The sequence below is a fragment of the Shewanella halotolerans genome (assembly GCF_019457535.1).
Taxonomy (GTDB): Bacteria; Pseudomonadota; Gammaproteobacteria; order Enterobacterales; family Shewanellaceae; genus Shewanella; species Shewanella halotolerans.
Window position 1 is genome coordinate 3573216 of the sequence record NZ_CP080417.1, and the last position, 56463, is coordinate 3629678.

The following is a 56463-nucleotide window of genomic DNA, read 5'->3' on the forward strand; positions in this document are numbered from 1 at the left end:
AAAGCAAAGTAGAAACCCTCGGCAAAGGCCTTCACATAGGCCTGAGTGAGGGGAGCCTTGAGGGTGACCAGATACTGCTTGGCCACCTTATGCTCCGGCGACATGATACGCTTCGACCAGCGGCTGTCGTTGGTAAGCAGCAGCAAGCCCGAAGTGTTGAGATCCAGCCGTCCGACGATATGCAGCCCCTTGTCCTGATAGTCGGGCAAGAGATCCATCACCGTCTTGTGCTCATCGTCCTTGGTCGCGCTCACCACACCAACCGGCTTATGCAGCATAAGATAGATGGCTTGCTCCTGCCTCAGCGCCTGGCCATCGAGCGTCACTTGAGAGAACTGATCTATCTGACAGTCGGCATCGCGCACCACATGACCATCGACACTCACCCGGCCCTTTGCCAGGATGAGACGCACCTGCTTGCGGGGGATCTGACAATGCTGACTGATAAAGCGATCCAGCCTGGCGCGTTTAGCGGACATCTTGATGCGCCGGTGCTTGTTCTTCAGCAGGATTTTCTTCAGCGATTTTTTCTAGCGCTTGCCCGTGAGATGCGAGCGGCACCAGCTTGTAGGCACAGCGTCTGGCCCCCGCTATGATATGCTCCTCGCGGCTGACGCTCGCCAGCTCGCTAAACAGTTCTTGAAACAGCTGCAGCTCTGAGCGGCAGAAGTTGGCGCAGTGACTCGCCGCAGCGCAGATGGGACAGTGATTCTCCAGCAGCCAAAAGACGCCATCTTGCTCCTCGACAGAGGCGACATACCCCTCCTGGGTCCTGAGCTTGGCCAGCGCGGCTAACTTATCAGCCAGACCAGTCGCTTGCGACAGCGCCTCCAGATACAGACGCCGACTCGCCTGCTCTCGGTGATCGATCAACTGATCCAGCCCCTGGTCACCAAACACTACCCGCACCGAGTCGATCAGTTGACTGGTGAGATCGTCGTGTCGATCGGGGAACAGCTTGTAGCTCTTCTCGGTAAGTCCCCAGTAACGGGTGGGACGACCGCGACTCGCCTTTCTGTCTTCGAAACTCAAGATCCCCTCCTCTTCCAAGGCCTGCAGATGTTGCCTGACCCCCATGGTGGTCAACGCAAACAGCTCGGCCAATACCTTGGCGGTACTGGGGCCGTGGATCTTGATATGTTCGATGATCTTGTCGCTGGTCTTCTTACTCACCCGCCGTCTCCTCTGGACTTCTATGGGCCCATTATTACCGATCCAGAGATTAAGTAAACTTTTTTATTTACTTTAGTCTTTACAAAATTAAATAAAGTAATTAGTGTATAAAACATTAAATAAATAAAAAGGTTTACATAATGAAGCTTCTTATCGTCAGTGCCAGTCAACGTCCAGGTTCTCAAAGTGCCAGAGTCGCCGGCTACCTTAGTGAACATGCCAGCCAATTCAGTGAGATACAGCATATTGAGCTGTGCCGTTACGATCTGCCCTTCTGGGATGGCGACAGAAATGGCGCAGTGCTCCAGGCGAGCGACTGGCACAAGATAAGCCCGCTGGTAAAGCAAGCCGACGCTCTGGTTCTGATCACCCCAGAATGGGGCGGCATGGCCTCACCCATGTTAAAAAACTTCCTGCTACTGTGTGACAACCAGGACACGGCCCACAAGCCAGCCCTCTTGGTCGCTGTCACCAGCGGCATCAGCGGCGCCTACCCTATCGCCGAGTTAAAGATGAATGCCCTGAAGAACAACAAGCTGGTGCCTATTCCCGATCATCTGATCATTCGTAATGTCGAGCAGGTACTGGGAGAGGGTGAGATAGATGCCAGAGAGCAAGGGCTAAGAGCGCGCATCGGCTACAGCCTGCATATGCTCGGCCAGTATGCAGATGCCCTCGGCGCCATACGCCAGCGCCATAGGGATCAGCCCTACCCCAAACAGCAGGAATATGTATACGGCATGTAGTGCCGCCTAAGTACTAACCCAAGTCATGCGCCAGCCTCAGTTAGGCATTACCCCCCAGCTAGGCACTAGATCGAGCGTATTAACGGAATAACACCAAGCCTGCAGAGGAGGAATTGCATCATGATCCATTTAGAACACATAAATCTCGTCGTCACCGACATAGAAACGGCCCTTAATTTCTACCGTGCCGCCTTCCCCCATTGGTCGGTGCGTGGCGGCGGTCAGGGAACCTGGTATGGCAAGCCACGCAACTGGGTTCACTTCGGCGATGGCTATCAATACCTGGCCTTCAACGATGATGGCGAAGGCGAAAACCGCGACCTAAGCGGACATCAGGTTGGTCTGGCTCACTTTGCCTTCGTGACCCAAGATCTCGATGGCGTGATAGCCAGACTCAAGCACGCGGGCTTCGAAGTGGACAAAGCGGGGCAGGATGATCCCTTCCGCCGCAACGTCTACTTTATCGACCCTAACGGCTATGAGGTGGAATTTGTGCAGTATCTCAGTGACCTGCCAGAGCAGCGTAACCGCTACGACACTTGATAACGTCAGCCAAGCATTAGCAAAAATGCAAGCGGTTAAGTCTATCTGTCTTTGATATCCAGACCTATCCCAGGTAGACCAGCAGGGTAAACAGCAAGAGATAGAAGAAAAAGCCAGCCATATAGACGGCGTAAAAATCGTTTTTCGCCAGGCGTTTCTCTTGATGAAACAAGGCAGGCCAATACAAAGGCTTCTGCACCCGGCCAAAGGTCACTAGCCCAATCACCACGGCGCCTGTGGTATAGAGAATAAACGAGAGTAAGATCTCCCAGATAAACCAGATAAAGAATTCGGTGAGACTAGCCGCTAACATGAGTATTACCCCGCCATCTTGCTAAGAAACAACGCAAAACCCGCGCCTGCGAGCAGAAAGATGATCACCATAATGGTGAGCGTCTTGGAGCGTGCCATGGATTGCAGCAGGGCGAAACCTGTGTCCATCTCGGCCAAGTCTTGCAACAAAGAGGAGCTAGCAGGCGTTTTTGCTGCCTTCGATGTCTTGGATGTCTCGGCACCTCTATGCACTAGCTTACCTGGCTTAGAGTTTTCCATAGGCGCCTGACACTTGTGGGTGGAGTGTGGGGAGGTCTTCATCAGCTTTCCTTAGCTAAAGGCTTTATTGGACTCTAAAGCCTGGCCAAAGGAAAGTCAGGTTAACTTTTATTCACTTCTTTTATTCACTTCTTATTTGTGTCAGGCCAATGCTTAACCAGCATGCCACTTCAACCAACGCACCACTTTAGCTAGCGTGTCACTTTAGCTAGCGCGTCATTAAGCTTATCGAAAGGTGAAATCAAAAAGCACTCAGGCTAGGCCTGCTCTATCGGCCCCTCGGGTTTGATGAAGAAATGAATTTCGAAACGGGTATCTGGGGTAAGAGGCTTGATGCTGTGCCAGTAGCCGGGATGAGAAATCGCCGTCTCATTGGCCCCTAGTCGCACCTCGCGATTGACCTCGCCCAACTTGTCTAGGTAACCGAAAAACATCAGCTCCCCCTGGATAACATGGATCTGCTCATACACGCCGGGCCGGGTAAAATGTCGCTCCCGGTAGATGGCCGGCATATCCTGCTCACTAAACACAGGTGTCTTCTTGCACTTCACATATCCCTTAGGCACAAATGACATCTTGAGGCTCCCATTTTCAAGGCCGATTGCCGACGTTCAGAAAGCTAAACTTAGTCTAAATTTAACCAAAGATCTAAGACAAGTTCACGGCGAGATTGCACTTCATCCACAAGGGATTACACTGTGTCCCAAATTCAGCTATCTCTACTTATATGACAGCTTCATCTCACTCTCAATCAAACGCTTCGTTTAGCTACAGCACCCACTTTACCCTGGACAGAGCCTACTATGCTGAATGCTTCGATGCCTCTGTAACTCAGCCCGCTCCCCGCGCCGCATACACTAAGGCGATCGTCTTTTTGCTGATCGGCCTGGCGCTACTGTTGACCGGCGTTAACGCCTACGCCTCCTGGTTTATTATCGCCCTCGGCGTATTGGAGGGCTTGAGTATCAAGTTTAAGCGCCCCTGGTACCTGACCCGCCAGATGATGAGCAAGGCCGCCGGCAACGAGGCTAGCCTCACCCTGAACGAACAAGGGATCAGCATCGAATCCCTCTACGTTAAACAGCAGCTCGACTGGGACAGTGTCGACGACATACAGGAGACCAGCGCAGGCTTCCTGCTGCTAGCAGGCGGCCAGAAACACTACCTCTCGAAACGTTTTCTCGATGAAGCTTGCTGCCAGTTTATGCGCAAAAAACACGCCAAGTAGGCGTTTAGTAGCAGAAGTTTTTCATTAAATTTTGTATAGATTCAGGCAAAAGCCCCTCATTTTGATATTATGCAAACAAAATGCAACAATAATGCACATAACAACAAGCTTAAGGACGATCTCCGCCCTGAGGCAAACCTGATAATGGAGTAACGATGATCAGTAACCAGAAACTCGTCGCGGCAATCTTGGCCGGTTCGACACTATTTATTTCGGCTTGTCAGACAACCAATCCTTATACCAACGAGAGCCAGAACGCCAAGGCGACTAACGGCGCTATCATAGGTGCCATCGCCGGTGCAGCTATCGGTGTGGCCTCGTCAAGCAAGAGCGACCGGGGTAAGGGTGCACTTATCGGCGCCGCCTCAGGCGCAGCCGTCGGTGGTGGTATCGGCTACTATATGGACGTGCAGGAAGCCGAGCTACGCAAGCAGCTACAATCGACAGGCGTCAGCGTGACCCGCAACGGTGACAACATCATCCTCAACATGCCAAACGAAGTGACCTTCGGCGTCGATCAATCTGTGCTGAGCAGCCGTGCCAAGAACGTGCTGGACAGTGTCGCCCTGGTCGCCAAGGAGTACGATGAAACCATGCTGAATGTCATGGGCTTCACCGATAGCTCAGGCAGCGAGTCATACAACCTGCGTCTGTCTCAGGTGCGTGCGGCAGAAGTTGCCAACTATCTGATGTCTCGTGAAATCAAGAACCAGCGCATCAGCTCTGTGGGCATGGGTGAGTCTCGTCCAATCGCCGACAACTCGACCCAGCAAGGCCGCGCGCAAAACCGCCGCGTCGAGATCGTGCTAAGCCCAATGCCACAAGGCTAAGCACCTAATCCTACCGTGTCCCTCGCGCCCTGTTGCTTGAGGGACACGCTTTTAACCCCTCTCCCGCAAAAAAGATTCACAAATCGCCTCCCCTAAATCGCCTCCATAGGTCTAGACTTATTCTCAAGGGATAACAAGGATGTGGATGCCATGGCGCCAGCAGGGAATAGCATAGACGACTCGCCGTTTGCGCAGCTTATCTGTGACAAGCAAGGAGTGATCATTGAGGCCAACGACGCCCTGTGTGCGCTGTTTGAACTCCACCATGAAGCCGTCGTTAAGCGCCCACTCAAGCAGCTACTCACGCTAAATCAGGCCGACTCAAACGATTCACTGCTTGATGCCATCACTCATGCCTTGGCACTTGCCCTAACAGATAGGCAATCGCTCGATGTGCGTCTCCACCGCCAATCCAAGACGCCTTGGTATCAGGTGTTTCCCCAAGCGCTAAGCAATAATCGCTACCTGCTGCTGTTTGTCCCCCAACGCGACGACCCCAATATAACTCAGGGATACCTCAAGCGCTTCGAGGCCTTTCTATGCTCCGCCGATATCGGCGTCTGGCACTATGACTCCGCCACGGGTGAGACACGTTTCTCCAACGGAGTGAAGGAGTTGCTGCTACTTAACCATCACAGCCCCCTGAGCTGGCAGAGTCTTCAGCAGATGGTCGCGGTGAAAGATCGCCATAAGTTCGACCCCTTTCTCGCCCCCTCACCTTCGGGTAAACATAAGCTAGCGTTTCGATTTCGTATCGACTCGAACGATGTCGTCAGGGTGTACGAGCTATTCGCCGAGCATATCTACCTGGAAAATGGCCACTTCAAGCTGCTTGGCCTCATCAAAGATCAGACTGAGTCCAAGGCGATGCTCGACGCCCTCAACGAGGCCAACGAGTCGAAGAAGCTGGCGCTCGAGGCTGGCAACATAGGCAACTGGCGGGCACAGATAGATGAACAGGGGCAGTGGATCTGGCAGTGGGATCAGAGGGCCAACGAGATGTTTTGCCTCAACATAGAAGATATTGGCGTGTTGGAAAAGTGGGCCGAGCGGATCCACCCTGAAGACTTCCCCGTCGTCATGGCCGCGGTGGAAGACTCCCTGGCCAATGGCAATCCGTTTCATCAGGAGTATCGCGCTATTCTGCCCAACCAGGAGATCATCTACATACTGGCCAAGGGCAAGGTGAGCCAGGGGCAGAACCAACAAAACAGCCGCATCGATGGCATCTGTATCGATCAGACCCCCATCTACCAGGCGCGCCTGGCGCTGCAGGAAAGCTACCGCTCCCTCGAGAGCCGGGTAAATCAGCGCACCACAGAGCTACAGCTTGCCAAGGAGCGGGCCGAAATCGCCAGCCAGGCCAAGAGCGAATTTCTCTCTATGATCAGCCACGAACTGCGCACGCCGATGAACGCGGTGATCGGCGCACTGGAGCTGCTCTCCCTGGCCGACAAGTCGGGCGAGGAAAGAGATCTTATCGAGACGGCGTCGACCTCGGCCAGTAACCTCATCTATATCCTCAACGACATCCTCGACATCAACAAAATTGAGTCGGGTAAGATGCAGCTGGAGCAACAAGACTTCCACCTCGCCGGGGTGATCGCCGATCTGATCAAGAGCTTCTCGCCGGTGGCCAGCCGCCAAGGGTTACGCTTTGCCGTGCAGGAAGCCCTGGAGCTGCCCGATTGGGTCGAGGGAGATATCGTCAAGGTGCGGCAGATCCTCAGTAACCTGCTCAGCAACGCGATGAAATTCACCCACACCACACAGGAGCAGACCGGCTGTGTATCGCTAAACATCATGGTAGGCGAACAAAATGATATAGTGACCCGGGTACGCTTTACGGTGACAGACAATGGCATAGGCATAGACAAGGCGACCCAGAAACGTCTGTTTGCCCCCTTCGTGCAGGCACAGCGCTCCACCACGCGCAACTATGGCGGCACGGGTCTGGGACTGGCTATCTGCGGCAAGCTCACCAACCTGATGGGCGGCAGCATCAACCTTAAAAGCGAACTTGGCCAGGGGGCGCAGTTCTGTGTCGAGCTTCCCTTCTGGCGCGCCCATCACCATGAACAGACCCAGGAGCTTAGCGAACACACCATAGGGGTGGTGAACCTGGGCCAGCCCCAGGCCACGCTTGACTGGATAAAACAGTGTTTGACCGACAAGGGGGGCAGAGTTAAATGCTACCAGGCCGAGCAACTGGGTATCGACACCCTGGCTCTGCCTCTGGTGATAATTCTGGCCACCGGCGAGGCTGACGAGCTAGGCTTTCTGGCGAACCAAGCGGCGAGTCCAAAGGGCCACAGCAACTGGCTGGTCGCCCTACCACAGCATCACCGCAAGACGCTGACACAGACGATTCCCCAGATAGACAGCCTGGACAGCTATCTGCTTTCCAAGGCCTTGCTGCTCAAGGCGGTGCACAAACGCCTAGACTCAGGCCTTGCCATCGACCTCGACGAGATGGAGCTGGATCTCTGCGACCCTCTGACGCAGGAGCCGACGCCAAAGATTAAGGGGGATGCCGACATACTGGTGGTTGAAGATAACCCTTTAAACCAGAAGCTGATCCTTAAACAGCTGGACATGCTCGGCTATCGCTGCAACCTCGCCGAAGATGGTCTGGTCGGGGTGCATCTCTGGCAATCGGCAAACTATAAGCTGATCCTTACCGACTGCCACATGCCCAACCTGGACGGCTATGACATGTCCAAACAGATCCGCCAGATAGAGAACAGCACCCAACGAAAATCTGTGCCCATAGTGGCCATCACAGGAGCCGCCATGGCCACCGAGCTAGATGACTGCTACCGCTCGGGCATGAACGACTTTGTCAGTAAACCTGTGCAGCTTAGAGACCTGAAGAAGGTCATCCAGAAATGGTATCGCCATGAAGAATAGTCCCCAGATCCTCAACCCTAAGATCATGCGTGATCTTATCGGCAACGATCCTGCACTCATCGCCCAGTTTAAGCAGGACTTCGTCGCCCAGGCCCGTACCAGCCTGCGCGAGCTGGCCACCCACTACAACAACCGTGAATTTGCCGGCCTCAAGCAGAAGGCGCACTTTCTCAAGACCTCTGCCAAGGCAATCGGCGCCGAAGAGGTTGCCGACAAGCTGCAACAACTGGAATATGCCGCCCTGGGGGAAGATATGCCCCAGTGCAAGCAGCTCATTATCCAGCTCAAAAATGCCCTGCAGTCCCTGATAGAGGTGATCAACTCATGACTCGAAAACCCAGCGTTGCCTGTCGCCACCCCGAAGTGATCATGCTCTATGAGAAGGAGGAGGATATCTCGGGCGCCGCCAACATCATTGCCGAGCAGGTCGACGAATACCGCACCGTGCCCGTGACCCGGCTAGTGGGCGAGCAGATAAGAGAGCATAAGCCCTCGGTGATCCTCTTTGCCATGAGCTCGGTGAAGCTCAGCATAGAACTCTATACCAAACTTCTGAAAAACCAGCAGATCGCCTACAGGCATTACGCCATAGTGCTGTGCAAGAACAAGGAGTCCGCCCTCGCCTTTCGCAGCTGCATCAAGGGGGTGTTCGACAACTACTTCGTCTACCTGCCCCTATACGAGAAGTTTCGCCTCAAGATGATAGTCCACAACGGACTGAGACAGAGCCAGGGGGATGACCACTACGCAGGTCTGGATGACGACCAGCTGGAGCGTATCGATACCAACCTCGCCTCGCTTATCGAACTCAGTAGCCAATGTAAGCGCCAGCTACTGGATTCGGTCGACTCCTGCAAGGCGTCAGTCGAACAGTCGACCGAGCAGCTCCCCCATGGCAGTGAGGGCATGAGCCACGACAAGGCGCTGGTCAAGTCACTGGCCAAACAGCATATCGAGCCCCTGCTGACCCAGCTGGAACTGGAGATCAAAGATGGTCTGGACCTCATCCTGGCACAGCTCACCAGTCGCCATAGCGAGATCAAAGACATTAAACAGCAGGTGATCGCCAAACATCAAGCCAAGATCCCCACCCAGGCCCTGGTCAGTTCGCTGCTGGATGAACATGAGGCCAAGCCGCCCAAGAAGAAGATCTTGGTGGTGGAGGATAATCAGATCTACCGGGAGATGATAGTCAAGGTATTGGAGCAGGATGAGTATGATACCGAGCAGGCCTGTGACGGTCTCACCGCCCTCAAGATGATCAAGGGTAACGATTACGCCCTGATCCTGATGGATCTCTACATGCCTCATCTGGATGGCATCAACACCACCAAGCAACTCAAGGCCGATAACGACGGCAAGGATATTCCCGTGGTGGCGCTGACCAGCAACAACAACCGTGAGCTGATCAAGCGTTGGGCCCAGGTAGGACTGAAGGGCTATATTCTTAAGCCCTCCAATCGCACCGAGATCCTTCAGGCGGTCAAGACCGCCATCGAATATGGCTAGGCCTTAACCTCACCAATGGGCAGGATCACCCGGCCATATTCCTGGTTAAGCACCTGAGCCATGGCGAAGTAGATGGCGCTGGCGCCGCAGAAGATCCCTTCGAATCCGGCGATCACGCCGATCAACTCGCTACCGGTGAAGTCGCGGGCCGCCAGCAGGAAGAAGAGTATCGTCAAGGAGCCGAACACCACCTGCTTGGCTCTTGGGTAACGCAAAGAACCGACAAACATGAAGGCGGTAAACAGGCCCCAGAGGCTTAAGTACCAGCCCATGAAGTGACTCGGACTGGCAGCGGCGAGGCCAAGCTTAGGCAGCATGATTAGCCCCACTAAGGTTAACCAGAACAGGCCATAGGAGGTAAATGCCGTAGTGCCGAAGGTATCTCCCCGTTTAAAGCACATCATGCCCACCAGCACCTGGCCCAGACCACCGTAGAAGATCCCCATCGCCAAGATCATGGCATCGATGGCAAAGAAGCCCGCGTTGTGTATGTTCAATAGCACGGTCGTCATACCAAATCCCATCAGACCCAGAGGCGCTGGATTGGCCAATTTTGTCGACATTTAATTCCCCTCGTTATCGCTCGCAGTGAATGATGCGCCCCCGTGGCGCGGTCAAATTCGCGGCGGATTCTAGAGAAGTCTTAAGGGCATCACAATGCCAGGCCAAATGGGCAAAATGCCATAATTAAAACCGATATAAAACAATATGATAACTAAATACAGTCGAGAGAGGATATAAGCAACAAGGGAAAATAGCTAATAAATTCATTAAGATAAAGATGAGCCGCAGACCGCGCGAGACCAACGCCACAAAAGGCGAGGTTTCGAGGGGTTCATCACAAAGGGAGTTTCGGGGCGTCCCTGGATAAACATCAGATGCTAATGAAAAGCGGGCCAGACAAGACAAGCCTCACGCTTCTCCATTTGTCGTGATTCAACCCACAAAAAAATCAGCAGAGGGGCTTAGTTAACCATCTGCTGATCTAGATCAGTTTTGCGCCTCAACTAAAAGCTAATTTTGCGCTTAGCTTGTGTGACTGGCTTAAGCGCTTAGCTTGTGTGACAGGCTTAAGTGTGTAGCTCGAACCAAAGCTCTTAACCAAGTTTTTTAAAGGGCCTAGCAGCATCTGGCCATCAGGAAGGCATTCACATATCCGCCATTCCGAAAGGCGTAATCTTTGGCCTCACCTTCTATCTCGAATCCATGGGACTTATAGAGGGCGACGGCGGCCTCATTGTCGGTATAGACCTCGAGCTCGATGCGCCGCACCGCCAACCAGTTGGTCGCCAGATCTATCATGGCCCCCAGCAAGGCACTGCCAATCCCCTGCCCGCGAGCCGACTCGCATACCGCCATGCCAAAGTTGGCCACGTGCTTGCGCCTGGCATTGCTATAGACCTCCATGCCGAGCTGGCCCACAATCTTGCCATCGCGCACGGCCACCAGGCTGTAACAGTTATCCGGCAGATCCTTTAGCCGCTTCTGCCAAAAGGCCAGCGACGGATAGGGACGCTGCAGGGTGCCGGCATAACAGCTGCGCTGGCCATAGAGGGCAAAAATCCCCTCTATGTCGCCATCTGTGCTGTGGCGTATACTGATCTCTGGGGCTTGGGGGGAATCAAACTGATGCTCTGCCATAAACGTCCTATATTTCCTTATAAAAGAAGGCAATATGCCACAGTATCAATATGCCATAGTTGCAATAAGCTAAGCAACGACAGCATTAGCAAGGCCGCCGCTCCCCCTGCTATAGGTTTAACCCGTAGCGCTAATACGCAACACTTACCCCTAGCACTAATCCTTTACACTAATCGGTAACCTTAAGTCTTACCCGTAGCAAGCGCCCGCTGCGCCGGATTCCCCATGGCGATCAGCTTAGGTGCCTGTTTCTGCGCCTCGCTGAAATCCTGCTTGCTCTGCCAGCCGAACCACTGGTTGGCGATCAGCGTCTGCGCCACGGGGCCGCCTAAGGTGTTACCCGGGCCGAGCACTATCACACAGTCAGGGGCAAACTCCTTCACCCCAACCGCCATCGCCTGACTGAAGTCATAGGGCGCCACCACCTGATGATCTAAGGTGTAGTTGTGCAGCCTTTCCATGTCGCTGGAGAAGGGGCCCCAGATCTGTCCCCGGCCATCCACCATGGGCAGCTTAGGCCGATGAAACAGCGACGCGGGCAGCGCCTGCTGACCCCGGCGGGCGATCTCTTGCAGCAGCGGCGAGTGGAAGGCGCCGTGGTTGTAGAGGCGCATAGGGTAGCGATCCTCCAGCTTGGGCAGATGGGCCTCGGCCTGGGTAAGACCCGCCTCGTTGCCCGCCAGCACGCGATAGCCGCCTAGATGAATAGAGGTGTAGAGCTCACAGCCCGCCTCCTGGTTCACCTCATCGATGACCTTATCCAGCAATGCTGTCTTGGCATTGTTCCGGCGCCAGTTCTCATCCATCTCGGGATAGATCATCTGCCCGCCGATTAGCCCGTCACTCATCATGCTGCCCATGGTGTTGATCACCTCGATAGCGCCGCGCTCATCCAGGGCACCGGCCAATGCCAAGGCGATATACCAGCCCATGGAGTTGCCGGTCACCGCTACTATCTCAAAGCACTCGTGGTCGATATCCATGAAGTCGGCCATGGCGCAGGCATAGATGAGGGCAGAAGCATTCTCCCCCGGCGTATGTAGCTTGAAGGAGTACTTCCCCTGGCCATCGAGGTCGGCGATCGGCCGCTGACCCAGGTCGCGTCGATAGGCATCGATCGCCTCGATAAAGCCGGACTTATCGCCGTGGTATCTGGCGAGATAGCCGAGCTCCTCCTTGTTGTAGCATCCTCTTCCCGGCGCCACCACCAAGGCTCTTAGCTTGCCTGTCGCACTACCCGCATGATCGCTCTTCATCATCTTAGCTTCCTGTGTCATAAGGCTTGTCTCACTCCCGCATCCTGGATGGTTTCACTGCCCTCATCGTCAACGGCGTGCTCGCCAACCAGGGCCTGCTCACCAACCAAGGCCAGTGCGGCCTCGACAATTTGCGAGCGACTCGGCAACGGCAGAGTTGCCGCCTCGGCCAGTGGGATAAAGCAATCCTCGGCGGTGAGCCTGGCCATCTGCGGCGCGAGATCCCCCAAACGCTCATGGACGCAGGTCACTATCGCCTCGCTTACCGAGCCACTGCGGCGGCACTCATCGACGATCAGCAGGTGTTCGCACTCGCTCACAGCCGCGATGATCGCCTCCTCGTTGAGGGGGATGAGATAGCGCAGATCGATCACCCGACAGTCGATGCCGAGCCCAGACAGCTCGCGCTCGGCCTGACGACTGAGATAGTAGCCGTTGCCATAGCTGAGAATGGCCAGCGTCTTACCCTTGCCATAGACCCCCAGCTCACCATAGGGCAGGGCTTTGGCCTTTTCCTGAGGACAATATTCATGACTCCAGAGGCTATCGCCCTCCTCATGGAGATCCCGCGTCATGTAGAGTGCAATTGGCTCTAAGAAGATCACCAGTCGCTGCTCCTGTTCGGCCAGTCGCACGCATTCCCGCAGCATCCCCATGGCATCGGCGCCATTAGAGGGACAGGCCAGAATAAGGCCGGGAATGTCGCGAAACACAGCCAATGAGTTGTCATTATGAAAGTGGCCGCCGAAGCCCTTCTGATAACCCAGGCCAGCGATGCGGATAACCATGGGATTAGTAAATTGACCGTTGGAGAAAAACGGCAGAGTCGCCGCCTCGCCGCGGATCTGATCCTCGGCGTTATGGACATAGGCGAGAAACTGGATCTCAGGAATCGGCAGCAGGCCGTTGTGGGCCATACCTATGGCCAGGCCTAAGATTGAGGTCTCATCCAACAGGGTATTGATCACCCGGTTGGGACCGAAACGCTCCACCAGGCGCGAGGTCACATGATAGACACCGCCCTTCTTGCCCACATCCTCACCGCAGACCACTATGTTCTGTTGGCGCGCCATCAACTCGGTGAGTGTCATGTTGATAAGCTTACCCATGTGCAACGGTTTACCCAGAGAATTTTTGTCCGCACTAAAGAGCTGAGCGAAGGCCTCATCGGTCAGGTTATGGTGAGTCAATGGCTTGTCATTGACGGGCGGAATCACCGCCGCCATCGCCGCCTTGGCGCTGGTCAGTTTTGGCCGCTCAACCGCCACCTTGGCGATCGCGGCGATGCGCGATTTGAGCGTTTGATACTGGTTGACTATCTCGTCCGGAGTCATCAGCTTGGCTTCGATGATCTGCTTGGCACTGAGCAGCAGCGGATCCTGAGCCTCGTTATCGAAGATCTTCTGTTTGCTGAGGTAGGCTATTTCGGCGTCGCTGCCGGCATGGCCCATCAGACGCACGGTTCTGACATGCAAGAAGACAGGCTTGCGCTTGACCCTGGCATACTCTGCCGCCTGACGGCTGACCCGGTAACAGTCCAGCAGATCCCGCCCATCACAGTAGAAATACTTGATACCGGCGCGATCTTTAAAGTTGGCGGCTATCCAGCCGTTTGGGGTCGCGGTAGAGATACCTATACCATTGTCTTCACAGACAAACAGCAGCGGCAGCGGCACCTGCTGGTAAGCGGCCCAACCGGCGGCATTGATCGCCGTCTGCGCGCTGGCATGGTTGGCCGAGGCGTCACCGAAGTTACAGAACACCAAGCTGTCTTCGGGCAAGAGGCTGTCGATATCTAGCCTATGCGTCAGCGGAATGCTCAGGGCCGCCCCCACCGCCTTGGGCAGATGTGAGGCTATGGTGGAGGTCTGCGGCGGTATCATCAGCCGCTTACTGCCGAGTACCTTGTGACGGCCGCCCGAGATAGGGTCTTCGCTGGAGGCGGCGAAGGAGAGCAGCATGTCCCACAGTGAGGTCTCGCCGGGCACCTGGCGCGCCCTCTCTATCATGAAGGCCGCACTGCGATAATGCAGAAAAGCCATATCGGTCGGGCGCAGCGCCGCGGCGCAGGCGGCGTTGCCTTCATGGCCCGAGCTGCCTATGGTGTAGAAGCCCTGATTACGGGCCCGCATCTTACGGGACTCGAGATCCAGCAATCGGCTCTTCATCTGTGACTCGAAGATGCCGACGAAATCGGCATCGCTAAGCCCCAGGCGGGTGTGGCACCAGCCCTGCTCTATCTCCAGGAAATCTTGCTGTGATACTCGTTCGACAAATTGCCTGTCGAGGGCAATAGCTCTATCTTCCAAGTTGATCTACCTCAATTGGGCGCAACAAGGCCTATACCACAGGCGTTCATTCGGCCGCTGCGACGAGAAGGCGGAGCGACGCCGTCGCTCCGAGCTGAAGGAGAAGGATTACCCGAAGGCCTGGATGCCAGTCTGCGCGCGGCCCAGGATGAGCGCATGAATATCATGGGTGCCTTCGTAGGTGTTGACGGCCTCGAGGTTCATCACGTGGCGGATCACATGAAACTCGTCGCTGATGCCGTTGCCGCCGTGCATGTCGCGGGAGGTACGGGCGATCTCCAGCGCCTTACCGCAAGAGTTACGCTTGATGAGAGAGATGGCCTCGACGGGCAGCGCGTCCTGATCCATCAGGCGACCGGCCTGCAGGCAGGCAAACAAGCCTGTGGTGATCTCTGTCTGCATGTCCGCCAGCTTCTTCTGGATCAGCTGAGTTGCTGCCAACGGGCGGTTAAACTGAATACGGTCCAGGCTGTATTGACGCGCCGCGTGCCAACAGAACTCTGCCGCCCCCAGTGCGCCCCAAGCGATGCCGTAGCGGGCCTTGTTGAGACAGCCAAACGGCCCCTTGAGTCCCTCGACGTTAGGCAGCAGCGCCTCTTCACCCACCTCGACATTGTCCATCACTATCTCGCCGGTAATAGAAGCTCTAAGGCTGAACTTACCCTCAATCTTAGGTGCGCTCAGCCCCTTCATCCCCTTCTCGAGGATGAAGCCACGGATCACGCCGTCGAGCTTGGCCCACACCACAAACACATCCGCGATAGGCGAGTTAGTGATCCACATCTTGGCACCGTTGAGACGATAGCCGCCGTCGATACGCTCGGCGCGGGTCTTCATCCCGCCGGGATCTGAGCCCACATCCGGCTCGGTCAGACCAAAACAGCCCACCCATTCGCCGGTTGCCAGCTTAGGCAGATATTTCTGACGCTGCGCCTCGCTGCCATAGGTATAGATGGGGTGCATCACCAGGGAAGATTGCACGCTCATGGCGCTGCGATAGCCGCTATCGACCCGTTCAATCTCGCGGGCCACCAGGCCGTAACTGACATAGTTAGCGTTGGCGCAGCCATAGGCCTCGGGCAGGGTCGCCCCCAGGAGTCCTAGCTCACCCAGTTCATTCATGATCTCACGGTCGAAATGCTCGTTGCGATTGGCCATCAATACCCGGGTCATCAACTTCTCTTGGGCATAGTCGTGCACCATGTCGCGGATCATGCGTTCATCTTCGCTAAGCAATGCATCGAATTGCAGTGGATCTTGCCAATCAAATTTCACTCGAGCCATGAGTCTGTTCCTTGCTGTCATTTATTGTTTTGGTTGCAGCTGGTGACTAATTCACCACTTGCTAATTCGACTAGCATAGGCATAATTTATCCGTAGGAAAAATATTCTTTTTGTTTAGCTTACATAGTTATTTCCTATATCTTACGTAAGCGTAAAGATGAGCCTCGACACTATCCTAAGAGCCTAGCCATGAACCTCAGAGCCCTAAGCTACTTTGTCGCCGTCTACGATAAGGGCACCATCAGCGCCGCTGCCAAGCAGTGCTATATCGCCCAGCCCTCTATCTCCTCGGCCATCAGCCAGCTCGAAGACGAGCTCAACACTCAGCTGTTCCAGCGCCACGGCAGAGGAGTTAGCCCCACAGAGTCGGCAGAGCGCCTCTATCCCCTGGCTCAGCGGCTGCTGAACGAGTCCAAGGCGATCGCTTCGCTGTTTAATACCCCGGAGCAGCGCCAACCCTTCAAACTTGGGCTGATCAACTCCCTCGGGGTGCAGCGCATGAGCATGCTGCTCAAAGACTTCAGCCAGGCCTGCCATGATATGGAGCTCACCCTGGTCGAGGCCAACGAGCCCTGCGACGCCCGTATCATCACCACCAGTCAGCTAAAGTCGGACGAAGTATTTCAGCCCATCTGGCATGACGACTATCTGCTGGCGATCCCCTCGACCATGAGCCTGGCCCTGAAGAAGGAGATCCGCCTGCAGGATCTTAGCGGTCAGCCCTTCATCCACCGCGCCCCCTGCGAGGCGCTGGCGGATCTACAGCAGCTGATGGATCTCGAGGGGATAAAGATGCAGATCCGCGCGCGGATCCAAACGGTAGAGTACGCGGTAGGCTTGGTAGCGGCCGGGGTCGGCATCGCCCTGGTGCCCGCCCTGCCGGTATTGATGGAGCAAAGTAACATCATCTATAAGGCGATTGGCGATCTGCAGCTCAGGCGCACCGTCGGTCTGGCCATGCAAAGAGAAGGTGAGCGCACCGAGCAGCAGAAACAGTTGCAACAAGTCAGCAAACTCTATAGCTAAAAGGGATCACAGCGGCGTACTCGCTACGCAACATCTCGCCAAAGCTTAATCAACACTAGGCATGAAGCTGTATCATTTTGCATCAGCAGCAGCGAAAACGCTGTGCATATATGACGTAAATGGTAATCTTTTGCTCAGACTCCTGTTTGACCCGATATTAGTGTATCTATACCCATGAAGAACAAGCTGCTGACAAGCCTACTTACCTCTTTGCTCCTCTGCTTCGCCGTACAGGCCGAAGAGCAGAAGGTTTGTCATATGGATGATGAATGTGTCGAAGTAGGCCAGTGGCAACTTGGCCTGGCGCTAGGCTATGGTGAGCGTAGCAACCCTGTCCGCGACTACGACGATATCCCCATCTACCTGGCACCTACCCTGGCCTACTATGGTGACAGATGGTTTTTCGACAATGGCAATCTGGGTTACACCCTGGCGGATGAGGAGCTATTTAGCGTCATCCTGACCACCAGCTTCAGCAGCGACAGCGCCTACTTCTACCGTTGGGACCCGTCGAACATCTTTATCTCTGGCACCAGTCAGCTCAGCTCAACACCATCGGCATTTACCTCGCGTTTTCAAGCCTTTGGTGCCGAGCCCGAGCCGGTTTTTAACGAGCTCGAAGACAGAAAATTTACACTTCTTGGCGGAGCAGAAGCGTTTATTTACACACCAATGGGTATAATCAACCTCGCCCTGGCCCACGATCTTTTCGACGTGCACTCCGGCATGGAGGCCAAGGTGAAGTGGCTCTACAACCTATCATGGACCGACTGGAAATTTGAATTCGCCGCAGTGGCTAACTGGAAGAGCGAAGAGATCATCAACTACTATTACGGCGTACGTCCAAGTGAGAACACCTATTGGAGTGAACGCTACCGTGCCGGTTCTGGCACTAATTTAGGATTAGAATTGACGACACAATACATAATGAGTGAGCACTGGGAATTGCTCTTCCTGGTACGCTATACCGACTTGGCCGATGAAATCACCGCCAGTCCGCTCGTCACTGAAAGTTACACCAACACTTACTTTATCGGCACTGCCTATAGGTTCTAAGGTTAGTGTTTTCAATGACTTTTAAGCTGATACAGGCAACCCTTGTCATCATTTTACTGTGTAACATTACCTATGCTGCGGGCCAAGAGTCTACGGCCAGCTTGTCGTTGTCACCCCAATTTTGCATCACGGCCGATGTCGAGCAGAGCTGTGAAATCGAGTTGGTACTAAACTGGGAGACCTCCTATCCCCAGGTAGTTTGCATCATGTCGGATCATGACGAGCTGGAGAAGTGGTGCGCCAACTCGCCCAGTACCCATTCACTCACCCTGAAGGTTGAGACACAAAAAGATATTCAATTTGTCATGATAGACAAAGAAAGCCACCAAACCTTGGCCGGCGTAAAATTAAAAGTTACCCCTACTTCGGCGCCTCAGGTGAGACGTCGTTATCGCAACCCCTGGAGTCTATTCTAATGACAGAATCTCAATCGACCCATAGAGTCTTGCTCGTCGAAGACGATATTCGTCTGGCAAACCTGATTGTGGATTATTTAAAGTCGCATGGAATGCACGTGGAAGTTGAGCGTCGCGGTGATACCGTATTGACCCGACTGATCAACTACAAACCAGATATCATCTTGCTCGATATCATGCTGCCAGGGATGGATGGCCTTACCCTTTGTGAAAAGCTGCCCGACTACTTCGCCGGCCCAATCCTGCTGATGAGCGCACTGGGTTCCAACGAAGATCAGATCAAAGGGCTAGAACTGGGCGCCGACGACTATGTGGTCAAGCCGGTAGATCCTGCCCTGCTTATCGCCCGCATCAACAATCTGCTGCGCCGCACCGCCAAGCCGCCACAGGCAGAATCTCACTGCCTGAGTTTCGGCAAGCTGAGCATAGATCCCCACACTCAGGCGATTCGCCTTGGCGATCTCGAGGTGGATCTCACCAGCCATGAGTTCGAACTCCTCTGGCTGCTAGCCTCACAGGCCGGCCAGGTACTGAGCCGCCAATATATCTATCAATACCTGCTCAACATCGACTTCGATGGAAAGGACAGGAAGATCGACGTGCGTATCTCACGGCTACGCAAGAAGTTAGGTGACAATATCGAAACCCCATTTAGAATTAAGACGGTATGGGGTCAGGGGTATCTGTTTGCCCCAGAAGCCTGGAACAACTAACGGAGCTGCGTTGAAACGACTCTTCATCAGCCTATACCTGCTACTGAGCCTCAGTTTTCTCGGTATAGGCTGGACCTTAGACAGCATCTGGCAAAACAATGTCGACGATAGCGGTGTGCAGGATGCGCCGCTCATCGCCTTAGCCCAGCTGATCGGCAAGCTGCCAGAGAGCCAGCGCGAGGCGTTTCTCGCCGAGCTTAGTACCCAACAAAGCTATCCCCTCAGGCTACTGCCTAAGGCTCAGGTGGCGGTCAACCTAGACGACTCCCTCGCTCGCGACAACGTCTTGGTCACGGCGCCGGATGAACAACACGAGCTGCATTTTATCCAGGTGGATGACCAGCAGATCCTGATGGCCGGCCCCATAGAGATAGATCCCAGGGAGCAGCTGCGCGGCCTGTTTACCCTCTTCTTCTACCTTTCCCTGGCACTGGTCGCGCTGATCTGGGTCTGGCCCCTGTCACGGGACCTCAAGACCTTACGTCTGGCGACCAAGGCATTCGGTCAGGCCAAGTGGGACACCCAGATTCAACTCTCCAGCCGCTCTCAGGTGCAGCCGCTGGCCAGCACCTTCAACGAGATGGCGCGCCACATCAGCGCCCTGATAGAGAACCAGAAGCATCTCTCCAACGCCGTCTCCCACGAGATCAGAACGCCCCTGGCCCGGCTCAAATTTGCCCTGGCCCTGGTGCCCCAATACTGCGCGCCGGACTCAGACCCCGCCCAGCGACAGGCGTTTCTCGACGAGATGCAGCAAGATGTCAAAGAGATGGAGACCCTGCTGCAGGAGCTGCTGACCTATGCCAGCCTGGAGTCTCAGCAGCAGGACCTGGAATTTGAATGCTGCGAGCTGACCCGGCTCACCCAACAAACCATCAGCCGGCTGCAAAACCGCCACAGCATTCCGATTTATTTTGACGAGCAGACGCCTGAGCTGAAGGTGATGGGCGACCCGTCACTCATCGAGCGGGCACTGCAAAACCTGATCATCAACGCCCAGCGTTTCGCCCAAAGTCATATCACCATCGCCATCCGCCAGGACAACAAGTCGGTGCAGCTAGAGGTGATGGACGACGGCCCGGGCATCGCCGCCGTGGATCAGGAGAAGATCTTCGAGCCCTTCTATCGCAGCAAGGTGGTGCAGAACGGCAACAAGGGCCATGGCCTGGGACTGGCCATCATCAAACGCATCATGCACAAACACAATGGCCGGGTATCACTGGCCAGCGAGCCTGGCAATACGGTATTTACCCTGAGCTGGCCCAGGGTGAGTACCAACAGACTAAGAAAATAGCAGACGGAAAACGGGCTTAAACGAGTAAGTGGTTTGTCGATGAGGACTAACTCGACATTGGGTTAACGCCAGCCGAGATCAATCGATGTCGAAGTCCAGCGATTGGGTCGCGGCGGCGCGCTCCTCCAGGATAGCCGTCTTCTTCGCCTTCAACAGGGCCAGACGACGACGGCGATGGCGCTGCTTACACAGGCGGATCACCTCATTTTTCTGGGCGTCAGAGAAGTTCAGCCAGTTGAAGCGCTCCTCTCTGCTACGCAGGCAGCCCTTGCAATAGCCCCTGGCGTCTGTCTGACAGACACCGATACAGGGACTGGGGATCTCGAAAAACTCTAACTGTTCCATGGGGGCTAGCCACACCTAATTATCTATGTCATCTTGAATTCGGGCTCACATAAGGGGACGCTAAATGAGCCTATAGTTAAAACATAACCTAATTCTCGGTAACTGGCTAAACTTTATTCATATCGCTACACTAAAAACTCTATTATAAATAAGCTGATAGCTGAATTTATGATTATTTCACAGGAAGCCCCATGAACTCACTACGCCTGCTCATCCTCACAATCGCCGCCTTGCTACTGGGCGCCTGCGCCAGCAAACCCACCACAGATTACGATACTCAGTACGATTTTGATTCGCTCAAGCGATTTACCCTGCAGAGACCGGCCAATATCGGCGACCCCCTCAGCACTGAGCGGATCGATAGTGCTATCGTCGACAGCCTGACACAGCGCGGATACAGTCAGGTCGCCGAACAGTCCCAGTTTATGGTGACCTATGGCTTTAAGGTGGTGGACAAGCCCAAGAGCTCAGGCCTCTCAATCGGCCTAGGCACAGGGAGCTGGGGCAGCTCTGGCGGCGTCGGTGTGGGCACCAGCGTCGGCGTGCCTCTGGGTAGCGACAGGGCCAAGATGCAAATCATCCAGATAGATATCGTCGACAGCGCCAGCAACAAGCTGATCTGGCGCGGCAGCGATAAGTTTGATTACGATGACGGCGGCGAGAAGAAGGCCAAAGAGACCCGGGAAACCGTGAACAAAATTCTCTCTCAGTTTCCCCCTAAGGCCCAATAATCTCCCCGCGCTATTGATGGGCGTTGACCGTACGCCCCTTTGCCCAATCACGCAGCGCGGCCAGCTTTTCCCGCATCACCACGGACAGGGGCCGCGTCTTCATCAACTCACCCAACAGCAGCTGCTGTGACACGCTCTGCTCCAGCGCCCGCGCCGTGTAACGGGCCGAGATGATCGCCTGCTCTATCTCGGCGCCGGAAAACCCCTGACTGGCCTGTGACAGCTTGGCCAGATCAAAGTTAAGCGGGTCCAACTGACGACGCTGCAGATGGATCAGGAAGATCGCCTGGCGCACGCTGTCGTCTGGCAGATCCACAAAGAAGATCTCATCCATCCTGCCCTTACGCATCAGCTCCGGTGGCAAGGCGCTGATATCGTTGGCTGTGGCCACCAGAAACACCTCAGATTTACGCTCGGCCATCCAGGTGAGCAGCGCGCCGAGTATCCGCTTAGAGGTGCCATCATCGCTGCTGCCGCTGCTGAGCCCCTTCTCTATCTCGTCTATCCACAAGACACAGGGGGCCATGAGGTCGGCCAGTGCCAGGGCGTTGCGCAGATTCTTCTCTGTCTCGCCGATATACTTGTTATACAGCGCCGACATATCCAGACGCAGCAGGGGCCGCTGCCACATGCCCGCCACCGCCTTGGCCGCCAGGCTCTTGCCGCTGCCCTGTACCCCCAGCAGCAGAATCCCTTTGGGATGATCGACCCGACCCTCAGCACTCGATGCAGGGCTACGCTGAGACAGCCATTTCTTCAGGTTATGCAAGCCAGCCACCTGAGAGAAGTCGCTGGTGTCATATTCGAACTGTAATACCCCTTCCATATCCAGCAGCTTAAACTTGCCCTGGTTGATCCTGTCCACGTCCGAGTGGGTGATCGCCCCGTCGTCCACTATCGCCTTGTGGGCCAGGCGGCGGGCATCGTCGAAGGTCAGCCCCCTGAGGTTCTCCGCCAGCTTGAGCACCGCATCTTCATCGACGCTCTGCAGCAAGCCATCGGCACGGGCCCTGTCTATCTGCTCATAGATGAGGTTCTGCAGCTGCGCGGTATCTGGCAGCGAGATGGAGAAATGGGCGCAGTAGCGTTTTATCTCGGGCGGAATATCGAAGGCATGACTCACCAGGACTATGGTATGTTTCAGCGCCTCATACTCCAGCGCGATCTCCTTGAGCAGGCGCACATTCTTGGGGGCGTTGTCGACGAAGGGATGAAAGTCACACAACACATAGATCCCCTGCTGACTGCTAGACTTAATCTGCCCCAGGATCTCGGTGGGATCTGTGTTGAACTTCTGGGTCCCCATCTTCACATCGGCGCGGGTAAGGCCTTGAGTGATACTCCAGGTGAATAGCGGCTGATACAAGATGGTCGACACCCGCTTTAGCAGCTCAATTACCCGGTACTCTTCATAGGTTTCGATCACCACTATGGGGGTGTTTGAGCGCAGGACGGCGGTGAGGTCCCTGATATCTTGCATAATCATCCTTAAAAAAATAGTGGGTAGCCAGGCGCTATACTCGCTTAGTCGGCCTGGGACAGCATCAGCTATTGATACCCCACAAGCCGGGTAAATTCAATCTCATCGGTATCTGATGGCACAATTCGCCCCCGGACTGATCCCGAGACGAGTTACTGGCGTACAGACAGATCGACATGGCAAAATGTCTCTAAGCGTTTCAATTCAGGCTATAGTCCTAGCACGCCCTTGTCGCCAAGTTAGTGCGTAGTTAATCTATTTGTTCGTAATCTAAAGGTGTCCAGATGTTTGGTTTTAATCGAAAAAAAGCGCTAATCCCACAGGATAAGGACTATCAGGCCCTGTGTGACGATAGTCAGATGCTTAGGGCGATTCGCCAGAGCGCGCCTTTTATCGAGTTCACCATAGAGGGGAAAATATTATCGGCCAATCAGCAGTTTCTCTCCGCCATCGGCTATAGACTCGAAGAGATACAGGGTCAACACCATAGGCTGCTCTGCAGCCCGTCACTGGCAAGCAGCGCCGCCTATCGCACCTTCTGGCAAAACCTCGCCAGGGGCGAGGCCAATCACGGCACCTTTCAGCGCCAACACAAGGATGGCTCACCAATCTGGATAGAGGCCACCTATGTGCCGGTTGCCGACGACACGGGGCGCATCACTAAGGTGGTCAAGATCGCCAGCGACGTTACCCAGGAGAAACAGCAGGCAGAGCGACAAGAAGCGATATTCGATGCCTTAAATAAGTCTCTTGCTTATATCGAGTTTACCCCGCAAGGGGAGATCATCAACGCCAACGCCAACTTTTGTAGCGCCATGGGCTACTCGCTCGAGCAATTAAAGGGGCAACACCACCGCCTCTTCTGCACCGAGGCCTTCATGCGCCAGCACCCCGACTTCTGGGCCGATCTCGCCAAGGGGCGTTTTCAGTCCGGCCTGTTTGAGCGCGTCACCAGACATGGGCAAGCCATCTGGTTAGAGGCCACCTATAACCCGGTATTCGATGATACAGGCCGGGTCGTGCGGGTAGTGAAACTGGCCAGCGACATAACCCCGCGCATCTTGCATCAGCAAGCGGTACAGGAGGCGTCACAACTCGCACACCAAAGCGCAGTAGAAACCGTAGAGATCACCGGCCAGGGGGCGAGCACCCTGAGCACCGCCACCAGCCTGGCCAATGAGATCGATGGTGCGGTAGCCGATGCCACAAGGCTGATGGGCGAACTGGCGCAGCAGTCGCAGCAGATCAGCCAGATAGTGCACACTATCGCCAAGGTAGCGGATCAGACTAACCTGCTGGCGCTGAACGCCGCCATCGAGGCGGCCCGCGCCGGCGAACAGGGCCGTGGTTTCGCCGTAGTTGCTGACGAGGTACGTAACCTAGCGGCCAACACCTCCAATGCCACCCAGGATATCGAGCGCATCGTCGCCCGCAACAGCGAGCTGACCCAAGTGTCTGAGCAGGGGATGCAATCGATTCAGCAGAAGGTCTCCCTCTCCAATCAACAGCTGGCGGCCACCCAGGCGTTGATCGACGAGATCCGCCGCGGGGCGCAGCAGGTAGCAGATACGGTCAATGGCCTGGTCAGCAAAGACTAATCTCTTATGATTTACATTGAATAGACAGCTAAGCCCAAGAAAACAAAGCGCCAGTAACAAAGCACCAGTAAAACAAAAGGCCCACCATGGGGCCTTTTAATGACGATTTAGAATCTAGCAAGTAAGGGTTAGTGGAACAGGTAGTTCAACCAGCCCTGCATCCGCAGTAACACCTTACGCATCACAGCCACATGGGAGAAATGCTCGGTATAGACGGCCGCCTGACCCGAGACCCCAGCAGGGAAATTACGTTTCGCCTCGTGATCATCGAGCTCTATCAAGACGATGGCACGCCCCCTGGGCAGCAGCGCCATGGAAGAGATGAGCGAACCCTGAGACTGAAACTCGCCCTCGGCCATGGCAGGCAACACCTTGGCCACCCGCCCCTTAAACACCTGACCCGGCGCGGCGTCCAAGATCATCTCGGCTTCATCCCCCTCCTTGAGTCGCAACAGAGAGTTTTGCCAGAAGGCGCCGGCAAAGTAGCGATCCTCATCGGGAATAAAGCTCACCAGAGAGCGCAGCGGCATAGGCACGGCAATCACCCCGGGGCGCAGTGCCATCTGAGTCACTATGCCATCGGCAGGTGCCCGCACCACTGTGTGCTCGAGATCGTACAGCGCCTTATCCAGCTCGGCCCGAATCCCGGCCACCTTGGTATTGACGCCATCGACGTTGGATTCATAGGCGAGCCTGACTCTCAGCTCCTCGGATCGCGCCGCGGTGAGCTGCGCCTCTGAGGCCATGTAGAGTTGACGTTTGTTATCCAGCTCAAGCTCGGTGAAGGGCGAATTGGCTCCGCCGCGCTTACGCCCCTTCTCATACCGCTCGAACGCCGACTTGGTGCGGTCTCTGTCCGCCGTGGCGCGCTCCACGCTGGCCTGCGCCGTCTGCCAGGCAGCCTCCAACTGAGGCACCTCAAGCTCGGCCGCCGCCAGGGCCGCGCGTTTTTGCATCACCACCGCCTCAAAGGGGGCGGGATCGATACGAAACAGCACATCCCCCTTCTTCAGGGGCACATTGGGTTTCGCCTCGACACTGGTCACCAGGCCGCGCACCGCAGGGTTAATGGGCACGGTCGCAAACACCTGGCGGGCATAGGGGGTATAGGGATGGTTGTAGTTCATCAAGAGCACCAGGGCGCCGACGATCACTATGCCGCCGAGGATCGCCGTAGGCACTGTCCATTTATTGAGCGGGATCTTAAAGGTCTTAAAGATGGCGATGCAGATGGCGGTATAGGTCAGAATGAGTAGCAGATCCATCTTATGACTCCTTCTCTTGATCGTTGGACGGCGTTTCGACCACATGCAGGGCCTTTTGTCCGCCTTCGATAGCTGTGAGTCGCTGCTCAAGCTGGACTATGGTCTGATTGAGCTGTTTCACCTCATCTTCAAGTGCCAGCTCGCGCTCGACCACCTTGTTGAAACCCCAGCCCCTGTCCTCGCGATACAGGGTCGCCCAGATCCACAGGAAGGGCCAGATGGCATGCAGGGTAAACAGGCTCACCCAGCCGGCAACATGCAGGGCATCTTGCTGCGGATGATTACGCTTCTTGGCTATCTCATAGGGAATGTCGTGGATGACGATCACCCCATAAAACAGGAAAACGGCGACAAAGATGATGACGCCTAACGCAAAGTAATCCAGAAACACGGCTCTCTCCTTACTCTTACTTAATCCATTTAACAGGCGGCGCACCACCCCATTGAAACTGGCGCAAACGAGCGAATCTCGCAACATTAACTTAACTATACTAGTCATAAATTGCTGATATTTCTTTTCTAATTCGCGTCAGAATCTTGATCGAGTACACACTTGTCGGCGCAAAGGGTCTGCTTATTCCAGTGGACGGGGTAAGATGATCGCCAAATAACCTAAGTTGGGCAAACGACCCACTCAAGATAAAAAGGTACCCACACCATGATAGGCACACCCTATTCACGCGGCGCGCTGCGCGCCATGCTGCTTGGCTGCGGCGAACTCGGCAAAGAAGTTGCCATCGAACTACAACGTCTTGGCGTCGAAGTGATAGGCGTCGACCGCTATCCCAACGCCCCGGCGATGCAGGTCAGTCACAGATTTCACGTGATCAACATGCTGGACGGCGAGGCCCTGCGCGCCATCATAGAGCAAGAACAACCTCACCTGGTGATTCCCGAGATCGAAGCCATCGCCACCCAGACTCTGGTTGAGATGGAGGCCCAAGGCCTTAGGGTGATCCCAACGGCCAAGGCCGCCCAGCTCACCATGGATCGCGAGGGCATACGCCGCCTGGCCGCCGAGACGCTGGGGCTACCCTCCTCGCCCTATTTCTTCTGCGACACCCAGGCAGAATTTGAGCAGGCGGTCGCAGACATAGGACTGCCCTGTGTCGTCAAACCTGTGATGAGCTCGTCGGGTAAGGGCCAGAGCATCATACGTAGCGAGGAGCAGATCCTCGCGGCATGGCGTTATGCCCAGGAAGGTGGCCGCGCCGGTGGCGGCCGGGTGATCGTCGAAGGCTTCGTGCCCTTCGACTATGAGATCACCCTGCTCACCGTCAGCGCCGTCAATGGCATCCACTTCTGCGACCCCATCGGCCACCGTCAGGAAGATGGTGACTACCGCGAGTCCTGGCAACCCCAGGCCATGTCTGATGCCGTACTCGCCAAGGCGCAGGAGATTGGCCGCAAGGTGGTCGAGGCGCTGGGCGGCTATGGGCTGTTCGGCGTCGAGCTGTTTATCAAGGGAGAGGAGGTCTACTTCTCTGAGGTGTCACCTCGCCCCCACGATACCGGCCTGGTGACGCTTATCAGCCAAGATCTGTCTGAGTTCGCCCTGCATGTGCGCGCCATCTTAGGCCTGCCGATCGCCAACATAGTGCAGCACGGTCCATCGGCCTCGGCGGTGATCCTGGCAGAAGGCCGCAGCCACAACATAGGCTATCAGGGGATGGCACAGGCACTCGTTGAGCCCAACACCCAGCTGCGCCTGTTCGGCAAGCCAGATATCGACGGTCGCCGCCGTCTCGGCGTCGGCCTGGCCCGTGGCAACACCGTCGATGAGGCGATCGACAAGGCGCTTAACGTGGCTAAACAGGTCGAGGTGATTCTGGATTAATCCGGCAAAGCGATGACAAAAAGGGCGCCTCTTCTCAAGGATCAGGCGCCCTTTGTTTATCTCGTTAACCCCCCTACCATAGCTAATTCACCAGGTTCACCGGCTGACCCGCCAGATAGCCCTTGAGGTTATCTATGGCTATCGTCAGCAGTTGCTGGCGCGCCTCCCTGGTCGCCCAGGAATTATGCGGACTGATGCTGATATGAGGCGCGCTCAGCAGCGGATTGTCAGCCTGTGGTGGCTCGCTAGAGAGCACATCCACCCCGGCGGCGGCAATCTTCCCCTGCGCCAGGGCATCGGCTAGGGCCTGCTCATCCACCAAACCGCCTCTGGCCGTGTTGATTAAGATGGCATTTGCCTTCATGGCACTGAGCCGCTCTCGATTAATCAACTTCTCGGTGTCCGACGTTAGCGGACAGTGCAGTGAGATGATATCGGCGCAGGCAAAGAGCGCCTCACGCTCGCACCAGCAGACCCCTTCAGGAAGGTCGTGCTTAATAGAAGGCGTGTTGACCAGCACCCGCATCTGAAACGCCTTCGCAATAGTGGCCACCTGCCGACCTATGTCGCCAAACCCCACCAGCCCCAGCGTCTTGCCCTTGAGGGATTGTAGCTGTGCCAGGGTAAAGCAGAAATCTGGCGCCTGAGACCAGGCACCGGCCACCACGGCGTTGTGATGGTCCGACAAACGCTGGGTGTGATGAAGAATATGGGCAAACACCATCTGGGCCACCGCATCCGGGCCATAGCCTGGCACATTGGTCACCTTGATCCCAAGCTCGCTGGCGGCGTTGAGGTCCACCACGTTGGTACCTGTGGCGAGCACGCCGATATACTCAAGATCTGGCAGTGCGCTGAGCGCATCGGCGTCGAGCACTGTCTTATTGGTTAGCAGCACCTGCGCCCCCTGAGCGCGATCCAGGAGTTCGGCCGGGGAGGTTCTGCCATAGCAGTGAAACTCGCCCAGCGCCGCGAGGGGCTGCCAGTCGAGATCGCCAGGGTTGAGGGTGTAACCATCGAGTACCACTATCTTCATTTAAGACTGCTCTCTTATGGGTTAAAAGGTGTATTTAAATCCAGCGTTCACCTGGCCCTGCCACATGATATCGGCGCGGATATTCCAGATACAGCGGTTGGCATCACAAAACAGCGCATTGTCGCTGTTGATAAAGGTGGCGTAGCCGCGGCCATCGGCAAACAGGCTGAAGTTGTCGCCGAGCAGGTACTCCACCCCGCCCCCTATTCCCATGGAGAAGCGTGACTCGTCGGAGAAATCCCCCGACGGGCGCATCTGTGTCATGCCGACACTGACGGTAACATAGGGACGCAGATTGCCCTTGGGGAAATAGAGCGAGCCGCCCAGGTGGACGTAATCCAGCTCAAGCTTTGCCAAACGGTTGGGGTTGAACATGCCCGAGGCATGCATATCTGTGCTCTGGTGGCTGTAGAGCAGGTAGACATCGCCGGGATCCCGGGTCTTCATCCCCAATATGATGCCATAGTGGCTGGAATCCTTGATGCTGATGTTACCCTGGGTATTGGTGTCTATATCAGTGGCATCGAGGTCACTGGCGCCGAAGCTATAACCACCGAAGGGTGCGACGAAGATATCCGACTCTGCCCAAACAGACTGGGCCCAGAAAGACTGGGCCGCCATCCATGCTAAGAGTCCTGTCAATAAGGTCAGCCTTGTTCGCTTCATCGCCCTCTCCTTTGTTAGATAATCATCTCATGGCGCGGTCTTGCTTTACCCTGTCGTAGGCGGCCTGAATATCCTGCGCCTTCTGTTTGGCCAGCTCCATCATCTCGGCGGGTAACCCCTTGGCAACCAGCTTGTCGGGGTGATGCTCGTTCATCAACTTACGGTAGGCACGTTTCACCTGCTGATCCGAGGCCTGCTCATCCAGACCCAACACCTCGTAGGCATCCTTGATGGAGGTCTGCTGGCGACCATGGCGCTGGAAGTTCACTTCCGCCTGCCAGCGCTTGAGCAGCTCGTCGAGTTGCTCGCGGCTAAAGCCCAGCTCCTGCGCCACGGTTAAGAGTATGGCATGTTCTTTGGCATCTAGCTTGGCGTCCGACAGGGCGGTTTGGATCTGGATCTCCAGAAACATCTGCAGCAGCTCCCGCCGCCCCATGGAGATCAATCTGAAGGTACGCAGCGACGCCTTAAGATCGAAATCGGCGGCCTTGCCCTGGGTAAAGGCCGCCTGGGCCTCGCGGCGGGCATCGCCACTCAGACGCATCTGGTCCATCAGCGCCGTTGCCAAGCGAATATCATGTTCTGTCACCTGACCCGAGGCCTTGGCCACGTGGCCCATCACAGCAAAGGCGGTATTGAAGAACAGCGCCTGACGATCGCTGCCCTTGCCCATCAACTTTTCCACCTCGCCGCGCTTCTTGTCATAGAGGTGGCCAAGCCAGAGGCCGATGAGTCCACCTATGATGCGGCCAAACATGAAACCTATGGCAAAACCGAAAAACTTACCCCAAATTTTCATCTAACAACCCTTCATCTAACAACCTGAGTCTTTGATAATGCTGGATCTGTATGTGAGAATGCAGTCCTTAGCTCGGCGTCCAGTGACTTAAGCCTTTCCAGCGTGCCCACGTCGCACCAGAGGTGAGGATAATGCTCGCCGCCGATCAGCCCCTGCTGCATCTTGGCTCTTAACATAGGCGCCAGGCCAAAGCGGCCACTAGGGGCACCGTCGAAGAAACGCGGATGATAGATGGCCATGCCGGAAAAAGTCAGCTTAGGCTCATCCTCATCATTCACCTTGCCATCCCTCAGGGCAAAATCGCCCTCTGGATGCTGCTTAGGGTTATCCACTAGCCAGAGATAGGCCTCCTGCTCCCTCATCAGCTCGGCAATCTTCGCCCTATCGAGCGCGGCATCCAGCGCCAGCCCCTTAACCATTGGCAAGCTGTGGATATAGACATCACCATTGAGCACCAGAAAAGGCTCATCCCCAAGCAGAGGCAAGGCCTGCTTGATACCGCCGCCAGTCTCGAGCGCCTCTGTCTCTGGGCTGTAGCTGATGCTAACGCCCCAGGCGCTGCCATCGCCAAGGCTGGCCTCGAGCTTGTGGCCCAGCCAGGCGTGGTTAATCACTATCTCTGTGATGCCAAGGGCTGCGAGACGCTCTATGTGATAGACGATGAGCGGCTTGCCCGCGACTTCTGCCAGCGGTTTAGGCAGGGTGTCGGTCAGGGGGCGCAGGCGCTCACCGCGACCGGCGGCGAGTATCATGGCCTTCATCGCAGCGCCTCCGTTTTATTTGTCAGCTGCGACAGCTTGTCGCTCGTCATCTGCGGCATCACCTCACGCCTTAACCAGGCAACAAACTCGGCAAACTCAGGATATTGCGCCCCTATGTCACATACATAATTCAGGGTCAGCGGAATATCTTTAAGGTAGCCCGGCTTGGCGTCGCGATAGTTGAGGCGGCAGAAAATCCCCGCGGCCTTGAGATGGCGCTGCATCCCCATAAGATCGAACCAGCGGCGATACTGGCTCAAGTTCACCTCATCGCCTATGCGGCCCAGAACGCGCATCTGATTATAGTGCTGCTCGAGTAAAGGCTCGACCACGTCGTGCGGCCAGCGCACATAACAGTCGCGCAGCAAGGAGACGGCGTCATAGGTGATGGGACCTAATACAGCATCTTGAAAATCGATCACCGCCAGCACGCCATCACATAGCATGAGATTGCGGCTGTGATAGTCCCTGTGCATGCCCACCTTGGGCTGCTGGGCGACGTTATCGATAAGCAGGTCGAAACATTTATCGATTATCTGCCGAGTCTGGCTGTCGAGGCTCAGCTTAAGATGACGTTCGAGCAGCCACTCGACGAAAATATTCAGCTCACGCAGCACGAAGGCGTCATCATAATCGGGCAAGGGCTGCCCCGCCGCCGAAGTGATGGTCTGTAGCTTATCCAGCAATCCAAGTGCCTTGCCATAATAGTGACCGACATTGTCTAGGTTTAGCACCTCCAGCAGCTGGGTATCGCCGAGATCCGAGAGCAACAGAAAACCTTGAGACAGATCGGCGGCCTTAACCTCAGGCGCCAGTATGCCATGGTCATGATAGGCGTTTGCGAGGGCGATAAAAGGGGCGACGGGCACCAGATCCGGCGGCGAGTCCATGGCGATAAACGTCTGGTTTGAAAACTGGACACGATAGTAGCGGCGAAAACTGGCGTCACCGGAAATTAAGGCGACTCGCGCCTCATCGCCTAAAGTTCGCGCTATCCATGAATTAAGGGCAAGAAATCTTGGATCTGACAAGGGCACCTCATGGCTCTTAGAAGAAAATTGCTTTATTATAAAGCAAAATAGAAACAGCAATTAAGATGATTCTATCTCTTTTGCTAAGTTGCTTCCCAAGGGGGATGCAACTATTCTCACCGATAACTTGTCTAGACTAAGAAATCACAAAAACGATAAAAGATGCATATCCGTTACTTATTGGCATTGGCGCTACTCCCGCAGCTAGTCTTGGCAGACGAATCGGAAACCACTCCCGCGCCCGGTGCCCAGTGTCTGGTGCTCCCGCCTGTTCCTATTCCTGAGCCCAGCACAGACGAACGTCCCCTAGATCTGCAGCAGATTAAGATCGTTTCCGACTCATCGGCAGCTAAGATGGGGGACAAGGCCAGTTTCCAGGGAGATGTGACCTTCAGCCAAGGCGGCCGCCATATTGCCGCCGACAGCGCGGTACTGGATCAGGCTAACGAGCGCCTGGATGCCAATGGCAACCTGGTGTTCCAGGACAATATGTTTACCGTCACGGCCGACTCACTCAGCGCCGAGATGCGCAGCAACAGCGCCCAACTTAAGGGTGCCCAATATTGGCTCCACGGTCAGCAGATCCACGGTGAAGCGGAAAACCTGGAGATCACCCAAGACAACAACCTGCACCTGTCGAACACCAACTTCACGACCTGTCCGCCAGGCGATAGCTCCTGGCTGCTTGAGGCCGAGACCATCAAGATAGACAGCAGCGAAGAGTGGGGCGAGCTTTGGGATGCCAAGCTCAAGATAGGCGATGTGCCCGTCTTCTATCTGCCCTACATGACAATTCCCGTGTCGGAGAAGCGTAAGTCAGGCTTCCTGTTCCCCTATTTCAGCACCAGCACCACCAATGGTGTCGAGGTAGCGACACCCTACTACTGGAACATAGCGCCAGAATATGATCTCACCTTTACTCCGCACTATATGTCGGCCCGCGGCCTGTTCCTCAAGTCGGAATTTCGCTATCTCGCCGGTGAGGCCCAGCAGGGGCAGTTGAATGTAGAATACCTGAGCAATGACGATCTGGTGCCTAACCGCGCCGACCGTTACCTCTACCACTGGGAGCATCAGGGGGCCATCGCCGACAACTGGCGGGTGCTAGCCAACTTTACCGATGTGTCGGACAACAACTACTTCAACGATCTGCCCTCCGACGTGCTGCGCGCCACCGACAACCAGCTCTCTCGCATAGGCGAAATTGCTTATTTCGAAGATAACTGGGACATGTCAGCCCGGGTGCAGGATATCAAGGTATTGGGTGAAGAAGAGTCTCCCTATCAGGTGATGCCGCAGATAGGCTTTAACTATCGCGCCCCAGGTTTCTGGCAAGGCTTGGACTTCAACCTCATGGGGGAAGCCAGCAACTTCCGTCATAAGGAAGACCAGTATGCCACCGCCAGCCGTCTGCACTTCGAGCCCAGTGTCTCACTACCGATCCACGGGCCGGCCGGATCGCTGACCAGTGAGCTTAAGCTGCTGCAGACCAACTATTGGCAGGACACCAAGAACTACACAGGCACTGAGCCGCTGGACAGCTCGGTGAGCCGTACCCTGCCCCAGGTGCGTATCCACGGTCAGATTAACTTCGAGCGTTTCACCGACTACTTCGATGCCAACTACCGTCAGACCCTGGAGCCACAGTTCCAGTATCTGTATGTCGGCTATGAGGACCAGTCCAACATCGGCATCTATGACACTGCGCTGCTGCAGGAAGACTACTACGGCCTCTTCAGGGATCGCCGCTTCTCGGGTCTGGACCGTATCGCCGACGCCAACCAGATGACACTGGGTTTAACCACCCGCCTGTTTGACGACCATAATCTTGAGCGCTTCAAGTTCAGTCTGGGTCAAATCTACTACTTCGAAGACAGCAAGGTTGGCATTACAGATCCTTCACGTCCCAACGAGATCTTTAAGCAGGAAAATACCTCAAACTCAGTGCTGGCGGCGGAGCTCAACACTCAGCTCTACAGCGATTGGTTCTTGAGCGGCGCCATTCAATATGACACCAAAAACAGGAACAACAAGAAGAGTGAGGTCACCCTGGATTTCCGCCCTGGGGTCAACAAGCTGTTGCAGCTCAGCTACCGTTATGTGCCCGATTTAGTTAACAGCAACACCAACGAATCTGTTAATGTGTCGCAAACCGGCTTGCGTACGGCTTGGCCGATCAATGACAACTGGTATATCGTGGGCAACTGGTATTACGATCTCAATGAGAAGCGTAGCGTCGAGACCTACACAGGATTTCAATACGAATCTTGTTGCTGGGCGGTGCGCTTAAGTTATCATTACCGCATTAAAACCAACTATGTTGACAACCTGGATCCCACGTTCAACGACAGGGAGCTGTTCGAAAGCGGCTTCTACCTGAACTTTGTGATCAAGGGATTAGGTGGCTCCGGCCCGCTTGGGGTATCGGACATGCTTAACGATGGCCTGTTTAACTATCGCAAGCCGCTCTACCTGAAAAACTAGTTTTGATATTTTAATCGGCTTTGCGCTGAACCTAGATACGGACTTGTAGTCCAATCTGAATAGTCGAATTAGATACTCGGTCGACACCTGTGTCGACCGACCTGAATATGCCAAGGATTTTTGTGGATGAAACCCTGTAAACAACTGATTTTTGCTTTACTTACATTGGCGATGAGCCACGGCGCGATGGCCGAGAACTTGCCCCTGGATAGGGTGACGGTTCAGATCAACGAAGGCATAGTGCTGGAAAGCGAAATCGTCAACATGTTGAAGACAGTCAAAGCCAACGCAAAAGCCGCCGGCCAGTCATTACCTTCTGACAAGGCGCTGCGCACTCAGGTGATCGAGCGTCTGATCGTGACCCGTCTGCAGCTACAGATGGCCGACCGCATCGGCCTGCACATCGGCGACCTGCAGCTGGACCAGACAATCGAAAACATCGCCAAGGAGCAGAAGATGACTCCTGAGATGATGCGCGAAAAGGTCGAGGCCGAAGGCATGAGCTGGAGCCAGTACCGCGAGCAACTGCGCGAAGAGATCACCCTGGGCGAGATCCAGCGTATTCAGGTACAGCGTCGTATCCAGGTCTCTCCACAGGAGATCAACAGCCTGGTTAAGCTAATCGAAGAGCAAGGGATGCAGCAGGTGGAGTACCAGATCGGTCATATCCTGATCGAGGTGCCCAACAGCCCTAACAGCGAACAACTTGAGGCCGCCAGCAGCCGTGCCAACGCCGTACTCAAGCGCCTACAAGACAATGCCGACTTCAAACAGACCGCCATTGCCTCCTCTTCAGGCCCTAAGGCGCTGGAAGGTGGTATCTGGGATTACATGAACGTCAATGAGATGCCAACCCTGTTCGCCGAGCTTTTAGTCGGCGCCAAGACGGGTGACATCATAGGCCCCGTGCGCAGCGGCGCCGGTTTCCACATCATCAAGGTGATGGATGCCCGCGGCCTGCAGACCAAAGAAATTGACGAAGTACGTTCACGCCATATACTGATCAAGCCGTCACCTATCCTGTCGGAAGAGCGTGCCAAGGCGATGCTCGACAAGTTTGCGGCCCAGCTAAGAAGCGGCGAAGCAGACTTTGCCACCCTGGCCCGTCAATACAGCGAAGATCCAGGTTCGGCGGCCAAGGGTGGCGAACTCGGCTGGGCAGATCCTACCGTCTATGTACCAGCCTTCGCACAAACATTGGGCGCACTGAAGATCAACGAGATCAGTGAGCCATTCCGCTCTAGCCACGGCTGGCATATAGTGCAGCTGGAGGAGAGACGTAAGACGGATGCGACAGATAAATTTAACACTAATCGGGCGCACCAGCTCATCTTCCGCCGCAAGTTTAATGAAGAATTACAAAACTGGCTGGATGAAATGCGAGCAGAGGCTTACATTGAAGTATTCGATGCCGATTTCAATCGAGGTTAATCATATTGACGACTAAACGCATCGCCATCACACCGGGAGAACCTGCCGGTGTGGGCCCAGACTTAGTCATTCAACTTGCTCAGCGCGCTTGGCCCGCTGAGCTTGTTGTTTGTGCCGACCCCACATTGCTGACCAGTCGCGCCAAGCAGATCGGCTTGCCGATCCAGCTGCGACCCTTCCAGCCCAATCAGGCACCTAAGCCACAGGAAGCCGGTACCCTGACTATCGTGCCCTTCCCGCTGGTCAACGATGCCGTGTGCGGTAAACTCGATGAACAGAACAGCAGCTATGTGATCGACACCCTGGCCTATGCAGGTGAGAAGAACATGAATGGCGAGTTCGACGCCGTGGTGACAGGCCCTGTCCACAAAGGGATCATCAACCAAGCGGGTATCCCCTTCAGCGGTCATACCGAGTTCTTTGCCCACCAGGCCAACTGCCAGGATGTGGTGATGCTGCTCGCGGCGCCTGGCCTGCAGGTGGCGCTGGTCACCACTCATATTCCGCTGGCCTATGTGTCTAAGGCGATCACCCGTGACCGACTGCATCAGATCATCAAGATCTTGCACACAGATCTGGTCACCAAGTTTGCTCTGAATAATCCTAAGATCTATGTCTGTGGCCTCAACCCCCATGCGGGTGAAGATGGCCACCTGGGCCGCGAAGAGATCGATGTGATCATTCCCGCGCTCAACGAGCTGCGCGAGCAAAATATGAATATCGTCGGGCCACTGCCCGCCGACACCCTGTTCCAGCCAAAGTATCTGGAAGATGCCGACGTGATCCTCGCCATGTATCACGATCAGGGACTGCCGGTACTCAAGTCCCAAGGCTTTGGTAGCTCGGTCAATATCACCCTAGGCCTGCCCTATATCCGTACCTCGGTCGACCATGGTACGGCACTGGAGCTGGCCGGCACAGGCAAGGCCGACATCGGCAGTTTTGTCTGCGCGCTAAACAAGGCTATCGAACTAGCCACCAAGAATGAGTCACTTAAAGAGTAGTAATGAGTAATAAAGTACATTTAGGCCACACGGCGAGAAAACGTTTCGGACAAAACTTTTTGACCGACAGCAATGTGATCAACCGTATCGTCGGCGCCATCTCGCCCGATAACGATCACGTGATGGTCGAGATTGGCCCAGGCCTGGCGGCGCTTACCGAGCCGGTAGCCGAAAGCATCGACAAGCTGACCGTGGTCGAGCTAGATAAAGATCTGGTTGAGCGTCTGCAGACACATCCGTTCCTCAAGGACAAGCTGGAGATCCACCAGGGCGACGCGCTGAAATTCGACTTCATGCAGCTGGTCGAAGAAGGCAAGCAGATGAAGGTGTTTGGTAACCTGCCTTACAACATCTCTACGCCGCTGATGTTCCACCTGTTTGAGTTTGCAGAGCATATCGAGAATATGCACTTCATGCTGCAAAAAGAGGTGGTACTGAGACTCTCTGCCGCACCCGGTACCAAGGCCTATGGCCGTTTGACCGTGATGGCACAATATTTCTGTCAGGTAATGCCGGTACTCGAAGTGCCACCAGGCTGCTTCACACCGCCGCCAAAGGTCGACTCTGCCGTGGTGAGACTCGTGCCCTACAAAGAGAAGCCCTACCCCTGCAAAGATGTGGATCTGTTGAGACACCTGTGTACTACCGCCTTTAACATGCGTCGTAAGACACTGCGTAACAACCTCAAGCAGTTGTTAAATGATGACGACTTCAGCGCGCTGGGCATTGATGCCAGCATGCGCCCTGAGCAGATCACAGTGCAGCAATATGTCGCCATGGCCAACCATCTGGTCGATAAACGCCAAGCCTAACCGTGACGGAGGCGCAAGTCGCGCCTCCCACCCGTTAACCTTTAGGGATCCGAATGAAACAACTCGAATCCTCAATCAGGATTGAGGTCAAAACCGACTATATAGAAGAGCAATCTTCGCCCGAAGAAGAGAGATACCTGTTCAGCTACACCATCACCATCATCAACTTAGGGGATGAAGCCGTCACCCTGAAGAGCCGCATGTGGTGCATTACAGACGCCAATGGCCATGAGAGTAAGGTTGAAGGCGCAGGTGTGGTTGGCGAGACCCCCACCATCAAACCTAATACCGCCTATCAGTACACCAGCGGTACGGTATGCGAGACGCCCTTTGCCGTCATGCAGGGCTACTATGTGATGGTGACCGAACAGGGTGAGACCTTCAAGGCACCCATCGCCCCCTTCCGTCTAGCGGCCCCCGGCCTGCTGCATTAATTCGACACAGCGAGCCGAGAGCATCTATGGCAACATACTTCGTGGGCGACATTCAGGGCTGTTTCGATGAGCTCCAGGCCCTGCTGGCCAAGGTGGACTTTAACCCTTCAAAAGATGAGCTCTGGGTGGTCGGCGACATGGTGGCCAGGGGCTCCCAATCCCTGGAGACGCTGCGTTACCTCAAGGGGCTTGAGGGCTCGGTAAAACCCGTCCTGGGCAATCACGACCTGCACCTGATGGCGCTGCACGGCAAGGTGAAACGGGTCAATCCCAAGGATAACCTGGGCGCCCTGTTGGCGGCGCCGGATCTCAACCAGCTCATCGATTGGCTCAGGCTACAGCCACTGGCCCGAGAACATAAAGCCCATTCGGTTTTGATGGCCCACGCCGGCATTCCGCCCCAGTGGGATGTTAAAACCGCCCTCAAGGAGTCGCGCAAGGTACAGGAGGCGCTGGCAAGAGATGACTATATCGAGCGCCTCATCGCCAAGATGTACACCAACGCCGTCAGCGAGTGGTCTCCCGAGACCAAGGGACTCAAGCGCCTTGTCTATACCATCAACGCGCTCACCCGAATGCGCTTTCTCCATGCCGATGGTCGATTAAACTTCGATTGTAAGCTACCGCCAGCGAAAGGCGAGAAGCAAGGCTTGATCCCCTGGTTTAAACAACCAGGCCGGGCCATGAAAGGCCATACTTTGGTCTTTGGCCATTGGGCGGCCTTGATGGGAGAGGTGAACCAGTCTGGGCTGCAGGCGCTGGATACCGGATGCTGCTGGGGACAATATTTAACCCTCTGGCATCTTGAATCGAATCAAAAAATTACCCAAAATAAGTTAAAAAAGAGTTAAACTAGCCCTTAGCTTGGCCGATAAAAAAATAAGCGGAAATCACCGCCCTGCCCTGAGAATATGTTATGTAATTAGGGATATAACAACAAAAACCGGAGTGCCCTATGAAATTGAATGTCGCCACTCGAGTCATCGGTGGATTTAGTGTCGTCACCTTACTGCTTATCGTCTTAGGTGTGGCGTCCCTAGTCACCAACGACAACATCAAGAGCAGCACCCTCGTTTTGCAAGACCTGAGCCTTCCCGCCCTGAAAAGCAGCAATGGCCTAACACAAAATCTTGCACTACAGGAAAAACAGCTACTGGTGGCCTTCCATAGCAAGCAATCCAAAGAGCTGCCTCAGGTTCGCAGCCAATTCACCAGCCTCAGCAAAGGCTTTATCACAGAGCTGGATCAACTCAATCGCATCATTCAGGGCCACGAGGATAATCTTGGCGGCCAGATCAAGTCACTCAGAGCCAACTACCAGTCGTTCAACGACAACAGCCTCAAGATGATGCAGGCAAGAGAGCAGTCGCTGCAGACTCAGGAGTCTTTGGTCGACAACCTGGAAAATCTCGAAGCCGCCGCCGATGATACCGCATCACTACTACTGGACCTTATCGATCTGGAGACGAGCGAAGATCCCACAGAGCGTGAAATTGCCGCCACGGCCAGTAACATAGACAACAGCTTCAGCAACCTGATCACCAGCAGTTATGACCTGGTCAATGCCAAGGAGAAATCCAAGTACGAGACCATTCTCAAGGAACTGGACTACATCATCAGCGAAGCGCAAAACAAGCTGGAGTATGTAAGCCGTCACTGGGAAGGCGTCATCGACCAAGAGATGTTGGACAATATCAACGCTGAGGCTGGCAAGGTATTTACCATGCTCAACGGGCCGGACTCGATTCTTAAGCGCAAGGGTCAGCAGCTGGATTTTAACCTGCAGGCCAGTCAACTGCTTAATACCGTCGAATCCAACGCCACCGCCGTTAACCAGAGCATGGGCAGCCTGAACAAGGCGATCGAGTCCACCTCGCAAGCCGTAAGCGTCAAGGCGATCGACGAGATCGACAGCGCCAGCTATAAGACCCTAGCACTGGTCCTGATCGCCATCGTCGTCGCCGTGCTGGTGAGTATCGCAGTGATCCGCCCACTTAAGAACTCACTCGATAAGGTCAACAACGCCCTCAATATCCTGGCCTCGGGTAACCTGACTCATAAGCTGGACGACAGCGGCCACGACGAATTTGCCGAGCTGTCGCGCAACTGTAACCGACTGGTAGACAGCCTGCGTACCCTTATCCAAGGGATCCTGGACCGCTCTAACCAACTGGCTGCCGCCGCCGAAGAGACGTCGGCCATTACGGCGCAGACCACAGCAGGCATTCAAGAGCAGAAGAACCAGGTCGATCAGGTGGCAACCGCCACGACCCAGCTCAGCTCAAGCGCCATGCAGGTAAGCACCAGTGCCGACGAGGCCCTGAACCAGATCAGGCAAGCCGATGAAGAGGCGCAGCATATGCGTGCCATCGCCGATGAGAATAAGCGCACCATACTGGCGCTGGCCGACGAAGTCGCCAAAGCGGGACAGGTGATCAACAAGGTTCACTCAGACAGCGCCTCTATCGGCTCGATATTGGATGTGATCCGTGGCATCGCCGAACAGACCAACCTGCTGGCGCTGAACGCCGCCATCGAGGCCGCCAGAGCCGGTGAACAGGGCCGAGGCTTTGCCGTGGTAGCCGACGAGGTTCGCAGCCTGGCATCACGCACTCAAGACTCAACCCAAGAGATCCAGCAGATGATTCAGGTGCTGCAACAGGGTACCCAGGAAGCCGTTTCCGTGATGGAGCTGGGTCGTCAACAGGCTAGCAGCTGTGTCGAGAAGACAGAGCAGGCCAACGTCGCCTTGGAGAGCATCAGCAACGCTGTGCACTATGCCCATGACTCAGGTACTCATATTGCCAATGCGGCCCAGGAGCAGAATTTGGTGAGCCAGCAGGTATCTGAGAAGCTAGAGCATATCGCAGCGATCTCCGAAGAGACGGCCACAGGCGCCGATCAGACGGCACAATCTAGCCATCAGGTGGCCCAGCTTGCCGAAGAGCTCCAGGCCTCTGTGGGCGAGTTTAAGGTGTAAAAGCTAAAAACAAAGTTAAAGACATAGTAACGCCTTTAAACAGATGTAAAAATCCACCTGCATAGCAGGTGGCTTTGCTTTTGAGGCACCCTATAAGGGTGCCTTTGGATGTTATGAAAGCTCAAGTTGTTGCTGACGTTCTGCATCTTCTTTAGCTTTTCTATCCTGATGCTTTACGTATCTTCTAATTATCTCTTCGTTGGCACCAACTGAATCTACAAAATATCCTCTCTGCCAGAAATGGTTACCCCATAACTTCTTCTTTCGTAAGTATGGAAATTTATTAAATAACCTTATCGCCGTACGACCTTTCAAAGTCCCCATTAGCTCTGAAACACTCAAGCTTGGAGGAGTTCTTACCACAAGATGTACGTGATCTACTTGAACATTCAATTCCACAACAGAACATTTCTTCATGCTACAAAACACATAAATACTTCGATAAAGCTCCTTGCCAACATTTCCTCTCAAAATCTTATATCTATACTTCGGGGTCCACACAATGTGATACTGGCAACGATAGAAAACGTGAGAAGCGGATTCATATCTGCTCATGCTATTTACTCCTTTTATTTGCTGGTAACAAACAACTGTGAGTATCTAGCATGAGCACTCTACGGGCATAGCCCAGAAGGAACGATCACCACCTCCATAGGAGGTGGTTTCAGATTGCCAACAAAAAAACCGGACTTAAGGTCCGGTTTTTTTAATGCTTACTCGAAGCGTTCTGGCAGATTAGTTGCCAGCAAGACGTTCCTTGATTGCCGCCGTAATTGGGCTACCGCCGTGACCATTACCCTCGGCCCACTCGACGACGGTCAGACCATCGGCTTCCTTGACGCTCAACTCTTCGGTAGAGAGGCGCTTGCTCATGAACTCACCCACATCGTTGGCGCCGCTGATCATGGCGAAACGCAGCAGGCTGTTGCCATCACAGGCCACCCCTTCGTACACGTTACGTAGCTTAACGCGCGCTTCTTTTAATTTCTTACGTAAACGGTTTTTATCGTCTGCCTGAACATAGTTACAGATGTTGGCAACGAGTTGATCGTTGGCTTTAACTGGCGCTGGAACAGTATAAACAGAGGCTGCAATCACCACAGCTAACGTAGTCGGTAAAAAACGCATCGGGTACTCCTATAATATTTATTATTTTTTTCAGTAAGCTATCACTAAAGTGATGCCTAAAGACAACTCGGGGTAACACCATAAGTTAACATTTTTTTGCCAAATTGATAAAGCGATATTCCAAACCTTTATCATTTATGTGAGATTCACTGTCGAGCAGCTGCCAACTGCCATCATCCCACTCCGGGAAATGGGTATCGCCCTCGACTTCGAGATTGATCTCGGTCAGATACAGGCGATCCGCCTGAGGTAATAGCTCGGCATAAAGCTGGCCACCGCCAATCACCACCAACTCCTCACAGCCCTGCACCACTTCCTTGGCTTGTTCGAATGAAGTCACGCAGGTCACGCCCTCGATAACCAGATCTTTTTGTCGACTCACCACCAGGTTGTGGCGCCCAGGTAGGGGTCTACCGATGGATTCGAAGGTCTTACGGCCCATGACCACAGGCTTACCTAGGGTCATCTGTTTAAAGTGGCGCAGGTCTTCGGGCAGATGCCAGGGCATCTGATTATCTTTGCCGATAACCCGGTTATTTGCCATCGCGGCAATCATAGCTATTTTCATGGGCTCTCCAACGGTCTTGTGCCGTCTGTAGGGTTAAGAATTAGATCACTGGGCGGGTACGAAAATAAAGCAGACTGGGCATGGCGAGTCCGACAGATAACGCCCCTAAGATGAAGATGGTCTTCAAGCCATTGCTGATCACCTCTGCGGTCAACTCGGGGCTTACCTCAGACTGGGCAGACAGCTGCACCAAGGCGATCACTGTGTTGTAGGCATAGGTTCCCGGGATCATGGGGATGATCGCCGCTACGGCGTACATCAGCGGCGGTGCCAGATGTTTCTTGGCAAAGCCTATGGTTAACACCCCGACCAAGGCCGCCGCGGCAAAGGTACACCACTCTATCGGCATACCGAAATGCAGCAGCAAGGTGCGCAGGCTGTGACCGAGGGCGCCAGCCAGGGCGCAGTAAGGCAAGAAGCGTTTGGGCACATTGAACACCATGGCGAACCCCACCGCAGGAACAGCCGAGAAGGCCGCATCGTTTAGCAGCTTGAGCAGCAGTTCCATCATAGGAAAAGTCCTCCCAGTTGCATGGCGATGGTGATCCCTATGACGGATGAGACGGTCAACAGGGTGGCGTGTCCCCAACGGGAGATCCCCACGTTAAGGTGCCCCTTCACCATATCCGAGATCGCATTGATCATGGGAAAACCCGGCACCAACATCAGCACGCTGGCGGCCATCGGCAGCTTAGGGGTATCGGTCAGTTGCAGGTGATAGCCCATCTGCGCCACCAAGGTGGTAATAAAGGCGGTCACGGCAAAATTCACCAGCAGGTTGAAATGATGCTTGGCGATGGCCAGACGCACCGACATGCCCACTGATGCCGCCAGTATGGTGATCAATACCGCCATGGTATCGCCACCAAATAAGTGACAGAAGCTGCCACAGGATAGGCCGATCATGGGCACCAGATAGCGCCTCGGATAGCTCTTTGGCTGGATCCGCGAGACACGTTTACGCACCTCGTTGAGGCCGTAGATCCCCTTCTCGGTCAACAGACAGATGCGCTGCAGCTCGCAGATGATGGTCATATTGATGCCATGCTCGCGAATGCGCCGGGTAGTGGTGATACAGCGACCGTGCACCAGGCTGGTCAGCACCAGGGAATTAGAGGAGATGGAGATCTCGACACTGGCGAGACCTAATGCCTGACCCAGGCGCTGACTGATCTCTTCGACGAGGTCGGACTCAGCACCATAGGCCAGTAAGAGTTGAGCAACCCGGACAACCTGCCGGGTAATATCATTTTGAGTATCGGCGTACACAATTCTCTCAGAATGAAAGGGGTAACTTAATAAACTTACCTTTGATAGATGATTTCGACATCATAGTCATCATCATCGAAGTCGTCGTCGAAGTCATCATCATAGTCTTCGTTGACCACTTCCTGGGTCTTCTGATGATAGTTGTCCCACTTAAACTCGACCTCGGCATCGGGATCTTCCTCGACCTCTGGTGGCAGAGCATCGATAAAGTCCATCAGCTTGAGCGCCAGTTCCTGCGTGCCTTCGCGGTTGTAGGCCGAAATACAGTAGACATCGCCCTGCCAATCCAGCTCTTTGACGATGCGATCGACGCGCTCTTGCAGCTCCTCTTCGAGCAGCAGGTCAGTCTTGTTGAACACCAACCAACGTGGCTTGCTGGCCAGTAGCGGCGAGTGCTTCTCTAGCTCACCCACTATGGCGCGGGCGCTGTCGACGGGATCGCTGCCATCGATAGGCTCGATATCCAGGATATGCAGCAGCACACGGCAACGCTCGAGGTGCTTAAGGAAGCGAATACCCAGGCCAGCCCCTTCGGCGGCGCCTTCGATCAGACCGGGAATATCGGCGATCACAAAGCTTTGGCCATGTCTTGGTGTCACAACCCCTAGGTTAGGCACAAGAGTGGTAAATGGATAATCGGCGACCTTGGGCTTGGCACGAGACACTGAGCGAATAAAGGTCGATTTACCTGCGTTAGGCATACCCAGCAGACCCACATCCGCCAACAGCATCAGCTCGAGTCTCAGGCTACGCACCTCACCCGGCGTCCCTAATGTCTTCTGACGCGGTGCGCGGTTGGTGCTGCTCTTAAAGCGAGTGTTACCCAGGCCATGGAAGCCACCTTTAGCTACCAACAGCTTCTGACCATGGGTCTTGAGATCCCCAAGGGCTTCCTGGGTCTCTTCATCGACGGCGCGGGTCCCGACTGGCACCTTAAGAATAAGATCTTTACCGCCATGACCGGTACAGTCGCGACCACGACCATTCTCGCCACGCTCGGCAAAATGGAAACGCTCGAAACGGTAATCGATCAGGGTGTTGAGGTTTTCATCGGCCTGCAGATAAACACTGCCACCGTCACCACCGTCACCACCATCTGGGCCGCCATCGGGCACATACTTCTCGCGTCGAAAACTAACGCAACCACTACCGCCATCACCAGCTTCGACTCTGATCACGGCTTCATCGACAAACTTCATACCAACTCCAGGCGCCAAACAATAGACCGATTATACTGCCTATCGAAACTTACCGCCAAAAAACAATGATGCAACTGCCCCAGCACACAAGCGGCAGAGACAATATTGGACTGGTGCTGGAGCGATATACAGGCTCTTTCACCAGTAATGATTCTTCATAAACAATAAAGCCCCACCAGAGGCAGGGCTTTAGAAACTAGCTTGGGTAGCTAAGTATTAAGCTTCGATGCTAATGAACTTGCGGTTCTTAGGACCTTTAACTTCGAACTTAACTTTACCGTCAGTTAGTGCAAATAGAGTATGGTCACGACCGATACCTACGTTAACACCTGCGTGGAACTTAGTACCACGTTGACGAACGATGATGTTACCAGCTAGAACTGATTCACCACCGAAACGCTTAACACCAAGACGTTTGCTTTCTGAATCGCGGCCGTTACGAGTAGAACCGCCAGCTTTTTTATGTGCCATTAGTTAGACCCCTTATTAAGCGTTGATAGCTGTAATTTTAACTTCGGTGAACCACTGACGGTGGCCCATCTTCTTGTCGTGGTGCTTACGACGGCGGAACTTAACGATAGTTACCTTCTCGCCACGGCCATGGCTGATCACTTCAGCTACAACCTTACCACCTTCAACTAAAGGTGCACCAACGTGTACAGTTTCACCATCTGCAACCAAAAGAACTTGGTCGAATTCGATAGTTTCGCCTGTAGCAACTTCTAATTTTTCTAGACGTACAGTATGGCCTTCAGCAACACGGTGTTGCTTACCACCACTTTGAAAAACAGCGTACATAGCTATTTTACTCCGATATTTCTAGCACGCAGACCCTTTTTGTTTGGCTGGGTGCTATAAAAGCTTTAATGACAATGGTCGCGGAGTTTACGCTAAGTTCGCCTGGCTGACAAGTCCTAATTCACTTTGATCAAAAAAAGATCGGAATTACTCGCACAATACTCTTCTGCTACTGTCAGGCGAGGCATTTTTAGGTAGAATCCAATAATTATAACATTTTCGCCTTAATTTGGGCTGTCTGAATTACCTCGCAACCCTAAAAGTAGAGCCATTATATGGATTTGAATGCCATTCGTCAGCTGGCAGACGCTGATATGAAAGCCGTCGACCAACTTATCTATAAGCAGTTGGAATCGGATGTCGCCCTTATTAATCAACTCGGATTCTACATCATCAATGGCGGCGGCAAACGCATGCGCCCGTTGCTCTCTATCTTGGCCGCCCGCGCCATCGCCTATGAAGGTGAAGCACATCTTAAACTGGCGGCAATCGTTGAGTTTATCCATACCGCTTCTCTGCTACACGACGACGTGGTCGATGAATCTATGCTTAGGCGCGGCCGGGAAACCGCCAACGCCCTGTTTGGTAATAGCGCCAGCGTATTGGTAGGTGACTTCCTCTATACCCGCTCTTTCCAGATGATGACAGAGCTTAAGAGCATGGAGGTGCTTGAAGTGCTCGCCGATGCCACCAACGTACTGGCAGAAGGCGAAGTATTGCAGCTAATGAACTGTAACGACCCAGACACCAGTGAAGAAAGCTACATGCGGGTGATCTACTGCAAGACGGCGAAACTATTTGAAGCCGCCACCCGTCTGGCAGGCGTGCTGGCCGATAGCAGCATAGAAGTGCAGACTGCACTGGCCGACTATGGCAAGTATCTGGGCACCGCCTTCCAACTCACCGACGACCTACTGGATTATACGGCCGATACCGAGGCCCTGGGTAAGAACATAGGCGACGACCTGGCCGAGGGTAAGCCTACCCTGCCGCTTATCTACGCCATCGCCAACGGCAACGAGCTGGAGCGTCAATTGATTCGCGATGCGATCGAGAAAGGCGACGGCACTGAGCATATCGATACCATATTAAATGCCCTTAAGCAGTGTGGCGCCCTGGACTACACAGAGAAACGCGCTCAGGAAGAAGCAGAGAAGGCGATACGCGCATTAGATCTAATTCCCAATAGCGACTATAAGCAGGCCCTGATATCGCTGGCGAGAATCGCCGTGGCGCGCGATCACTAAGTCGCAGACGATTAGCTCCTAATCAGTCTTTCGCCCCTCGATGTCAAGATAAAAGTTACCCATAAAAAAATGGAGCCAATCGGCTCCATTTTTATTTAAGGACTAACTAGAGGCTTAGCCCTATTTTACGAAGTCGACACCCAGTACGATATCGGCTTTAAGCGTGTCTAGCATAGCATCACGTGCGTTAGCTTCGAACTCGCTAACCTCACCATAGGCAAGTACCTGCTCGATACCGTTCTTACCCAGTAGTACAGGTTGCGCGAAGAAGTCAGCATGCTCGCTGCCACCATCGACATAGGCACACTCAACAACGTTAGCGTCGCCCTGTAGGCCGCGAACCAGTGACAGACCGAAACGACATGCCGCCTGACCCATAGACAGAGTCGCGCTACCGCCACCCGCCTTAGCTTCAACCACTTCAGTACCTGCGTTCTGGATACGAGTCGTCAGTGCAGCCACTTCTTCATCAGAGAAGCTTACGCCTTCGACTTGAGACAGAAGTGGCAGAATAGTCACGCCGCTGTGTCCACCGATAACATTCACTTTAACGTCGGCAACGTTCAGACCCTTCGCTTCGGCAACGAAAGTTTCAGAACGGATAACGTCAAGGGTAGTCACACCGAACAGACGGTTCTTGTCATATACACCAGCAGCTTTCAGTACTTCTGCAGCGATAGCGACAGTAGTGTTAACTGGGTTAGTGATGATACCGATCAGCGCCTTAGGGCAAGTTGCGGCACACTTCTCAACCAGGTTTCTTACGATACCCGCGTTGATGTTGAATAGATCTGAACGATCCATGCCTGGCTTACGTGCAACACCGGCAGAGATCAGTACCACGTCGGCACCTTCCAGCGCTGGCGTTGGATCTTCACCCGCAAAACCCTTAACTTCTACAGCAGTCGGGATGTGGCTTAGGTCAACGGCAACACCAGGAGTGACTGGCGCAATATCATAAAGGGATAGTTTTGAACCGGCAGGCAGTTGAGTTTTGAGTAGTAGGGCAAGAGCCTGGCCAATACCACCGGCGGCACCAAGTACAGCAACTTTCATAGTTATCTCCGTTAATTCTTGGATATTATGTGATATAGATCTAGATTTACCGATGGCGCAACATTACTGGAATCACGGTAAAAATTCAATTATCCCTTAGTCGTGTGGCCAGATAATTTCAATTTCTCCCAGCCTACTGCCATTTACAGGCCATTTAAGATATACTGTCCAGCCTTGCCTGTTAGCCTTTGCCTCCAAGAACCCTCTGCAAACCTGAATTTTTATTCACACAATCCGAATAACGCTTGACTAATGGCGCAAAAATATTCAAAATAAGCCAGTTTTTTGAATATAAGAATAATTCGATATGCAAGCCAATAAAAATCAAGACGAACTTGTAAAGACCTTTAAGGCTATCTTGAAAGAGGAGCGTTTTGGCTCCCAGAGCGAGATAGTCAACGCCCTGCAGTCCGAGGGCTTCAACAACATTAACCAATCCAAAGTCTCACGCATGCTGAGCAAGTTTGGCGCCGTGCGCACCCGCAACGCCAAGCAGGAGATGGTCTACTGCCTGCCCGCCGAGCTTGGGGTCCCGACGGCCGGCAGCCCACTGAAGAACTTAGTACTGGATGTCGACCATAACCAATCTATGATAGTGGTCAGAACCAGCCCAGGTGCGGCCCAGCTGATCGCCAGACTACTGGACTCCATAGGTAAGCCAGAAGGCATTCTTGGCACCATCGCCGGTGACGATACCATCTTTATCTGCCCTTCCAACATTCAGGAAGTGGACAAGACACTCGAGACCGTCAAGTCGCTATTTAACTACGCCGATTAATCCACTTCTCAAGGATGGCCTAAGCCGTCCTCTCAAGAGACACCCTTTAGCCAGTTTGGGCAAAGGGTGTTTTTTTATCTAAGTTTTGACTTGGTTTTACCTAGGTTTAATCACGCTCAAATTGAATACTGTATATCTGATAGGATACACTGAGTCCAAACCATCCCCCTCTGTCACCCGATGGTTAAGGACCCGAGATGAATAACAATAAGATAATCAATATCGACAACCTTTGCTGGGAATCTTGGCAACACTCAGATCGATACGCCAGCCATCAGAAACATATCGGCGATGCCGCCGGTTGTCAGCAGATCGGCGTCACCATGGAACGACTGGAGCCCGGCAAGCTCTCCTCCGTCGCCCACTATCACACCAAGGAAGAGGAACACCTCTACGCGCTGCAAGGCGAAGCCACCCTGTATATCGACGGCGAGCCTCACCCCTTTAAGCAGGGCGACTATATCTGTTTTACCGCCAACTCAGGCATCGCCCATACCCTGAAAAACGAATCCGAAGCCGACTTCCTGTTTCTGGTGCTGGGCAATCGCGATCCCCATGATGTGGTGGTGTACCCAGAGCATAATAAGGTGCAGGTGCGCTCCATCGATGAGATCTATGCCAAGCGCCCTACCAATTACTGGGATCCCGACCGTTAATTCAACGTTAAGCGGGCACAAAAAAACACACCTTAGGGTGTGTTTTTTATTAGGTTAACGTCTAGCAGCTAGACGCTGGTCACTATGAGGAACTCACATCGAGAAACTCAGACTAAGAGAGCCGCTTAGCCTTAATCCTCAAACTCTAATCCTTGAACTCTGCCTCTCGCTCCATGAAATCAAGCGACGGGGCAAAGAATGCCGAGCCTGTCAGTGCCTGGGTAAAGTGCATCAGGTGATCGTGATTCCCCTCGCCGTCGCCATGGACCATGCTGCTCAGCATCTTCTCGAAATGTACTGAGTTGCGACAGACTGAGATAAACATCAGCCCCTGCTCCTTCATCGACCCGTAAGGCATACTCTGGCGCAGGATCTCCATCGACTTGCCGTCTGCATCCTTCAGGTTGACCCGCTTGATGTGGCTGGTAAGCGGCTTGTCCTCAGAGGCATATTCGATATTGTCTATCTTGGTACGGCCTATGATATCTTCCTGCTTCTTCTGCGGCAGACGGTTCCACTTACTGAGGTTATGGGCAAACTTCTGCACATGAATATAGCTGCCACCACGGAAATACTCGTCTTCGTCGCCCACCAAAGCCACATCCTGACGATGACGCCCCTTAGGGTTCTCTGTGCCGTCGACAAATCCGGTTAGATCCCGGGTATCCATAAACTGGAATCCGCGCTCCTCATCCACCAGCTCTACCAAATCTTCAAACATCTGGCACACTTCGTTGGCCACCAGGTGCAAGATGTCATAACGATCGCAGCGCAGATGCACGAAGAGATCATACTCATGGGCCGGTGCATCACGATTGTCGGCATGCATGGCCGGGAAAGGCTTGAGCTGTGAAGGACGACGCCCTGAATACAGGCTATCCCAATAGTTGGCACCTATGGCCACGAAACCGTTGAAGGCGCTGTCGGCATACTGGTCGGCCAATTCATAGATATACTGAGCGACATTGGCGACGCAGGGACGCAGCTGAGACTCGACGCCGTCGTTGGCGTTGAACATCAGATACACGCTATGTAAATTTCCTTCGGCACACACACCCAGCTGTTCACGTGGCATAACCAGACTATCCATAAATAAACCTACCTTTCGTCAGTCTCAATTTCGGCGTTATTATCCGAAACTTTAGCGATAATTAGTATTACACAACCCACAAACCGTTAAAGCGAAACGTCATTTACCGGCTAGATTAACTTTTTTTTAAGTTGGCAACCATAGCCAGACGCAAATGCCCTTCACAAAAGTGTTACATAGGCTAGCTTAGAAGAGCACCGCCGGATGAGGCGTCACCGACAGGCCAACCTTCTGCCCAGGGCTAAAATGGTGCAGGGGCGAGCGCACTGCCAACATCTCCTCGCCAATCAAGATGCTGTAGTGGCACAGATTACCGAGGAAGCGCCGCGCTACGATAGTGCCCTCACCTTGCTCGTCTTCTGTCATCTGCAGCTGCTCCGGACGCAGCAGGAACTCGCCGCGATAGCCGGCGGCTTTGGCCAAATCACTGCTGCTTTGTACTTCACCTAGCAGGGTCTGTAACCGGGCCCTATCTTTCACCTCACAGCTAAGATAGTTCACCTGACCGAGGAACTCCGCCACATACTTATCCGTTGGCTCAGCGTAGAGGCTCTCTGCACTGCCATATTGAGCTATGGCGCCATCCTTGAAGAGCGCCAGCTTATCGGCGAACACGAAGGCCTCATCCTTGCTGTGGGTTACAAACACGGCACTTACTCCGCGCTGCTTTAAGATCTCGCGGATCTCCACCATCATCTCACCACGCACCTTAGCGTCGATATTGGAAAAGGGCTCATCGAGCAGCAGAAGTTCTGGCTCATAAGCAAGCGCCCGGGCAATCGACACCCGCTGCTGCTGACCCCCCGAGAGTTCGTGAGGATAACGGCCCCCTAAGCCCTCTAGCTTCACCAGCGCCAGCATCTCTCCCAGCCTCGCTTGTCTGGCAGACTTATCCAAGCTTTTCACCCCGAACAAGATATTCTCGGCCACAGTCAGGTGAGGAAACAGAGCGTAGTCTTGGAAAATCATCCCGACCTCTCGCCGCTCGCTAGGCACAAACGTCTCGGGTCCCGAGAGCAGTCGACCATTGATGCTGATACGCCCTTGGGAGATAGGCTGCAGCCCGGCAATTGCCTTGAGTAGCGTGGTCTTGCCACAGCCGCTTGGGCCGAGCAGGGCGGCAATTTCTCCCTGATGCAGCACAAGATCTAAGCCGTGCAGAATCGTCTGCCCCTGATAATCGCTGTGAACCTGTTCTATGGTAAGCGTCGACATATTAGTTACCTTGCTCCAAGGAGCGATTGAGATAGATAAGCGGGACTAACCCCACCAAGACGATCACTATGGCCCCCAGAGCGCCCTGCTCTAGCTGTTCATCCGAGACAAATTGGTAGACATAGGTGGCGAGATTCTCGAATCCCACGGGCCTGAGTAGCAAAGCCGCCGGCAGCTCCTTCATACACTCGATAAAGACCAGCAAGATGGCGGCGAAGATGCCGCTGCGAAGCAGTGGCAGATGGATCCGCGATAGGATGGCGCTGGGCCTCATCCCCATTGTGACCGATGCCATATCCAGCGAGGGACTGATCTGTTTATAGCTGTTTTCTATGCTGCCGATGGCGATGGCCGCAAAGCGGATCGCAAAGGCAAAAATTAATACAAACAGGGTGCCACTGAAGATAAGCCCTGGCCCACTCTGGTCGAAATAGGCATAGAGATCGTTGACCGCGAAATCAATAAGGCTCAGAGGCACCAAGACGCCTATCGCCAGCACAGTACCCGGCAGGGCATAGCCCGTCGAGGCCAGGCGTGAAGGCAGGATATCGATTTTTCTTGGACTGCAGCGCCGGACAAACATCAACAGCAAGGCGAACACCACAGTGACTAGGCTAACTACCAAGGCAATGGTCAGGCTGTTGAGACTGTATTCCCAGAAGGCCTGATTCCAACTGACATCAAAGTAGTTCCAGGCATACCCCAGCAAGACCCAAATAGGCAGGCCGAAGGCCAACAGCAGCAGCACGGCACAATAACCCGTTGCGAGCCAGGCCTTAACACCCGAGAGCGCATATCGTTCGTGGGAGGTTATCGGCGTCTGTTTCTGAAACAGCTGCTGTTTACGCCGGGCAAAACGCTCGGCGCCGATCAGACAGAAGACCACCAGCAGTATGATGGCTGAGAGTTTGGCTGCCGCCGCCAGACTGCCGTATCCCAGCCAGGTATCGTAGACCGCCGTCGTCAAGGTAGGCACGGCAAAGTAGCTGACGGTAGCGAAATCGGCGGCCGTCTCCATCGCCACCAGCGCCGCCCCCACCGCCAAGGCGGGCCGTGCCATAGGCAGGTTCAAGCGCCAGAAACTGCGCCAGGGCCCTGCGCCCATCACTCTGGAGGCGTGCAGCAGGCTTGGCGACTGCTCCATGAAGGCGGTGCGCGCCAGCAGATAGATATAGGGAAACAGCACCAGTGCCAACATCACAGACGCGCCGCCCAGGGTGCGCACATCGGGAAAGTAATAATCCGTGGGCGACAGCCAGCCATTGACTTGCCGCAGCCAGGCCTGAACAGGCCCAGCATAATCCAACAGGTCCGTATAGACATAGGCCACCACATAGGCAGGCATGGCTAGTGGCAGCAGCAGCGCCCACTGAAACCCATTGCGTCCGGGAAAATCACAGCGGGCCACACACCAGGCCGCAGGCACGGCGATCAGCAAGGCGCCCAGGCTGACAAACAACATCAAGGCCAAGGTGTTGAAAATATAGGTCGGCAGAACGGTTTGCATCAGGTGACCGAATACCGCCTCATCTGGCACCATTGCCTGTATGCAGATGGCTCCTAGGGGCAGGGCGAAGCAGATGGCGGTCAGATAGCTTAGGGTCGACCAGGATTTGGGAAAGCCTAAAATCATAGAAAATCTCAATAAAGCGAGTCAGGCCATTATCTGTGACCAACTTAAATCTAAGCTTAAACGCAAACGATTATTAATTGAATAGTGACCCATGCAGCATAAAAACGAGATAGCCTTCCCGAAGGAAGGCTATCTTTTAAGCAACGACCGCCTATCACTAGAGATCGAACTTGACCTGGTCGAGCAACTTCACCGCTGCACCGTGATACTCGGCCAGCTTGTGGATGGGAAGTTCATCGGCCTTATATTCTCCCCAAGAGGCTACCAGTTTAGACGGCTTCACATCTGCCTTGACTGGATATTCCATGTTAAGCTCGGCGTAGGTCTGCTGCGCCTGTTGACCTGAGAGGTATTCCATCAACTTGATGGCGTTCTCGCGCTCTGGAGCATACTTAGCCAGGGCCATGCCTGAGACATTGATGTGAGCCCCACGATTTTTCTGATTCGGGAAGTTGATGTTGACCGCCTCGGCCCAAGGCACCTGCTTAGGATCTTGTAACATCTTACCCAGGTAATAGCTGTTACCTATGGCGATATCACACAGCCCCTCTTTAACCGCCTTCACCTGCGCCCTGTCGTTACCCTGTGGCTTGCGGGCCAGGTTTGCCTTAACGCCTTCTAGCCAGGTCTTAGTGTCTGCCTCACCATGATGGGCGATCATCGACGCCACCAGAGAGATGTTGTAGGGGTGCTTACCGCTACGGGTACAGATCTTGCCCTTAAATTTAGGATCCGCCAGATCTTCATAATCGATCTCCAAGGGGCCCAGACGCTCCTTAGAAGAGTAGATATTTCTCACGCGTTTCGTCAGGGCAAACCAATCGCCATTGGGCGAGCGAAGATTAGCAGGAATGTTCTGCGCTAAGGTCTCGCTATCGACCGAGGCCACCAGCCCTTTATCCGCCAACTCCATCAAACGGGAGAAATCTGAGGTGAGCACGAGATCCGCAGGTGACAGACGTCCCTCGCGGGCGATTCGCTCGGCAATGCCCTGCTTGGCAAATACCAGATTGACCTTGATGCCAGTCTCCTTGGTAAAGTCAGCCAAAATGGGATCGATAAGAAAAGCCTGTCGGTAGGAATAAACCGTGACGCTGTCGGCCGCATTGGCCATTGAAGTGACACAAGCAAAACCCAGAACAGCCAAACGTTTCATGAATCTCATGCAATACTCCGCTATAAGTTTAATGATAATAATTATCAATTGCGTCAAGGGTAATCAATCTGGCAGAAAACGGCAAGTGAGATTCATCAAAATTTGCGAGGCCGCTCATTTTGACCAAAAAAGCCTCGCTGACTAGACTCAAAGGACTCGGCCACAAAAAGGATCTCATATGTTTCTGGAAATTCTCGCGCTGATACTCGCCGTCATTCTTATTTTATTCCTGTTTAAACATAGATTTACTCGGGTACGAGTCAGGCGGGCCCGCAGGGCCGCCGTGCAGCAGGCCAACCTGAGCGCCAGAATGATCAGCGAAGAAGTTCCCCATGCGCCGACGCACAGCCTCAATACCAGTCACCCCTATCACTGTGTCGAGATAGTCAACGACGAGGGCCTGTGTGGCAGCGCAAAGAAATTAAAAGGCAAACGATTCCTCTCCAAAGATGCGCCGACGCTGCCACTTCCCGGCTGTAACAAGGGTGAATGTAGCTGCCGATATCTTCATCATGAAGACAGACGTGGACAAAATGAAGACAGGCGGGTCGACTTCGGTGTAACCCGTGAACTCTATGGTGTGTTTGGCGAGCCCAACAGGCGCAGTCAACCGGCTAAGGGACGGCGCCATACTGATACTCGCCACTAACTTCTAACTTCTAACGGCTAACTGCTAACTGCTAACTGCTAAGCACTGCACCCAAATCTGTGAGTACAAGCTCTTTAGTGATACAGCCAAGCCTAGACGTGGGGACGCGTGGTTAACATGGCCGCGCTCTTGGAGAAGGTCTGTAGCCATCTGGCCGTCGCCGGGGCAACTTTACGCCAATCCAGATCCGGATGACGAAAATCTATATACTCTAGCAGGCAGGCGAGGCAGATCTGCTGCAAGGACACCTTGCTGTGGCCATAAATGGCCATCAGCTCTATCTGCGCCAAGCCCCTGAGTAATGCCTGTTCAAACCGCGCCGTCCAAAATGGGCTACGCAAACCTTCATCGTCGCGCATCTGCTCCTGTCTTAAGGCCACCGCGCTATCGAGCAAGCCCTTAATCAGGGAGTACTGGGTCTCGCCGTACCAGGAATCACCGGGCTGTCCAAACAGCTCGCCACCGCAATACTCATGATCCAGATAGCGCAGGATCACTTCGCTGTCATACAAGGTGCCACCATCGTTTAACAGCAGACAAGGGATCTTGGCCAGCGGATTGGCATCCAGTAATAGCTCGGTATTCTCAAGAGGATTGACGGCAACCGGCTCGATCCCCCTGATGGCAAATTGTGCAATAACGACCCGCACGGTTCTGGCGTAGGGTGACGCCAGCGAAAAGAGTAATTGCATATCGCTTCCTCTACCAATATTTCTCGACGGTGATCTGCCCTGGCGCGCGGCGAAGATTCTTAGCCAGCCCGCGGGACTGCAACAGGGTATTGAGCTCTTTGATCATCTCTGGATGACCACAGATCATCACCTGTGAATCTTGCGCGTTC

Annotated in this window: 60 protein-coding genes (2 of these 60 running past the window's edge); 26 read left to right on the plus strand and 34 right to left on the minus strand. The window is 54.3% G+C overall.

What is annotated here, in order from left to right; all coding sequences use genetic code 11:
- Both K0H81_RS15490 and K0H81_RS15495 read right to left on the minus strand, forming a co-directional pair.
- Window positions 1-479 carry the 5' portion of a pseudouridine synthase gene (locus K0H81_RS15490; protein ID WP_220058898.1) on the minus strand. 232 nt of this gene lie to the left of the window's left edge, so 479 of the gene's 711 nt are visible here — the first part of the coding sequence; its start codon is at window positions 477-479; its stop codon lies beyond the left edge, outside the window.
- Complete coding sequence (locus K0H81_RS15495) at window positions 469-1173, minus strand: helix-turn-helix transcriptional regulator (RefSeq protein ID WP_258406307.1); 705 nt, start codon at window positions 1171-1173, stop codon at window positions 469-471. Before K0H81_RS15495 ends, K0H81_RS15490 begins: the two co-directional genes overlap by 11 nt.
- Before the next feature lie 140 nt (window positions 1174-1313).
- Here K0H81_RS15495 and K0H81_RS15500 point away from each other — a divergent pair, with 140 nt between their 5' ends.
- Window positions 1314-1919 (plus strand): NAD(P)H-dependent oxidoreductase, encoded by a 606-nt coding sequence (locus K0H81_RS15500; RefSeq protein WP_220058899.1) that lies wholly within the window; start codon window positions 1314-1316, stop codon window positions 1917-1919.
- Between the two features lie 120 nt (window positions 1920-2039).
- Window positions 2040-2462, plus strand: a complete 423-nt coding sequence (locus K0H81_RS15505) for a VOC family protein (protein WP_220058900.1) — start codon at window positions 2040-2042, stop codon at window positions 2460-2462.
- Window positions 2463-2526: 64 nt separating this feature from the next.
- Here the strand turns inward: K0H81_RS15505 and K0H81_RS15510 are convergent, their stop codons facing one another.
- From K0H81_RS15510 to K0H81_RS15520, 3 genes are all read right to left on the minus strand, one after another.
- Window positions 2527-2775, minus strand: coding sequence for a hypothetical protein (locus K0H81_RS15510; protein ID WP_220058901.1), 249 nt, complete (start codon window positions 2773-2775; stop codon window positions 2527-2529).
- 5 nt (window positions 2776-2780) lie between these two features.
- On the minus strand, window positions 2781-3056 hold the full coding sequence (locus K0H81_RS15515) for a hypothetical protein (RefSeq protein ID WP_258406308.1): 276 nt from the start codon (window positions 3054-3056) through the stop codon (window positions 2781-2783).
- 215 nt (window positions 3057-3271) lie between these two features.
- Entirely contained in the window at window positions 3272-3589 is a 318-nt protein-coding gene (locus K0H81_RS15520) for a TehB-like domain-containing protein (protein ID WP_220058902.1), read from the minus strand.
- 152 nt (window positions 3590-3741) lie between these two features.
- Here K0H81_RS15520 and K0H81_RS15525 point away from each other — a divergent pair, with 152 nt between their 5' ends.
- The 5 genes from K0H81_RS15525 (at window position 3742) to K0H81_RS15545 (ending at window position 9491) form a co-directional block, all read left to right on the plus strand.
- Window positions 3742-4242: a YcxB family protein gene (locus K0H81_RS15525; protein WP_220058903.1), complete on the plus strand. Its 501-nt coding sequence runs from the start codon at window positions 3742-3744 to the stop codon at window positions 4240-4242.
- 155 nt (window positions 4243-4397) lie between these two features.
- Window positions 4398-5072, plus strand: coding sequence for a YiaD family glycine zipper/OmpA-like lipoprotein (locus K0H81_RS15530; RefSeq protein ID WP_220058904.1), 675 nt, complete (start codon window positions 4398-4400; stop codon window positions 5070-5072).
- 150 nt (window positions 5073-5222) lie between these two features.
- Complete coding sequence (locus tag K0H81_RS15535; RefSeq protein WP_220058905.1) at window positions 5223-7982, plus strand: ATP-binding protein; 2760 nt, start codon at window positions 5223-5225, stop codon at window positions 7980-7982.
- Entirely contained in the window at window positions 7972-8310 is a 339-nt protein-coding gene (locus tag K0H81_RS15540; RefSeq protein WP_144200888.1) for an Hpt domain-containing protein, read from the plus strand. The genes K0H81_RS15535 and K0H81_RS15540 overlap by 11 nt, the downstream gene beginning before the upstream one ends.
- On the plus strand, window positions 8307-9491 hold the full coding sequence (locus K0H81_RS15545) for a response regulator (protein WP_220058906.1): 1185 nt from the start codon (window positions 8307-8309) through the stop codon (window positions 9489-9491). The genes K0H81_RS15540 and K0H81_RS15545 overlap by 4 nt, the downstream gene beginning before the upstream one ends.
- On the opposite strand, the gene K0H81_RS15550 is transcribed toward K0H81_RS15545, so the two are convergent.
- The 5 genes from K0H81_RS15550 to K0H81_RS15570 all read right to left on the minus strand — a co-directional run bounded on the left by K0H81_RS15550 (window position 9488) and on the right by K0H81_RS15570 (window position 15981).
- Window positions 9488-10054, minus strand: a complete 567-nt coding sequence (locus K0H81_RS15550; RefSeq protein ID WP_144200884.1) for an acetate uptake transporter — start codon at window positions 10052-10054, stop codon at window positions 9488-9490. The two genes, K0H81_RS15545 and K0H81_RS15550, sit on opposite strands and share 4 nt — an antisense overlap.
- Window positions 10055-10610: 556 nt before the next feature.
- The gene (locus K0H81_RS15555) at window positions 10611-11132 is read right to left on the minus strand and encodes a GNAT family N-acetyltransferase (protein ID WP_220058907.1); all 522 of its coding nucleotides are present in this window, start codon (window positions 11130-11132) and stop codon (window positions 10611-10613) included.
- 182 nt (window positions 11133-11314) lie between these two features.
- A complete protein-coding gene (locus tag K0H81_RS15560) occupies window positions 11315-12391 on the minus strand; it encodes an ACP S-malonyltransferase (RefSeq protein WP_258406309.1) in 1077 nt (358 codons plus the stop codon).
- Between the two features lie 14 nt (window positions 12392-12405).
- On the minus strand, window positions 12406-14697 hold the full coding sequence (locus K0H81_RS15565; RefSeq protein ID WP_220058909.1) for a dehydrogenase E1 component subunit alpha/beta: 2292 nt from the start codon (window positions 14695-14697) through the stop codon (window positions 12406-12408).
- 108 nt (window positions 14698-14805) lie between these two features.
- On the minus strand, window positions 14806-15981 hold the full coding sequence (locus tag K0H81_RS15570) for an acyl-CoA dehydrogenase (protein WP_220058910.1): 1176 nt from the start codon (window positions 15979-15981) through the stop codon (window positions 14806-14808).
- Between the two features lie 189 nt (window positions 15982-16170).
- Here K0H81_RS15570 and K0H81_RS15575 point away from each other — a divergent pair, with 189 nt between their 5' ends.
- The 5 genes from K0H81_RS15575 (at window position 16171) to K0H81_RS15595 (ending at window position 20486) form a co-directional block, all read left to right on the plus strand.
- Window positions 16171-17007: a LysR family transcriptional regulator gene (locus K0H81_RS15575; RefSeq protein WP_011864704.1), complete on the plus strand. Its 837-nt coding sequence runs from the start codon at window positions 16171-16173 to the stop codon at window positions 17005-17007.
- Between the two features lie 174 nt (window positions 17008-17181).
- Window positions 17182-18063 (plus strand): MipA/OmpV family protein, encoded by an 882-nt coding sequence (locus tag K0H81_RS15580; protein ID WP_220058911.1) that lies wholly within the window; start codon window positions 17182-17184, stop codon window positions 18061-18063.
- Window positions 18064-18170: 107 nt separating this feature from the next.
- Complete coding sequence (locus tag K0H81_RS15585; RefSeq protein WP_258406310.1) at window positions 18171-18479, plus strand: DUF3019 domain-containing protein; 309 nt, start codon at window positions 18171-18173, stop codon at window positions 18477-18479.
- Window positions 18479-19192, plus strand: coding sequence for a response regulator (locus K0H81_RS15590; protein WP_011864701.1), 714 nt, complete (start codon window positions 18479-18481; stop codon window positions 19190-19192). Before K0H81_RS15585 ends, K0H81_RS15590 begins: the two co-directional genes overlap by 1 nt.
- A gap of 10 nt (window positions 19193-19202) precedes the next feature.
- The gene (locus tag K0H81_RS15595; RefSeq protein ID WP_220058913.1) at window positions 19203-20486 is read left to right on the plus strand and encodes an ATP-binding protein; all 1284 of its coding nucleotides are present in this window, start codon (window positions 19203-19205) and stop codon (window positions 20484-20486) included.
- A 78-nt stretch (window positions 20487-20564) separates the two neighbouring features.
- Here K0H81_RS15595 and K0H81_RS15600 read toward each other — a convergent pair whose 3' ends face one another.
- Window positions 20565-20831, minus strand: a complete 267-nt coding sequence (locus K0H81_RS15600) for a DUF1289 domain-containing protein (RefSeq protein ID WP_220058914.1) — start codon at window positions 20829-20831, stop codon at window positions 20565-20567.
- Between the two features lie 191 nt (window positions 20832-21022).
- Between K0H81_RS15600 and K0H81_RS15605 the strand changes: the two genes are divergently transcribed.
- Window positions 21023-21562, plus strand: coding sequence for a DUF4136 domain-containing protein (locus K0H81_RS15605; RefSeq protein WP_220058915.1), 540 nt, complete (start codon window positions 21023-21025; stop codon window positions 21560-21562).
- Window positions 21563-21572: 10 nt separating this feature from the next.
- On the opposite strand, the gene K0H81_RS15610 is transcribed toward K0H81_RS15605, so the two are convergent.
- A complete protein-coding gene (locus tag K0H81_RS15610; RefSeq protein ID WP_220058916.1) occupies window positions 21573-23042 on the minus strand; it encodes an AAA family ATPase in 1470 nt (489 codons plus the stop codon).
- A gap of 284 nt (window positions 23043-23326) precedes the next feature.
- On the opposite strand from K0H81_RS15610, the gene K0H81_RS20305 reads away from it, so the two are divergent.
- The gene (locus K0H81_RS20305) at window positions 23327-24640 is read left to right on the plus strand and encodes a methyl-accepting chemotaxis protein (protein ID WP_220058917.1); all 1314 of its coding nucleotides are present in this window, start codon (window positions 23327-23329) and stop codon (window positions 24638-24640) included.
- 128 nt (window positions 24641-24768) lie between these two features.
- On the opposite strand, the gene K0H81_RS15620 is transcribed toward K0H81_RS20305, so the two are convergent.
- Window positions 24769-25905, minus strand: coding sequence for an HlyD family secretion protein (locus tag K0H81_RS15620; protein ID WP_220058918.1), 1137 nt, complete (start codon window positions 25903-25905; stop codon window positions 24769-24771).
- A 1-nt stretch (window position 25906) separates the two neighbouring features.
- Window positions 25907-26296, minus strand: coding sequence for a DUF3302 domain-containing protein (locus K0H81_RS15625; RefSeq protein WP_144200860.1), 390 nt, complete (start codon window positions 26294-26296; stop codon window positions 25907-25909).
- Window positions 26297-26563: 267 nt separating this feature from the next.
- On the opposite strand from K0H81_RS15625, the gene purT reads away from it, so the two are divergent.
- The gene (gene purT, locus K0H81_RS15630) at window positions 26564-27742 is read left to right on the plus strand and encodes a formate-dependent phosphoribosylglycinamide formyltransferase (RefSeq protein WP_220058919.1); all 1179 of its coding nucleotides are present in this window, start codon (window positions 26564-26566) and stop codon (window positions 27740-27742) included.
- Between the two features lie 82 nt (window positions 27743-27824).
- Here purT and K0H81_RS15635 read toward each other — a convergent pair whose 3' ends face one another.
- From K0H81_RS15635 to K0H81_RS15655, 5 genes are read right to left on the minus strand one after another with little or no spacing between them, the layout of a single operon-like run.
- The gene (locus K0H81_RS15635; protein WP_220058920.1) at window positions 27825-28778 is read right to left on the minus strand and encodes a D-2-hydroxyacid dehydrogenase; all 954 of its coding nucleotides are present in this window, start codon (window positions 28776-28778) and stop codon (window positions 27825-27827) included.
- Window positions 28779-28799: 21 nt separating this feature from the next.
- Window positions 28800-29444, minus strand: coding sequence for an outer membrane beta-barrel protein (locus tag K0H81_RS15640; RefSeq protein WP_220058921.1), 645 nt, complete (start codon window positions 29442-29444; stop codon window positions 28800-28802).
- A gap of 22 nt (window positions 29445-29466) precedes the next feature.
- Complete coding sequence (gene djlA / locus K0H81_RS15645) at window positions 29467-30243, minus strand: co-chaperone DjlA (protein WP_144200853.1); 777 nt, start codon at window positions 30241-30243, stop codon at window positions 29467-29469.
- Between the two features lie 11 nt (window positions 30244-30254).
- On the minus strand, window positions 30255-31004 hold the full coding sequence (gene murU, locus K0H81_RS15650; RefSeq protein WP_220058922.1) for an N-acetylmuramate alpha-1-phosphate uridylyltransferase MurU: 750 nt from the start codon (window positions 31002-31004) through the stop codon (window positions 30255-30257).
- Window positions 31001-32041: an aminoglycoside phosphotransferase family protein gene (locus tag K0H81_RS15655; RefSeq protein WP_220058923.1), complete on the minus strand. Its 1041-nt coding sequence runs from the start codon at window positions 32039-32041 to the stop codon at window positions 31001-31003. Before K0H81_RS15655 ends, murU begins: the two co-directional genes overlap by 4 nt.
- 156 nt (window positions 32042-32197) lie before the next feature.
- On the opposite strand from K0H81_RS15655, the gene lptD reads away from it, so the two are divergent.
- The 7 genes from lptD (at window position 32198) to K0H81_RS15690 (ending at window position 41180) form a co-directional block, all read left to right on the plus strand.
- A complete protein-coding gene (gene lptD, locus K0H81_RS15660) occupies window positions 32198-34519 on the plus strand; it encodes an LPS assembly protein LptD (protein ID WP_144200847.1) in 2322 nt (773 codons plus the stop codon).
- Window positions 34520-34645: 126 nt separating this feature from the next.
- Window positions 34646-35950, plus strand: coding sequence for a peptidylprolyl isomerase SurA (gene surA, locus K0H81_RS15665; protein WP_220058924.1), 1305 nt, complete (start codon window positions 34646-34648; stop codon window positions 35948-35950).
- Between the two features lie 5 nt (window positions 35951-35955).
- Window positions 35956-36954 (plus strand): 4-hydroxythreonine-4-phosphate dehydrogenase PdxA, encoded by a 999-nt coding sequence (gene pdxA, locus K0H81_RS15670; protein WP_220058925.1) that lies wholly within the window; start codon window positions 35956-35958, stop codon window positions 36952-36954.
- Between the two features lie 2 nt (window positions 36955-36956).
- Entirely contained in the window at window positions 36957-37766 is an 810-nt protein-coding gene (gene rsmA / locus K0H81_RS15675; protein ID WP_144200841.1) for a 16S rRNA (adenine(1518)-N(6)/adenine(1519)-N(6))-dimethyltransferase RsmA, read from the plus strand.
- A gap of 53 nt (window positions 37767-37819) precedes the next feature.
- Window positions 37820-38200 (plus strand): Co2+/Mg2+ efflux protein ApaG, encoded by a 381-nt coding sequence (gene apaG, locus K0H81_RS15680; protein WP_011864684.1) that lies wholly within the window; start codon window positions 37820-37822, stop codon window positions 38198-38200.
- Between the two features lie 26 nt (window positions 38201-38226).
- Window positions 38227-39051, plus strand: coding sequence for a symmetrical bis(5'-nucleosyl)-tetraphosphatase (locus K0H81_RS15685; protein WP_220058926.1), 825 nt, complete (start codon window positions 38227-38229; stop codon window positions 39049-39051).
- 104 nt (window positions 39052-39155) lie between these two features.
- Window positions 39156-41180: a methyl-accepting chemotaxis protein gene (locus K0H81_RS15690; RefSeq protein WP_144200837.1), complete on the plus strand. Its 2025-nt coding sequence runs from the start codon at window positions 39156-39158 to the stop codon at window positions 41178-41180.
- Window positions 41181-41291: 111 nt separating this feature from the next.
- Here the strand turns inward: K0H81_RS15690 and tnpA are convergent, their stop codons facing one another.
- The 8 genes from tnpA to rplU form a co-directional block, all read right to left on the minus strand.
- The gene (gene tnpA / locus K0H81_RS15695; protein ID WP_220058927.1) at window positions 41292-41735 is read right to left on the minus strand and encodes an IS200/IS605 family transposase; all 444 of its coding nucleotides are present in this window, start codon (window positions 41733-41735) and stop codon (window positions 41292-41294) included.
- A gap of 180 nt (window positions 41736-41915) precedes the next feature.
- Entirely contained in the window at window positions 41916-42308 is a 393-nt protein-coding gene (locus tag K0H81_RS15700) for a DUF3718 domain-containing protein (RefSeq protein ID WP_144200835.1), read from the minus strand.
- Between the two features lie 85 nt (window positions 42309-42393).
- The gene (gene folA, locus K0H81_RS15705) at window positions 42394-42876 is read right to left on the minus strand and encodes a type 3 dihydrofolate reductase (RefSeq protein ID WP_220058928.1); all 483 of its coding nucleotides are present in this window, start codon (window positions 42874-42876) and stop codon (window positions 42394-42396) included.
- Between the two features lie 40 nt (window positions 42877-42916).
- Window positions 42917-43387, minus strand: coding sequence for a threonine/serine exporter family protein (locus tag K0H81_RS15710; protein WP_011864679.1), 471 nt, complete (start codon window positions 43385-43387; stop codon window positions 42917-42919).
- Entirely contained in the window at window positions 43384-44145 is a 762-nt protein-coding gene (locus tag K0H81_RS15715) for a threonine/serine exporter family protein (protein ID WP_144200831.1), read from the minus strand. Before K0H81_RS15715 ends, K0H81_RS15710 begins: the two co-directional genes overlap by 4 nt.
- 35 nt (window positions 44146-44180) lie before the next feature.
- The gene (cgtA, locus tag K0H81_RS15720) at window positions 44181-45344 is read right to left on the minus strand and encodes an Obg family GTPase CgtA (RefSeq protein ID WP_011864677.1); all 1164 of its coding nucleotides are present in this window, start codon (window positions 45342-45344) and stop codon (window positions 44181-44183) included.
- Between the two features lie 216 nt (window positions 45345-45560).
- On the minus strand, window positions 45561-45815 hold the full coding sequence (gene rpmA / locus K0H81_RS15725) for a 50S ribosomal protein L27 (RefSeq protein WP_011864676.1): 255 nt from the start codon (window positions 45813-45815) through the stop codon (window positions 45561-45563).
- A 15-nt stretch (window positions 45816-45830) separates the two neighbouring features.
- Window positions 45831-46142: a 50S ribosomal protein L21 gene (rplU, locus tag K0H81_RS15730; RefSeq protein WP_011864675.1), complete on the minus strand. Its 312-nt coding sequence runs from the start codon at window positions 46140-46142 to the stop codon at window positions 45831-45833.
- A 275-nt stretch (window positions 46143-46417) separates the two neighbouring features.
- Between rplU and ispB the strand changes: the two genes are divergently transcribed.
- Window positions 46418-47389 (plus strand): octaprenyl diphosphate synthase, encoded by a 972-nt coding sequence (ispB, locus tag K0H81_RS15735; RefSeq protein WP_220058929.1) that lies wholly within the window; start codon window positions 46418-46420, stop codon window positions 47387-47389.
- Between the two features lie 120 nt (window positions 47390-47509).
- Here the strand turns inward: ispB and mdh are convergent, their stop codons facing one another.
- A complete protein-coding gene (mdh, locus tag K0H81_RS15740; RefSeq protein ID WP_220058930.1) occupies window positions 47510-48445 on the minus strand; it encodes a malate dehydrogenase in 936 nt (311 codons plus the stop codon).
- Between the two features lie 307 nt (window positions 48446-48752).
- Here mdh and argR point away from each other — a divergent pair, with 307 nt between their 5' ends.
- Together argR and K0H81_RS15750 are read left to right on the plus strand one after the other, a co-directional pair.
- On the plus strand, window positions 48753-49223 hold the full coding sequence (gene argR / locus K0H81_RS15745; RefSeq protein ID WP_011864672.1) for a transcriptional regulator ArgR: 471 nt from the start codon (window positions 48753-48755) through the stop codon (window positions 49221-49223).
- Between the two features lie 197 nt (window positions 49224-49420).
- The gene (locus K0H81_RS15750) at window positions 49421-49879 is read left to right on the plus strand and encodes a cupin domain-containing protein (RefSeq protein WP_144200825.1); all 459 of its coding nucleotides are present in this window, start codon (window positions 49421-49423) and stop codon (window positions 49877-49879) included.
- 145 nt (window positions 49880-50024) lie between these two features.
- Here K0H81_RS15750 and K0H81_RS15755 read toward each other — a convergent pair whose 3' ends face one another.
- From K0H81_RS15755 to K0H81_RS15770, 4 genes are all read right to left on the minus strand, one after another.
- On the minus strand, window positions 50025-50969 hold the full coding sequence (locus tag K0H81_RS15755) for a Dyp-type peroxidase (RefSeq protein WP_220058931.1): 945 nt from the start codon (window positions 50967-50969) through the stop codon (window positions 50025-50027).
- Window positions 50970-51155: 186 nt separating this feature from the next.
- Window positions 51156-52184, minus strand: a complete 1029-nt coding sequence (locus tag K0H81_RS15760) for an ABC transporter ATP-binding protein (RefSeq protein ID WP_220058932.1) — start codon at window positions 52182-52184, stop codon at window positions 51156-51158.
- Between the two features lies 1 nt (window position 52185).
- A complete protein-coding gene (locus K0H81_RS15765; RefSeq protein ID WP_220058933.1) occupies window positions 52186-53817 on the minus strand; it encodes an ABC transporter permease in 1632 nt (543 codons plus the stop codon).
- A gap of 157 nt (window positions 53818-53974) precedes the next feature.
- Window positions 53975-54982 (minus strand): Fe(3+) ABC transporter substrate-binding protein, encoded by a 1008-nt coding sequence (locus tag K0H81_RS15770; RefSeq protein ID WP_220058934.1) that lies wholly within the window; start codon window positions 54980-54982, stop codon window positions 53975-53977.
- Between the two features lie 169 nt (window positions 54983-55151).
- Here K0H81_RS15770 and K0H81_RS15775 point away from each other — a divergent pair, with 169 nt between their 5' ends.
- The gene (locus K0H81_RS15775; protein WP_220058935.1) at window positions 55152-55622 is read left to right on the plus strand and encodes a hypothetical protein; all 471 of its coding nucleotides are present in this window, start codon (window positions 55152-55154) and stop codon (window positions 55620-55622) included.
- A 92-nt stretch (window positions 55623-55714) separates the two neighbouring features.
- Here the strand turns inward: K0H81_RS15775 and K0H81_RS15780 are convergent, their stop codons facing one another.
- Both K0H81_RS15780 and K0H81_RS15785 read right to left on the minus strand, forming a co-directional pair.
- Complete coding sequence (locus K0H81_RS15780; protein WP_220058936.1) at window positions 55715-56314, minus strand: glutathione S-transferase N-terminal domain-containing protein; 600 nt, start codon at window positions 56312-56314, stop codon at window positions 55715-55717.
- Window positions 56315-56324: 10 nt separating this feature from the next.
- Window positions 56325-56463 carry the 3' end of a ferredoxin--NADP reductase gene (locus tag K0H81_RS15785; protein WP_220058937.1) on the minus strand. Its footprint extends 602 nt past the window's final position, so 139 of the gene's 741 nt are visible here — the last part of the coding sequence; its start codon lies beyond the right edge, outside the window; the stop codon is at window positions 56325-56327.

Excerpts from the sequence above, each read along its gene's own strand:
- K0H81_RS15530 (WP_220058904.1), top strand. The coding sequence starts at position 4,398 with ATGATCAGTAACCAGAAACTCGTCGCGGCAATCTTGGCCGGTTCGACA.
- K0H81_RS15500 (WP_220058899.1), top strand. The coding sequence starts at position 1,314 with ATGAAGCTTCTTATCGTCAGTGCCAGTCAACGTCCAGGTTCTCAAAGT.
- K0H81_RS15640 (WP_220058921.1), bottom strand. The coding sequence starts at position 29,444 with ATGAAGCGAACAAGGCTGACCTTATTGACAGGACTCTTAGCATGGATG.
- K0H81_RS15685 (WP_220058926.1), top strand. The coding sequence starts at position 38,227 with ATGGCAACATACTTCGTGGGCGACATTCAGGGCTGTTTCGATGAGCTC.
- K0H81_RS15770 (WP_220058934.1), bottom strand. The coding sequence starts at position 54,982 with ATGAGATTCATGAAACGTTTGGCTGTTCTGGGTTTTGCTTGTGTCACT.
- K0H81_RS15515 (WP_258406308.1), bottom strand. The coding sequence starts at position 3,056 with ATGAAGACCTCCCCACACTCCACCCACAAGTGTCAGGCGCCTATGGAA.
- K0H81_RS15765 (WP_220058933.1), bottom strand. The coding sequence starts at position 53,817 with ATGATTTTAGGCTTTCCCAAATCCTGGTCGACCCTAAGCTATCTGACC.
- K0H81_RS15580 (WP_220058911.1), top strand. The coding sequence starts at position 17,182 with ATGAAGAACAAGCTGCTGACAAGCCTACTTACCTCTTTGCTCCTCTGC.
- argR (WP_011864672.1), top strand. The coding sequence starts at position 48,753 with ATGCAAGCCAATAAAAATCAAGACGAACTTGTAAAGACCTTTAAGGCT.
- K0H81_RS15780 (WP_220058936.1), bottom strand. The coding sequence starts at position 56,314 with ATGCAATTACTCTTTTCGCTGGCGTCACCCTACGCCAGAACCGTGCGG.
- surA (WP_220058924.1), top strand. The coding sequence starts at position 34,646 with ATGAAACCCTGTAAACAACTGATTTTTGCTTTACTTACATTGGCGATG.
- K0H81_RS15555 (WP_220058907.1), bottom strand. The coding sequence starts at position 11,132 with ATGGCAGAGCATCAGTTTGATTCCCCCCAAGCCCCAGAGATCAGTATA.
- apaG (WP_011864684.1), top strand. The coding sequence starts at position 37,820 with ATGAAACAACTCGAATCCTCAATCAGGATTGAGGTCAAAACCGACTAT.
- K0H81_RS15755 (WP_220058931.1), bottom strand. The coding sequence starts at position 50,969 with ATGGATAGTCTGGTTATGCCACGTGAACAGCTGGGTGTGTGTGCCGAA.
- folA (WP_220058928.1), bottom strand. The coding sequence starts at position 42,876 with ATGAAAATAGCTATGATTGCCGCGATGGCAAATAACCGGGTTATCGGC.
- K0H81_RS15750 (WP_144200825.1), top strand. The coding sequence starts at position 49,421 with ATGAATAACAATAAGATAATCAATATCGACAACCTTTGCTGGGAATCT.
- K0H81_RS15610 (WP_220058916.1), bottom strand. The coding sequence starts at position 23,042 with ATGCAAGATATCAGGGACCTCACCGCCGTCCTGCGCTCAAACACCCCC.
- tnpA (WP_220058927.1), bottom strand. The coding sequence starts at position 41,735 with ATGAGCAGATATGAATCCGCTTCTCACGTTTTCTATCGTTGCCAGTAT.
- K0H81_RS15590 (WP_011864701.1), top strand. The coding sequence starts at position 18,479 with ATGACAGAATCTCAATCGACCCATAGAGTCTTGCTCGTCGAAGACGAT.
- K0H81_RS15570 (WP_220058910.1), bottom strand. The coding sequence starts at position 15,981 with ATGGCTCGAGTGAAATTTGATTGGCAAGATCCACTGCAATTCGATGCA.
- K0H81_RS15505 (WP_220058900.1), top strand. The coding sequence starts at position 2,040 with ATGATCCATTTAGAACACATAAATCTCGTCGTCACCGACATAGAAACG.
- K0H81_RS15520 (WP_220058902.1), bottom strand. The coding sequence starts at position 3,589 with ATGTCATTTGTGCCTAAGGGATATGTGAAGTGCAAGAAGACACCTGTG.
- K0H81_RS15550 (WP_144200884.1), bottom strand. The coding sequence starts at position 10,054 with ATGTCGACAAAATTGGCCAATCCAGCGCCTCTGGGTCTGATGGGATTT.
- K0H81_RS15535 (WP_220058905.1), top strand. The coding sequence starts at position 5,223 with ATGGCGCCAGCAGGGAATAGCATAGACGACTCGCCGTTTGCGCAGCTT.
- lptD (WP_144200847.1), top strand. The coding sequence starts at position 32,198 with ATGCATATCCGTTACTTATTGGCATTGGCGCTACTCCCGCAGCTAGTC.
- ispB (WP_220058929.1), top strand. The coding sequence starts at position 46,418 with ATGGATTTGAATGCCATTCGTCAGCTGGCAGACGCTGATATGAAAGCC.
- K0H81_RS15700 (WP_144200835.1), bottom strand. The coding sequence starts at position 42,308 with ATGCGTTTTTTACCGACTACGTTAGCTGTGGTGATTGCAGCCTCTGTT.
- rsmA (WP_144200841.1), top strand. The coding sequence starts at position 36,957 with ATGAGTAATAAAGTACATTTAGGCCACACGGCGAGAAAACGTTTCGGA.
- K0H81_RS15600 (WP_220058914.1), bottom strand. The coding sequence starts at position 20,831 with ATGGAACAGTTAGAGTTTTTCGAGATCCCCAGTCCCTGTATCGGTGTC.
- K0H81_RS20305 (WP_220058917.1), top strand. The coding sequence starts at position 23,327 with ATGTTTGGTTTTAATCGAAAAAAAGCGCTAATCCCACAGGATAAGGAC.
- K0H81_RS15710 (WP_011864679.1), bottom strand. The coding sequence starts at position 43,387 with ATGATGGAACTGCTGCTCAAGCTGCTAAACGATGCGGCCTTCTCGGCT.
- K0H81_RS15510 (WP_220058901.1), bottom strand. The coding sequence starts at position 2,775 with ATGTTAGCGGCTAGTCTCACCGAATTCTTTATCTGGTTTATCTGGGAG.
- K0H81_RS15575 (WP_011864704.1), top strand. The coding sequence starts at position 16,171 with ATGAACCTCAGAGCCCTAAGCTACTTTGTCGCCGTCTACGATAAGGGC.
- K0H81_RS15560 (WP_258406309.1), bottom strand. The coding sequence starts at position 12,391 with ATGATGAAGAGCGATCATGCGGGTAGTGCGACAGGCAAGCTAAGAGCC.
- K0H81_RS15525 (WP_220058903.1), top strand. The coding sequence starts at position 3,742 with ATGACAGCTTCATCTCACTCTCAATCAAACGCTTCGTTTAGCTACAGC.
- murU (WP_220058922.1), bottom strand. The coding sequence starts at position 31,004 with ATGAAGGCCATGATACTCGCCGCCGGTCGCGGTGAGCGCCTGCGCCCC.
- K0H81_RS15540 (WP_144200888.1), top strand. The coding sequence starts at position 7,972 with ATGAAGAATAGTCCCCAGATCCTCAACCCTAAGATCATGCGTGATCTT.
- cgtA (WP_011864677.1), bottom strand. The coding sequence starts at position 45,344 with ATGAAGTTTGTCGATGAAGCCGTGATCAGAGTCGAAGCTGGTGATGGC.
- mdh (WP_220058930.1), bottom strand. The coding sequence starts at position 48,445 with ATGAAAGTTGCTGTACTTGGTGCCGCCGGTGGTATTGGCCAGGCTCTT.
- rplU (WP_011864675.1), bottom strand. The coding sequence starts at position 46,142 with ATGTACGCTGTTTTTCAAAGTGGTGGTAAGCAACACCGTGTTGCTGAA.
- K0H81_RS15620 (WP_220058918.1), bottom strand. The coding sequence starts at position 25,905 with ATGGATCTGCTACTCATTCTGACCTATACCGCCATCTGCATCGCCATC.
- K0H81_RS15635 (WP_220058920.1), bottom strand. The coding sequence starts at position 28,778 with ATGAAGATAGTGGTACTCGATGGTTACACCCTCAACCCTGGCGATCTC.
- K0H81_RS15690 (WP_144200837.1), top strand. The coding sequence starts at position 39,156 with ATGAAATTGAATGTCGCCACTCGAGTCATCGGTGGATTTAGTGTCGTC.
- djlA (WP_144200853.1), bottom strand. The coding sequence starts at position 30,243 with ATGAAAATTTGGGGTAAGTTTTTCGGTTTTGCCATAGGTTTCATGTTT.
- K0H81_RS15760 (WP_220058932.1), bottom strand. The coding sequence starts at position 52,184 with ATGTCGACGCTTACCATAGAACAGGTTCACAGCGATTATCAGGGGCAG.
- K0H81_RS15545 (WP_220058906.1), top strand. The coding sequence starts at position 8,307 with ATGACTCGAAAACCCAGCGTTGCCTGTCGCCACCCCGAAGTGATCATG.
- rpmA (WP_011864676.1), bottom strand. The coding sequence starts at position 45,815 with ATGGCACATAAAAAAGCTGGCGGTTCTACTCGTAACGGCCGCGATTCA.
- K0H81_RS15605 (WP_220058915.1), top strand. The coding sequence starts at position 21,023 with ATGAACTCACTACGCCTGCTCATCCTCACAATCGCCGCCTTGCTACTG.
- purT (WP_220058919.1), top strand. The coding sequence starts at position 26,564 with ATGATAGGCACACCCTATTCACGCGGCGCGCTGCGCGCCATGCTGCTT.
- K0H81_RS15775 (WP_220058935.1), top strand. The coding sequence starts at position 55,152 with ATGTTTCTGGAAATTCTCGCGCTGATACTCGCCGTCATTCTTATTTTA.